Source organism: Scytonema sp. UIC 10036 (genome assembly GCF_009725235.1).
Map to the genome: position 1 here is coordinate 1 of NZ_WJFC01000047.1, position 57,671 is coordinate 57,671.

Genomic DNA, 57,671 nt, shown 5'->3' on the forward strand with positions numbered 1-57,671 from the left:
ACTACGAACAACTAACCACTAACAACTAACTACTAACAACTAACTACTAACAACTAACAACCAACAACTAACAACTAACAACCAACAACTAACAACCAACAACTAACAACCAACAACTAACCAATTTTCTCTTTTGGAATTCCTACGAGGGACAATCCAGCGATGACGCGTAAATTTTGGCTGCGGATTAATTCAGTAAAGTCTAGCCCAGTACGTCCTTCAATCTTGGCTACAGCCTCAATTGCGGATAACAAATGCTCGGCGGCTTCGGCTTCTGAGTAACCCCGGCGCTCTGCTATGCGAATAGCGGCTTCATCAGCATTAATCTCTGATTCTTGAGAACGATTCATTCGCCATATGCGAAGCAGTGCTAACCCGGTTAATCCACAAGCGACAACTATACCGACTGCATCTGCTTGGGCTGATTCTACAAATCCTCCTAAAAGACCTGCTACGGCTATACCTTGATAAATATCGGGCTTAAACCATTTGACTCCTATTAACCAACTCACAGTTCGTAAGAGCAACAGGTCACGTTGTGGTTTTGTCAAGCGACGCCATAAATCGAAGTTAATGTATATTGGTCTGTCTTGATTCCAAGGCAGTGGTAAGGAAGCGTCTATCACCTTTTGCTGTTCTGGCTTACTAACAATTTTTGTTAGCATGCGCCCAGAAGCAGGCATGATATCTATCAAACGGCGTATTTCAACATTTGGTTCCATCTTCAGCCAATTGTCATTTGTCATTTGTCATTTGTCATTAGTCCTTTATCACGGTTTTAACGTGTTGACAAATCTTTACAGAGTTTGGTTTTTCTCACTGACCGACTTAAGTAAAGCTTTTGATATACAGTAAGATTACCTTATTTATCTACATAATAGAAAAGTACAAGCCAAAACATTGTAAATAGTTATTTTTACTTAAACAAGTATTTATTGATTAATACAAATAATTATGGACGCTTTTACTCCTATTCCCCCTAATTGGACAACTCAAGCAACTCATGCTTATGAATTTTGCTGTCCTAAATGTCGCTCAAGTAGTTTAGAAGCCGTACAAGTCTGGATAAACCGTCGATCGCCTGTCTTAACCGAACAAAATCGGCGTAAATGGCAGGAGTTTTACGAGTGTCATTGTGGTTGTGCTTGGTGGGCTTGGAGTAGCGATCGCCCTCCAACTGATTTGTCTTCCTCACAGGATAATCCAATTTAGAAACATCAAAAAAGCCTGCCAAAGCAAGCTTTTTTTATCGGGACACAAGGTAGTGTTTCAAACACTACCTTGTGTCCTCCTATTGAGGAAGGGCTGCTAGAAGACAATCTTAGAAGGTGAAGGTAGTACGCAATGTACCTACGTATTCGGTATCGTTTCTATCATTATGTTCTGGGTTAAAGATAACTATAACACCAGGAGTAATAGAAATATTGTTGCTAAGTTGTAGTCTGTAAATACCTTCTAAATGATAAGAGGTGTCAGTATCTCTTAGAGCTCTGGTTCCACCACCTAAAGCATCCACTCTAGCTTCATTGCTTGTTACTTTAGGTGGTTGACCAAAGATAATACCTAGCAAGCTACCTTCTCTTCCAAAATCTCTGATACCCAAGCTAGCACCCCAGTACCATGCCTCTGCATCATCAGAAAAACCGACTCTTGTGGTGACGCCACCAGCAGTGGTGACACCAGAACTTTCAGCTATCGCTTGGGTGTAACCTCCCCAAGCAGAAACAGTTAGCCTGTTGGTGGGTCTGAAGGTAGCTTCTATACCGTAGTGGTTGCCTGTAGTAGGAACGTTGCCAAATGGTTGAGATGCTATATTGCTGCCGGTAGATTCAAACAGGTTTACACCAGCACCACTGGTGACACCACCAACAGTCCGTGCGGGATTTTGATAGCTGTGAGCATAAGTAAAACCAAGATTGAAGGCTTTGCTAGGCTGGAAACCTATTTGAGCTATAGCTGCATAGTTACCATCAAATAGACCGTCTCTATCTAATGGACTATTAGCTCTGTTACTATTCCCTCCTGCTAGGTAACCCAGCGAGACATTGAGAGCACCTTGAGGATTGATGGTGACCGTTGCACCCGCACCGCCTTGACCTTGACGGTAGATAGGGCTAAAACGACCGTAGCGGGAGATAGAACCCCGACCGGAACTTGCCAGGTCTGGGTGGAAAGTATTGATATTTTCGTAAAATTCACCACCAGTAGCGTCAATCTTAACGCGTATGGCTTCACCTAAGTTGAAGGAATAGTTGAGTTTATCAAGAACAACGTCGTTTTCGTCATTCCCATCGTAACCCAGACGGGTCATGTTGGTACCACTGACAGTATTATTTCCAACAATGTTTCTAGCTTGCAAACGAGTTTGCAATAGGTCTGAGCCAAAGAAACTGGAGTTCAAGCTGAGACGAACCCGGTCAGAGAAAGTAATGTTGCTATCCAAGTCTGACTGTGCTGCATTTGGGTCACGTCTCAATGCACGAGCGCCGATAGCAGCGTTGTCTCCAAAAACGTCTGACAAGCTGAAAATAGCTTCCCCAACTAGTTTGGTGGTGGTAGAGAATTGATTGGCTTCTAGTTCAGCAGTGCGAGCTTCTAGAGCATCCACACGACCGCGCAAAGTAGCCAATTCCGCTGAAAATTCTTCTTGCAAGCGCTGTAAGGTAGCCAGGTCTTCTTTCCGAACCAAGTCAGCAGTAGCTGTTGCAATCAGTTCGTTAACTCTGTCCAAACAAGCATTCAAACCTGCTGCAAACTCATAACGGGTCATAGCACGGTTACCGCGATAAGTTCCATTGGGGTAACCTGCTATACAACCGTAGCGTTCAACCAAGGATTGCAATGCTTGGAATGCCCAGTCAGTGGGTTGTACGTCAGAAAATTGAGAAACCGATGTAACCTGACCAAGACTTTCGTTTTGTTGTTCTAATTGAGCGACGGAAGTCACGTTTTCAGTGACTTCTCCGGCTAAAGCACTATTAGCTGTGAAGAATGTTGCAGCCAGAACAACCGGGCTTAACTTCAGCAATTTCCAAGGTAGTTTCGTCATATTTTTCGTCTCACTCACACCTACTAACTCAACCGTGATATAATCCCCAAAAATAAAAAAATTGGGAATTTACTACCGATCTTTAGTGAGAATTGTACCAGATGTTCGTAGTGATTAAAAGTTGCTAGAACCTCACTTCTCTATATTTATTTCTTATCTTGAAAACACAAAATCACGCGGCGCTTGTGGCGTAATAGAGTTCCTTCTTCTTCAAACTGCTGAAGAAGCCGCGTGACTGTTACTCTTGTTGTATTTAAGACTTCTGCCATTTCTTGATGGGTTACGTTTAGCTCTATTAACTTACCTTGTTCTACGTCACGACCAAACTTTTCACTTAACCAAACAAGAAACTGCCATAAGCGTAAAGAAATGGGTTTGCGATGTACTATACTTAGAAGCTCTTCTGCTTGTTGAATGTGAGACAGCAAGGCGTTAATATCTTGATTCCATAAATGAGGTGGAACAATGCTTGCTTCTACGCTAGTTAAACACTCTATCTGATATGGCTTAACTCTAGATAAGGGATGACCAACAAGCTCCCCGCTTCCCCAATAGCCTAAAGTAATAAATGTGCCATCTTCACTCCAGGTTAATGTCCGAACTGCTCCTCGCTCAATTCTCCACAGAACATCATTACGTGCTGGAATAATTTCACGCCGCGTGAACAAGCGTTGCGGCAGTTGACTGTTAGAAGTGGGACTAAGTGACTGAGACGTGTTTGGCGTGTGACTTGTGGAATATATCATGGTCGTGGGGTGTTTAGTAGAGTGGGATAGTTTAACTGAGCCAAGAGCCACAGGACATACCCTAAAATTTGCAAGGAGATGCTAACTCGCAGGTATTTGAAATCAAGCGTCTGATACCAGGAATTTTCTTTTGCCTTAACTTCAGTCAAAAGGTGGATTTCGGCACATAATAAATTTTGATACCGTGGAATCATCTTGCTTCTAGTCGTTGGTTCTGTAGTATATTTTTATTTGAAAAATATTTATTAAGAAAAGAGTTCAGCGGTAGCAAGTTGTGTATGAAATAATTTTTCTTACTTGAAGAAAAATTAGATTGGCAGTAGATAAAAATAGTCTACTGCCGATCGCACAATTAAACAACTCGCGATCTTGAGATAGCCACTACCGCCGGTTTAGGAGGAGCGTCAGGAGTTTTACTAGGCCAATTTGACCCAATAGGAACCTGGCGAGATTGTATAAATTCTTCACCTGTTGTTGTAGTTACAAGAAATTTTCTCGTCTCTGATTGTTGGTTTTTCCGAATTCCATTAGCCTCCCCTGGATGCTGTATTGCAAGAAACATTGTTTTCCTGTCTTCGGTAAAACAAGGTCCTGTTGTTTCACATTCCATCGGTCCGATGGCAAATAAGAAAGCCCTACCTGCATTTTCGCCACTTGTAGGAATATGCCACAGAGCATTATTTCCAAACAAACCAGAAATGCTAGCTGGTTTTCCATCTTTAATACGGGATTCTACTGAGTTATTCATCTTGCTAGTAGACATATCTGTTACCATCCAAACACTCCCATCGTTATCTAGTAACAAATTGTCTGGATTGGCGAAACCCATACCGCCTGCGGATGGTTCACCACCTGTGGCTAGCATTATCCAACGGAAATTCATGGCTGCAGGATCGCGCCCCTCTTCTTGCAATCGCATAACCCAGCCGTACTCATAAGGAGTTTCACCTTTGGGACCTTTGAAAACACCAGTATCAGGACCGCCCTCATCATCAGGCGATCCAGAAGTGAAACTAATGTAAAGGTCGCCGTTGGGGGCTATTTCCGTATCTTCAGGACGCGCCGTACAAGTTGCACCTGCTGCATTAGCTGCATAATGAGCATCAATTAAGATCGCTCCTTGTTTTTCCTCTGGAGTTCCTACGTATAGGTCTCCCAGTCGTTTGAACCGCTTTTTGTATTGAGCAATTTGCTCGTCTTGATTTGCTTCAAAATCACCGCCTTCAACACGGGGCGGAAGTTTCCGCAAGCTTCCCACGGCTTCTGCTTTTTGTACCGGACCTTTTGGTAAGCGAATGAGGTTTCCTGCAATCGTACTGGGAAGATCGGGATCGATAGGTGTATCCTCTTTGAGAGGAATCCAGCGACCTGTACCATCAGGATTAAATTTGGCTGCGTAAAGCATTCCTTGTGCAAGCAATCGGGAATTAGCTCGATCTTTGGGATCGCTGACTTTGTCGCGGCTGACAAATTTGTAGATATGTCCTCCCCTGCGATCGCAACCGGAGTAAAACGCGAGTGGTTTTCCTGCTTCTACCCGTACACCCACAGCTTCATGGTGATAGCGTCCCAACCACGTGTGTTTTGTGCCATAGTCATTGGGGTTAGCTGGATCGACTTCCACAATCCAACCATATTTATTTCCAGATAAACCGAAAACATTTCCCTGTCCGAAAAGTTCCTCATCACCCAGCGCAAAAGGTCGCTTTTCTGGCTCAAAGGATGTACCATCAGCATAGACTGGTTCTGGAACTTGAGCTTGGAAATTTTCCTCAGCACTGAGGACTGTACCCCAAGGTGTTGTTCCACCAGCACAGTTGGCGAAAGAACCGATAATGCGATCGCCCAACTTATCTACATATCCCAGTCCTTGTTTTTTGACAAATACTGCTACTGCGGGTCCGGTTGCTTTTAAATACCGCCCATCTTCTAACCCAGATACACCACTGATTCGTCTATCTGCCCCGGAGTTAGTGCGTTCCCACTTACCATCTGCTGTTTTGCGAATTGAGATAATACCCAATCCTTGATCCAAAAGGGCTTCCTTACTGATTTCTCTTATTTGAGCTTTGATTGCATCGTTTTCTGGTAATCCAAAGGCGTTCACCTCGTTTTTCCCAGATTTACTCGCTTTCAGTGCTGCTTTTACCTCATCAAACGGCAAAGATTTTCCAATCACCTGCTGATATGTTTGCATCCAAGGTATAGCGCTAATATACTCAAAATTAATTGATAGATATCCCTCGTTTTCCCCAGTTTGCACAAACGATAAGTAATCGTTATTGTAACCAAAACGAGAATCTCCTACCTTATCACCCCATGCAGCGATGACTTGGTACTCATATCCTTTTGGCAATATCAAATCATCTTTTACTTCATAGGTACTATACCACTGCTTTTGTTCTTCTGGTCGGAAACCAGCTGTTTCTAGGGGAATCGGACCTTTTATTGGGTTAAATGTGAATGTTACTTCTGTACTTTGCGTGGTAGGCTGCACTGCAACTTTTGTGTCGCATCCTCCCAGGGAACTCAGTGCAACTGTACCTGCACTTCCTCCCAACAACAGCAAGAAATCCCGACGTGTGATACTCATCTGCTTAATCAATTACACCATTGCCATCTGTAAGATAGCAAACAACTTTTATGCTGTTTCTGCCTAATGTAAAGGTGTAAGTTTAAGAACAGGTAAGCTTTTGATAAAATGTGTACTATTTAACAAATATTTAATTCTATTATTTTCTGTCTTTTCGATAAATATTTTTTATCAGTTGTCATCCTGTTTGAATTTTGAACTAAGTGTGGGGTTGACGATATCCATCACTCGTAGGGTGGGCTATGCCGGACAAAATCTTAATAGATTGTACAATACCTATCCCACACTACTTAAAATCTCTACGATCGTCAATATGTACTCTTTACCCAAATCAGACAGACCTATCAACCGGCAGAACTTTGATATAAAAATTTATACCAAAAGGAAGATACAACAGGCAGATCCAATCAAAACAATGCATTGCGAGCGGAAAAATTTTTCCTCCCTAAGCCCTACCCCCTACCCCCTATATTTCAATGTCGCTGACCCGTAACAATGTAAGCTACGCGTTGACCAATGTTAGTTGCATGGTCTGCCATTCGTTCCAAACAGCGAATTGCCAGGACAAGCAGTAAGATTGGCTCTATCACGCCGGGAACGTCTTTCTGATGTGCCAGGGTTTGATAGAGACGCTCATAAGCATTATCCACAGCATCATCCAGTCTCTTTATATACCGTCCACCCACATCATCCAAATCAGCCAATGCCACCAAACTCGTTGCCAACATAGCTTGAGCGTGATGAGACATAACAGCAATTTCTGGTAAAGAAGGATGAGATGGGTAAGGAAAAATTTTAATTGCAATTTCAGTCAAATCTTTGGCGTAATCTCCTATGCGCTCTAGATCGCGCACAAGCTGCATAAAAGCACTTAAACAACGCAAATCCCGAGAAGTAGGCGATAATTGGGTCATTATTGCCGCACAATCCGATTCAATTTGCCGATAAAAAGAATCAATTTGTTCATCTAATGTCGGAAGTTCCTCAGCTACAGTTAGGTTACGAGTAAATAGCGCTTGGTGACTCAGGCGAAATGATTGTTCCACCAGAGCACCCATACGCAATACATCTCGCTCCAATCGCCGAATCTCACGGCTCAGCTCAGGTCTTTCAGGGTTGGGACTGTGGAGGGGGACTTTCACACTTGTAGTCTCAATCATGAATATTTTATTAACTATAGTCTTGACTTTGAGAATTTGCCACAACGTTAGGCAGTTGAACCTGTAGCCATGCACCCCCTGTTTTAGGATGGTTCATAGCTTTTATAGAACCTCCATGAGCAAGAACTATCTGTCGAACGATTGCCAAACCTAAGCCACTACCAATAATTACCGATGACGAGAGATTATCTTTTATTGTGACACGAGAACGGGAGCGATCGCCCCTATAGAATCGTTCAAAAACGTGCGGTAGATCTGCTTCAGAAAACCCCGTTCCCGAATCAATAATATTAATCTCTAATACTGGCTCGTTTAGATTCTCATTCCCAGGGACTATTATAGCCTCTACTTCAATAGTTGTGCTAGGGGGGCTGTACTTAATACTGTTATCCAGCAAATTCAAAAACACCTGATAAAGTCGGGACTCATCAGCGTTAATCCAAAAGTTTTCCACACCTGAGTATGCTATCTGAATTTGCTGGCGCTGAGCCAAAGGTTCTAGGGTTTCCCAAGCAGAAGCAATGAGCGATCGCACTTCTACTAAGTTCCAATTAAGTTGGATAGTTGGGTTAGCTTCTAACTGGGTAAGTTCTAACCAACATTGCACCAAATTGATTAATCTGTCAACCTCTTGTAAAAGCCGACCAACCCATCGGTCTAGAGGTGATTTTACACGCTCTTGTAAAGTTTCGACAATCAAACGAATTGAAGTTAGAGGTGTTCTCAATTCGTGAGCGAGGTCAGAAAGAGCTAGTTCCCGTGCTTTAGTGAGATCCAGCAAAGGTTGTTGATTTTCTATAAATACACCCACTTGTCCTTTAGGTAAAGGCAAGCTCGTTCCTCGCAACATCAAAGACTTGACTTCTGAAATTGCGGCTGCATCCTCACAAGAAGGATGAAACTCCCACTGTTTCGCTTGCGGCTGTTGACAATTCCGTGTTTGCTCAATTAACTGATCCAGTTCGTAAGACCTGACTAACTCTAGCAGCAAGCGCACTTGACCTGGTTGCCATCTTTGCAGGTATAGCATTTTCTGTGCTTGGTCGTTACACCAAAGCAGCTGATTTTCCTCATCTACCTGCAAATAACCCAGTGGTGCAAACTCAAGCAAATCTTTTTGGGTTTGCAGCACCTGATGTAATTGTTGCCTTTGTTGCTTAACCAGTTTAATTTTGTGCCGCAAGTTAGGAATAAGTAGCACCACCCTACATGAGGGTACGGTTAGGGGTTGTAATATTTGAGCCAAGTAATTGTTCAGTTGAAACTGTTGCCACAACCAAAACCCAATACCAACCGCCAAACCCAATAAAAATCCCAATATAAGCATTGCTGGCTGCTAGCTGCTAGTTGTCTTATGTTCACTAACACACTAACGCTTCTATCAGCCAGAAACTAGTCATATTGTCAATTTTATTTACAGAAATTGTAAATATCCAACTTCTTAGAGAAGTCGGAGATCTAGCTGGATCTTGCAGCCCATCAAATTAACCAAACCTATATCCAAAACCTCTAACCGTCACAATATATTCCGGACGGCTGGGGTCAATCTCTAACTTTTCGCGCAACCAACGAATGTGAACATCTACAGTTTTACTATCCCCCACAAAATCAGGTCCCCAAACTTGATCCAGTAGCTGTTCCCTCGACCAGACACGGCGAGCATAGCTCATAAACAGTTCTAACAAGCGGAACTCTTTGGGAGATAAATTAACTTCGTGACCGCGTACAAGCACGCGACATTCTTGAGGATACAATGTCACATCCTTGTACTGTAAGACAGGCAGTTGAGGCAAAGTACTCAAACGCTGACGACGTAACAACGCTCGACATCGAGCAACTAACTCCCGCATACTAAAAGGCTTGGTGAGGTAATCGTCTGCACCTACTTCCAGCCCAAGAACGCGGTCTGTTTCGCTACCTTTTGCGCTTAACATCAAAATAGGTACTGGATTTCCCTGATAACGAAGTAAGCGACAAATATCCAATCCGTTGATTTGAGGTAACATCAAATCTAAAATAACCAGATCGAAGGGTGACTCGCCCGAGTTTGGCTCGAAATTTTTCAAGTATTCTACGGCCAAGCGCCCATCAGAGGCAGTCAGCACCCCATAACCTTCTTCTTCCAACGCAAGAACAAGCATTTCCCGGATGAGTTCCTCATCTTCCACTACTAAAATCCGGCTTCTTTGTCCGATTTCTGCTGTATGTGGATACTTAGTCGATTCGCTAGTAAACATTGATATCACAGAGTTGAGTGGTTACGCCTGTATCAAACAAATTATGCAGTTTCAGTGAAATTACGCTCTAAATACTCGCGTTTTGTTTTGCAAAATGTAATATATGTAACTTCTTCCAATTATAAACCAACGTAACGCCAGCGCCAAAATTGTTTTTGACTTTTTTGCTTTTATTTAGAAAGTAAAAGAGCAGCAAGTAACCTTATTTCAGCACATTGCTTATTGAAAAAACTTGCTGAACTTCACAATTGCTCAAGACCGTTAATAAATTGATATATTCTGAAAACTTTATCTATTTAATTGTAACAGGCAGAACATCATTGATTAATCTCTCAAGTAGAAAACAACCTTCATATAAACCAATCGCTGGTCACTGGTCACTGGTCACTGGTCACTGTCAAAAGCTTGACAGCCATAAATCACTTTGAGTATATTTATTTAGTACAATAGTACTAAAAACAGCTGAGCATTTCTCATCTCAGACTGTGTTTTCTCATTTCAGTATTTTTACTGCACTTACAAAGCATACTCCAAGGCTACCCTGAACTTAATACTGGGTAAGTTTTGGTATGACTTGCTACTTAGATAACCAATGTAGATTCAGGAGATGAAATATGACAGTAGCTGCATCAAAAGAAAGCAAACAACAACTTATGCAAACATTTCAGCAAATTCTTGCAGACAGGAAAAAGTTAGAGTTAAAAATAGCTACCAAGCAAGAAGAAGCCGAAAAAGTAAAAAATACACAAATTTTGGAAGCTGTTTCTACATATACAGTTGACAATATTGTTAAAGGGCTAGCAGATTTACAATTAGAGTTTGGTAGCATTGTCAATTCCTTATCTGAAAAATTAGCAAAAGAGACTTCTAAACTAGATGAATTAAATCAGGCAATAGAGATTGAAACCAAAAACTTGCAAGAACTTCAAAAGATTAGAGTCGTAGCAGATACTCTCGATATTCTTACCAAAGAGCATCAAGAAAAATTAAAAATTCTAGAACAAGACATTGCCAGTAAAAGAGAATTATTAGAAAAAGAAGTAGCCAATGGACGTAAAGATTGGCAAAAAGAACAAGCAGAGTATGAAGAAGCTATCAAAGCTTATAATGATTTACTAACGAAGGAAAGAACCTTAGAAGAAGAGGAATATCAGTATAAATTAGAAAACTCTCGAAAAATTAATGCCAATTCCTATGAAGCTAAAAAACGGACTTTAGAAAGAGAAATACAAGAAACAACACAAGAAAAAGATAAAAATTGGGCAGAGCGAGAAAAAATAATTACTAAAAATAAACCTTTGTTTGACGAGTATCAAAAGAAAATTGCTACTTTTCCAAATGAATTAGAAGAAGCTATTAAAAAAGCAAGAGAAGAAGCTATTAAAGAAACCAGCCAGAAAACCAAAATTGAAGCCGACCTGTTGGAAAAAGAATGGGAATCTACCAAACAAAGTTATGAATTAAAAATTCAATCATTGGAAGAGACTATTAAGAAGCAATTAGAGCAAATAGAAACTATTTCTACTCAACTACAAACAGCGTTGAAACAAGCTCAAGACTTAGCAATGCGGGCTTTTGGAAATAGTTAATGGCTAATGGCTAATGGTTAATGGCTAATGGAAAAAAATTAGCAATTAGCAATTAGCAATTAGCAATCAGCAATTAGCAATTAGCAATTAGCAAAGGAGATATATTGTGCCAGCAAAAAAACCAAACGATAAAAATACAAAGGCTGAGATTCTTCAAGCTTATGAAGAATTAGCTAAAGAAAAAGTAGAACTGAAATCTCAACTTGACCGATTACATAAATCAGCAAATTCTGTTAATAGTTCAGTTACTAAAGACGAGACAAAAATAGAAACAAAACCAACAATTATGAATCAAGCCTCTAATGTTCAGCAAAAAATGAATTCCACAATTGAAAGCTTAGTAAAAATCCAGTTGGGTTTTGGTAGTGCGGCAAGCGAATTGTCAGAACAACTGACGACAAGAGCATCTAAGCTAGAAGAAATCGGTAAATCCTTGGAAACTGAAAGTCAAGAGTTAAAACAATTACACGCTTTAGAAGTATCAGAAGACACTTTGGATAACCTCATCGCCACCTACGAAGAGAATTATAAAGCCTATCAAGAAGAGTACAATCAGCAATACGAAACATTATCACAAGCAATTCAAGAGCAAAGAAAAGCTTGGGAAAAAGAACAAGAAGAACACAAACGCTCGATAAAAGAAAGAAATGAAAATCTTAATAAAAATCGTCAAAGAGATGCATCGGAATACAAGTACGATCTAGAGCTTCGGCGTAAATTAGAAACCGAAGAATACGAACAACAGCAAAAAGCACTATATAAAGAATTGGATGAATCCAGACAAGAAGTCGAAAAACAATGGGCTGAGAGAGAAAAGATTATCTCAGAGCAAGAAAAACAGTTTGAAGAATCTAAAGCAAAAGTAGAAGCTTTTCCTAAAGAAAAAGAAGCAGCGATTAAAAAAGCTACAGAAGAAGGCAAAGGTATTGCCCATTATCAAGCTAAGATAAAATCAGATATGTTTGCCAAAGAAGTGGAAGGTCAAAAGCGCTTTTACGAACAGAGATTACAATCTTTGGAACAAACTATCGGCAATCAGGAATCTCGCATTCAGAACCTTTCCAAACAACTTGAATCTGCTTTGAAACAAGTTCAGGATTTGGCTGTTAAAGCTATTGAGGGAACTGCAAATGTCAATTCTTATCAAGCTATGAAAGAAATTGCTTTAGAACAAGCTAAAAGTCAAGTGAAGAATAAATAACTGGGATAGTGGTTAGTTGTTAGTGGATAGTGGATAGTAGATAGTGGTTAGAACTATCAACAACTAACCACTAACAACCAACAAATTCTTTACTTACTAGCACCAGACTCTGTTTTCTTCGGTTTTGTTGGTTTTGGAGCTTTTTTAATTTGCTTAGATTGCGAACCCTGTTTTGGTGTAGTCATATTTTTAACTGTTGAAGTACTGATATATCTATCTACATTTTGCTGACAATTGATTCCGGATTGGACTGAAAGTTTTATTTAGGCAATTAGATATCGCGAACTGCAAACAAATCCCTATGATGAGATAATCATTATGATAAGAGCGCTATAACTCCATCAGGGGAATCTTTATGAGTAACGCACAACCAGTAGAATTACCTCTCTGGGTACGAGATCGAGAAGAAGTAATTGCGATGGATGCTTCGGTTGAATGGCGAGAGGGAAGACCAGATTATTCCCATACTAATCAATTCCGCGAACAAGAGCGCCAGTGCAACCATGCCGAAGGTTCTCTGAATGCGATCGCTCACAATCTTGTAAGAACTTTTGAGATGGAAGCCACCCACAAAATCAATCCACAACAATGGCTTTCTGTTGTTACTGAGAAGTTTCGCATGAGTACCAATGGAGGCAAACAATACACAGCGCAAGATGTAATAGATGTCGGGACTTACAACCTCTTTTTAGGGGACACAGAACATTATCGTTCAACCGAGGAAACCTTTGATTCCTCCTATAACCTCTTTCATACAGCTTTTCCGGAAGGATTTCATTGGGAATTAATCGCAGTGTTATCCCCACCGCCCAATGTTGTCTTTAAGTGGAGACATTGGGGGCAATTTAAGGGGAAGTTTAAAGACTTTGCTCCTACAGGTGAAACGGTAGAAATAGTTGGATTAAGTGTTGCTAGTGTTACCGAAGAACTGAAAATCGAATCAGTAGAACACTTCTTTGATAACAGTGCTTTTCTCAACAAATTAACCACTTCTAAATGCCCCTTTCACTCTTGAGGAAGTGGATGAAGTGTAGCCTTAAAAAGGGGGAAATCCTTAAAGTCCCCTTTTTTAGAGACGCTACTGCATTCGGGAGCTAGTTCTGCCTCAGGGTTAGCCCGACAAGGGTGAACTGGCATTCGGGTTAGCGACTTGTAGCAAGTGGCGCAATACTACAAGGGCTGAGACATAAATTCCAAAACAAGTAGGTTGGGTTGAGGAACGAAACCCAACATCTAGAAGCATTTGTTGGGTTTCGCTGTCGCTCAACCCAACAAAGCTAAAATTCTCAGCCCTTGTAGTATTGGCAAGTGGCGTAAATTTACTCCCTTCCCGCTTTAAAATTTCAATCATCTTGTAGGTCATCTTCTGGCGGGGAGGGAGTAGGAGGCTCTCAAAAATAAAGTTCAGTAAAAAAGAAAAATAGAGACGCTTTCTTCGCACGTCTCTATTGGAGAGGAAACCCATTAAGTGAAAATTTAAAATTTTAAATAAAAATTTTTATATAATTGTAAAACTATTTAGAATTTTTCAAACGCAATTTACTTAATAATTTTTTGATGCTCTTTAGCAATTTTTGGATATTGAAGCTTTCAAAACTGAATACACTAGATTCAGTTCTCAGTGGTCTGCCATTATTGGGAATTTTTCGACGTTTCATAGTGGGTTATTGATTTTTTCTTACATACTGAGATACACGATCGCCAATTCACATTCCGGAAAATTAAAAAATAACCGGCTGCAAGCCGGTCGAAAAACGTGAAAACACCTTCGACCTTTACTGGGTTACGCAAAGGTAGAAAAATCTATATTTGGTGGAATATCTTGAATACGTCCTTGTCCTACTGCACGCAATGCTTCTCTTAAAGAAATATCACCAGTGTACAAAGCACGCCCAACAATAACGCCTGTGACGCCTTGAGGTTCTAAAGCTAACAGACTTAACAAGTCTGTTACAGAACTTACGCCACCAGAAGCAATGATAGGTATGGTAACAGTAGCTGCGATCGCACGCAATGCTTCTAGATTGGGTCCGGAAAGAGTCCCATCCCGATGAATATCGGTGTAAATAATAGCGGCGGCTCCCAATTCTTGCATCTGTACAGCCAATTGTGAAGCAGAAACTTCTGAAGTTTCCAGCCAACCACGAGTTGCAACTAGCCCGTTACGAGCATCTATACCAACAACAATTTGTCCGGGAAACTCTTGGCAAAGTTGTTGTACAAGTTGGGGCTGTTCTACAGCTACGGTTCCTAAGATGACTCGCTGCACCCCCAGATTGAGTAACTGTTTTGCTGTAGAGTGTTCCCGAATTCCTCCACCAACTTGAATTGGTACGGAACAAGCGGATGAGATCGCCTCAATCGCTGCTAAGTTAATTGGCTGACCTGTTTTTGCGCCGTCAAGATCGACGACGTGCAATCTGGTAGCACCTTGCTCAACCCACTGTTTGGCAACTTCAACGGGGTTCTCGTTGAACACTTGGGATCGCTCGTAGTCACCTTGGTATAGCCGTACACAGCGACCTTCTAATAAATCTATTGCTGGGATAATTTCCATAAGGGTTAGGGGTTAGTTGTTAGTGGTTAGTTGTTGGTTGTTAGTGGTCACTGGTCACTGGTCACTGTTTCCCTTCATCACAGCCTCACGAAAACCGAGCACAATTAGGATGTTAGAAAGCGTCAAAAAAAGTTCTGCACCGCCATGCAGCCAATCAACGTTTGCCAGAGTATTACCATAGTGTACTTGAGCATAAATCCCCGCCGGGATGGTAACGGCAACAAAAACGAGAGTGCCATAAAATCCATACAGTGCCAAACGAGGCGTTGGCTGAATACGGCTGAGATACCACAAGAAACCCAAGTATGGAAATAGGGAAAGGGCAAAAAGGGTTTCTTTTGAAATCATTGCTTTTCTGGAGAGTAAGGATTGGGGAGTGGGGAGTAGGGAGTTGTTTTGGTACGATAGGAACGCCAAATCCAAAAAGCGGCTGCCCAAAGCGTAAAATTACCTATTAAGGTCATGGTAGCTTGTAGAGTGACCAGCCATTCTAGAGATTTTGCGTTGTCAAAATAATGCCAGGTACAGGCACACATAGCGCTGACGAGGGCGGGTAACATCGCAAAGGATAACGCCCCCCAAGTACGGTTTCCTGTTACTTGCCCGTACTTCCAGATTAACCAAATAGCGGCAATCCACTCAATAACGCTAGATATATGAATAATCCAAGTTGGAATCGAAAGAGCATGCATAGGAGTCAATAGTCAATAGTCATTGGTCTTTTTAAGAAAAAATTGATAATCTAAAATCCAAAATCTAAAATCCAAAATAAAACAATGCGGGTTCTGTTATCTGGGTATTACGGTCAAGGTAACGGTGGGGACGAAGCCTTATTAGCAACACTTCTACAAATGCTACCACCATCAGTCACACCTGTGGTTCTCTCTGGTAATCCCAAAGAAACAAGCGATCGTTATCATGTGGAAGCACGGGAGCGCATGAAAATTTCCCCTGTTATACAAGCTTTGCGCTCTTGCGACGCTTTTATCTGGGGTGGTGGCAGTTTAATTCAAGATACCACTAGCCTTATCAGCCCTTTTTATTATGCGGGAATTATGGCGGTAGCTCAAAGAATGGGTTTAAAAACAGTTGCTTGGGGACAGGGGATCGGTCCGTTGAAGCGTCCTATCACTCGTTGGTTAGCACGGCAAACTTTTAGTGGTTGTACAAAAGTAAGTGTCCGCGATCGCACTTCTGCTGCTATGCTTACTGATTGGCATGTTCCTTGTATTTTGGCTCCCGATCCGGTGTGGGCTTTGGAAAGTAAACCAGTTCCTAAACTCTGGGATTTGCCTGCTCCTAGAGTTGCAGTGACACTAAGAAGGCACCCCGATTTAACAGAAACACGTCTTGCCAACTTAACTCGCGCCTTGGTTGATTTTCAAAAAGCAACACAAACTTTTATATTGTTGCTACCGTTTCAGCAAAGTGAAGATTTAGAAATAGCTCAAGCCATACAACCAAAACTTGAAGGTGTCAGCCAAATAATGTCCTTAAAAGAACCAGAACTTTTAAAAGGAGTTTTTCGCGGTGTAGAAATGGCAATTGGGATGCGCTTGCACAGCTTAATTATGGCTGCATCAGAAGGGTGTCGCTGCTTTGCTCTCAGTTACGATCCCAAAGTCAATCGGTTGATGGAAGATTTAGAGATGCCGGGATGGAATTTAGCAACTTTGCCTGATGACCCTAATGTGATTAGTAAAACATGGATCGAGCATTATGCCAATGGTGACCCATTATCTACAGATAAAATACAGTCGTTAGTAGATAGAGCGCTTATGCACCGCGAGGTTTTGAAAGAAGTTTTAGAATAATAACAGCCAACTCACTTTTTCTCCCATGACTACTGTTACCCCTAAACGCTTCACTTTAGATGAGTATCATCGTCTCATGGAATTGGGATTTCTGACAGAGGATGACAGAGTGGAGTTGATTAGGGGAGAATTAATACAAATGGCAGCAAAAGGTACGCGACACTCTGTTTCTAACACAAAGTTATCCAGAGAATTAGAGAGATTGCTAGGGGATAGAGTTGTTATCCGCGTACAAGAGCCTGTGGTACTACTCCCAAATAACGAACCCGAACTCGATGTTGCGATCGTGCGGGGACAAGCTGACGATTATTTACTGAACCATCCTCAACCTGAAGATATTTTCCTAGTTATTGAAGTAGCTGATTCTTCTCTTGACTGTGACCAGAATACAAAACAGGAACTATATGCTGAAAATAAAATTCAAGATTATTGGATTGTTAATTTAGTAGCTAATCAATTAGAGCGTTACAGTCAGCCTTATCTTGATGAGTAAGGAAAGTATGGCGATCGCTTAAAGCAGATTGCTTTGCGAAATGAATCGGTCACAATTCCATGTTTTTCCGATCTATCTTTGGATTTGGATAAAGTTTTTCCTGGCTTGGGGAAACAGAGGTAAAATCCTCCGAAGGGAGTTTGCTGCCTATAAAAAAGATTCGATATTGGATAAATTATCTGCCTCCTAGCTCTTGTTGTTACTTCATCAGGGTTTTTATGCTATGAAGGCTAATAAAAATGATATGAGACTCAGTGTAGCGTATAATCCGAAATGGCGCAACCTCAGTTTGAATTTTAATATGTTCCTGCGAATTTGGATACACTCTTTATAGGAGAATTGCAGTCAATGGAGCCAGAAGTATTTTTGGAACAGAGCAATGTAATACCCTTAACCAAGGCACTGATAAAAGTGCTAAACGATAAGCCTAATGCTAGCGATCGCCTAACTCTTCTAAACAATGCTGGAATTAACTCAGCTTGGATAGGTAATTTAAGGCTTGAGTCACAACCTAACACATTGGCTCCTTCACTAGTAGCAGCATTCAAAGCCTACCGTATTTCCCGTGGGCAGCCAGACTATCACCCAATGGTTAAACTCCTAGAACATCTTAGTGAGTTCATTGAAAGTTATGGACTTTCTGACGAAGAGGTAGATCTATTTAGTCGGCTCATTGACCAGGGTCAGGAGAACTTCAAGGCTTTAAAGGTTCGCAGTGCCGTTGGCAGAATCGAGTCGCCTAAAGGAAATGGCATTGGGACAGGAGTACTATTAGAAAAAAATCTTTTGCTAACCTGCAATCACATTTTTAGCAAAACTCAAGTGCAGCAAGCTTGGGTACGCTTGGGTTACAAAACAGGAAGTTATGGACTTGAAGATATCTTTGAACTTGACATGAAATTTGTCTGTTTCCACAACCGCCTCGACTATGCCTTGGTTCGTATTAAAGGAGAACCGCCTCAACAATCAATTGTCGTTCGTAACTATACTTTCTTGAATGATGGTCAAGATATACGCCTCATACATCACCCGTTGGGAAAACCAGTAGTGATTTCCGATATAGGAAAGATCGTGCAGGTAGGAGAAGATTATATCGACCATAACATTAGCGCCGATGAAGGTTCTTCCGGAGCGCCAATTTTTAACACCCAGTGGGAATTGGTAGCGATTCATCGGGGTCATTCCGGTATTGGTCGTTCTGTGCTACAAGGAATATTAGCAGGCATTCCTATGTATTCTATCAAGAATCATATGCCATTAAATTTAGTTTAATTCGACAGAAACAAAATTTTATGAATAAGATTTTTCAGAGTTTATCTGAAAGTTTCAGCCGTGAGGCTAGGAAGTATAAAGCTCTTTTCCTACCAAAACATCGCGTTGACATAGAATACGATGATACACCCATTAATGCAGGGGAAGCCTATTGCCGTATTTGGCTAGAGGATATGAACATAGCTAAAGATGTGGACTGGTTCAAACATCGTTATCCAGTGGTTCATGCTGCTGTTCGTTTCAATCATGGCGGAGAGTTAGTGACCATTCCTTATCTAGCAGCCCCAGGACAATTGAATGACTTAGGAAGCAACGATTTGCATAAAGTTATTCAGGATCGATATGCTCTCACTCCCCTGTTTCCATTTAATCAAGGTTTGGTAGAGTTGCAAGCTGGATTGTTCAGCATGGCTGCTACTGACTCTATTGGCAAGTTTATCGAGACGATGGGAAGATTTGCCAAATTGTTACCTGTACCTGAACTATCAAGTGTTCTGAATTTTGCAGAACCTGTGTATCGGGGAATTGAAGATTTATTTAATATTGGAGAGCGGCGGTTAGAGCTAGGCTATCAACAAACTTTCTCTGATGCTGACGGAGGTAGTAGCAATTATTTGAGAGAAGGTTATTTTGCTGTCATTTTAGCGGAGGAACATGAAATTAATAGTGATACTCTTTGCGTGGTGAATGATAACCTGCGAGTTGGCTCTCCCGGAACTACTAAAGTGTTTATCCGTGATAGTAAACCTTTCAAAGGTTATAGCTATATGCTGTTTCGTATAGAAAAGCGCAAGCAGCAAGATTGGGAGTCGTTGCTAAGCATAAAAGAACTAGTTGAGCAAGCCCAAGATGGTGTTTTGTTAGGGGAATATGAGAAAGTAAAGAAATTTCTTTTGCCTGCCATAAAAACTGCAATTTATCGCAGTCCTGATTTGACCAAAGCTGACCGCAAGCAGATGGTGTTGAAAATTGAAGATTTCATGCAGGAGTTGGGGTTACAAGCAAGAAGCGTACATCAGCCCTCGCTTTTCGCCATCATGCAGCGTCCCTTACCTCCCATTGATGCAGAGACAGAGGCTGAGCTAGATGCTCTTGAAAAGCTGCTAGAAAGTTAGACTTAGTTCTATGTAAGATACCAGAATCATAAATTAAACATAATATGACTAAATAGATGGAATTTCTCACGTATGTGGAGCGCAGTCAGCTTCAGCAAATTTTGATTAATAATAATTACCTTCAGGCAACTGATGCCACTTCTCGTCGTGACTTTTTAGAGAATTGTGGTTTGTATCAGCACTGTAACTCAGTTGAATTGGATAAAAAGTTGCGCTTTTATATTCCTAATTTATGCAACCTATTATCCAAAGTATATATTGAAGTAAATGGTGATAATAAATTAGGTTTAATTGTATTTTTGGATAATATTATTTTGTTCAACTTTCTTTTTCAATTAATAGAAGAGGAGAAAGTATTTATTCAAGACGTCATTAAAAAATATGAAGATTGGAAAGATAATTATCATAATAATTATCACAACCAAAAACGGAATATAATCACTGACAAATTAGCTCAAGCTCGTCAGAACACTTCTCCTGCCATAGGCATTCAACCCTCTGCTAAGATTGACCGTAATATTATTATTAACTTTGATTTAAAAGAACTCATATTAAAATTCAGTAAGCAAATTAAATATGAGGGAGCATTTGCTTTCTCGGTAGGAGGTGATGTATTACTTTTAGAGCAATACATTATTGAGCGGATTCGACGCGAATTGAATCAAACCACACAGCGTCATACTGAGAGGTTTGACGTACAACTTTATCGAAGCACTATTATTAACCATCAAGATATAGAACGCGATTTTCTTAATAAATACGAGTATGATTGCCTTACCAATGTGTTTGGATATCAGGTAAATACTGACATAATGCTGATTGTTTGGAATTTTGATATTCCCCAAAAGAACATGAAATTGTTAGCTAAATCATTTTGGACAGAATTGAGCGAACGTGTCATACCATTTTTAGCAAATCAAAGTCGTTGTTTTGTTTTAGTTTGGGCGAACGTAGGTAAAAAGCCTCTAGAAGGATTTACAGTTTTACCAACTCCAGATAAATTTGAATTTACGGAGTTAGAAGCTTGGTTTCGTAGCCAACTTAGAAACGAAGGAGTTCCAAAAGAGCGTATTGACTATTATCTCAATAGACTAAAAAAACAATGTGGAAATTTAGTAGGTACCTATCGGGAAATGAACCACATTATCCAAAATTTATAAGGAGGTTACGGACTCTATGGATAATTTGGCAAGGTTTTTTATCGGTAAAGGAGAGGTTCACGATAAACCCTTTTCTGATGCATGGAAAGAGAAAGAACCTTACATTGCCTCTAAATCGCTAACCGACGCAGTCAACACTGCTCTTTACCTCAGTCGTCCTTTGTTGTTGGAAGGCGATCCAGGCTGCGGTAAAACTCGATTGGCATATGCCGTTGCTTATGAACTCGGTTATCCCCTCTATACTTGTTATCTGCGCTCCACAAGTCGAGCTCAGGATTTACTCTATGACTATGACGCTTTGGGTCGGTTGTATGACATTCAAGAGGGAAAAACAGCACGCGAGCTGATTCAAGCTTTAGAACGTCCGACAAGTAAGGCTATAGAGCGTCCGACTAAAGCAGCTTTATCACGACAAAAGTATGTCACTTTAGGAGAGCTAGGAGAGGCAATTAAGCAATCCCAAAACGATATTCCCTCGGTAGTACTAATTGATGAAATTGATAAAGCGGATATCGACTTTCCCAATGACTTGCTGCTGGAACTAGATCGGCTGCAATTCCAAGTTAAAGAAGTGCCGGAGATGAAGTTTGATGCCTTGAAGGGCAAAACCCGGAAGGAACGGAGAGACTTTTTGCCGCTTATTATTATCACTAGTAATCGAGAGAAGGAATTGCCCAAACCTTTCTTACGGCGTTGTTTATATTACTATATTGAATTTCCAGATCGGAATATCCTAAGGGAAATCCTCAGGAGCCATTTTCAACCCAAGCTCACTACCTTGTTTGAAGTTGCCGTCAAACAATTTTGGGAATTGCGGGGAGTATTAAAGAGTTGGGATAAAATACCGGGAACTAGCGAATTTTTGGATTGGGTAAGGATGTTGGAACGAGATGAGCAGATTAACAAAGTTACAGCAAAGGAATTAGAAAATACGCGTCCGGTGAACTTACCTCATTTAGAAACTCTGGTTAAAACGCTGAGAGATCGCGATGCCCTCAAGAATTTGAGAATCAAGAATGGCTAAGCTAAATTCTTTACTGTTACAAGTCTTTGAGAAGTTGCGCGGACAAGGCGTGCCACTAGGGGTATCAGACTATTTAGTGGCAATTGAGACAATTCAAGCAGGGGTAGGATTGGAAGATGCTGCTAGTTTCAAAGGATTGTTTCGCTTGCTTTGGGCAAAATCACATGAAGACCAAGAGCTATTCGATTTGGCTTTTGCACAATTAGTAGAACCCCAACTGCAAACCATCTCTGTACCTGAACCTACTACTCCCACCAGTCTCACTCCTTCATCTACCGTTCCTGAGTTAGCCCCGGATTTACCTGAGTTAGAACCTAGTCAGCCTGAACCAAACCTACAACAAGAGCTAAAGCCAAAACAAGAACCCCAAAGGTCAGGGGTCACCTTGGCTTCTAGGTTTGAGAATCAATCATTTGTGTGGAACACTGAGCTAATCGAGGAACCACATTATTATCAGTTAATGCCTCGTTTGCCTATTAGTAAGCGCGATATGGCAAAGGTATGGCGGCAACTGCGCCTTCCTCAACGAGTAGGTATCCCAGAAGAATTGGATGTGGAAGGTACGATTAACAGTATCTGTCGCACCAGCTTCTTACTGAGTCCGGTGTTGCAGCCCCGCCTTTCTAACCAAGCACGACTGGTGGTATTAGTAGATCAGCAGGGTTCTATGGCTCCCTTTGCACCCCTAATTGAGGCAGTAATTGAGAGTATTTTACGGGGAGGATTACTGGGGAAGCTCAGCCTCTACTATTTTCACGATTGCCCCGAAGGATTCCTTTATCAACGCTCTAGCCTAACCAATGCCCTGCCTCTGGAAGCCGTTTTAGATGAGCAAGCCAAGGGCAATAGAGTACTAATTGTTAGCGATGCGGGGGCAGCCCGAGGTTATTACGATAGAGGGCGAGTAGTGACTACTAAAACCTTTCTCAAAACCCTAAGTGCCTACACTTACCGCTACGCTTGGCTCAATCCCATGCCTCAAAATCGATGGATTACAACAACGGCAGAAGATATCTCCTGCATGGTGCCAATGTTTTCTTTAGATCAACAGGGGTTGAATGATGCAGTAAATATTTTGCGGGGTCATCCTTTTCCTACAGGAGTTGGTCTTGATGAGTAACACCCTTGAAGCAATTATTAATGCTCCGAGTGTGGTAAGGGAACAATGGCTGTCTCTTGAATTGGCAGTGCAGGAAGTATTGTCATTTGAACAACGCTTTGGTGCTAAACATTTGATACTTGCTTGCCATGCTGCTTTGCCGCTAATTTTAACACCAGAACTCCTCAATTTAATTCACATCAATTTTTTAGAAGAGGAACAAATTCCTTGGGTTGCTGAAGTGGATTTTCTCCTCTCACCTTTGTGTCGTTCTATTGATGATGGTTTATATGAAGTAGAGCCATCAATACGAGAAGTATTGCTAGTGGAGCTAGAAAATCGGTTTGGTTTAGAATGCCCCTTTGGGTTAGCCAATTTTTTACAGTTCTACTTAGCTCATAAATCTGGCTTGAAACAACGTTCAGAAGTCACTCGCATTCAAAAGTGGATTGCTCAAGCTTATATCTCTCCCGATAAGGTTGTTGAAGAACTGACTAATTTGCTGGAATCAAGCTTATCTGAAGAAAATCATCTGCTCAGCCTACAAGAACAAATCCAATTTACTACGACAGTAGAACTACTTGGTGAGCCACTTGAGAAATCTAAGTGTCAACAAAAGTATAAATATTTGGTCAATAATTCACGAGTTTTGGCTGAAATTATTTATGGAGATGAGCAAAGATTACAGGAAATAATTCAGAACAATGAAGTAGAGCAACAGATACGAGAGGGAGCAGCTATAGAGCTTTCACCGCTCCTTCTCAGGCAGTTATGTATTACAGATACAACCTCACAAATATCAAATGCCTCAACAACAAACATTTCTCCAATCAATGATATCTCTCCACCAATCGATATCCCCCAAATTGATGTTACTATACCTGAATGGCTGGAGAAATACCTTACAGAGGCGTCTTCAACGACTAATGAGCCAGTAGATGATAACACAGCCTTAATCGCAAGAGCATTTATTTTTGCATATCAGTTGTATCAAGGTCAGTATCGACGCTCAGGAGAACCTTACATTGGTCATCCTGTCGCTGTCGCGGGTATACTACGGGATCTCGGTGGTAGTCCTGCTATGATAGCAGCTGGCCTACTACATGATGTAGTGGAAGATACAAATGTCACGATTGAAGAAATCGAGCAGCGCTTCGGTATTGAAGTTCGGCAATTGGTGGAAGGTGTAACAAAGCTTTCTAAAATTAACTTTAAAAGCAAGACTGAAAGCCAAGCAGAAAATATTCGTCGAATGTTCTTGTCAATGGCGCAAGACATTAGAATAATTGTAGTGAAGTTGGCAGACCGCCTGCACAATATGCGGACTCTAGAACATCTTCCCGAAGATAAGCGCAAAATCATTGCTTTAGAAACACGAGAAATTTTTGCGCCTCTAGCGAATCGGTTGGGGATCTGGCAGATTAAATGGGAATTAGAGGATTGTTCCTTTAAGTACTTAGAACCCGAATCTTATCGAGAAATCCAAGAGTACGTAGCCGAAAAACGAGGAGCGAGAGAAAAGAGATTAGCAAGTGTCGCTGAGACTTTGCGGAATCGTTTGGTAGAAGCGGGAATTAAATGCCTTGATATCATCGGGCATCCAAAACACCTCTACAGTATCTTTCAAAAGATGCAGCGCCAAAATAAAGAATTTCACGAAATATACGATTTGGACACGTTGCGAATTATTGTAAATACTAATGAAGAATGTTACCGTGCTGTAGCAATAGTACATGATGCTTTCCGCCCGATTCCTGGGAGATTTAAGGATTACATTGGACTGCCCAAGCCAAATCGTTACCAGTCATTGCATACAGGCGTAATTAGTCCGTGGGCGCGTCCTCTAGAAGTGCAAATCCGGACGTTAGAAATGCATCGGATTGCTGAGTATGAAAATGCAGCCGAATGGGAGTATTTGGAAACTGGCAGTTTAAGCAGTTTAAGTAAGACCATGCCAACAGCAATATATGAAAAGTTTACTTGGTTGCGGCAGTTACTAGAATGGCGGAATTACCTCAACGATGCTCAAGAATATTTTATCCCAGTTAGTTGGAACCTTGGAAACGAACGTTATCTTCGTCCTCAGACTTACTTAGTGAATATTCAGATTGAAGCTCTTGACCGCGTAGGAGTGCTCAAAGATATTCTTTCACGGTTGGGTGAGCAAGGTATTGTAGCCCGCCATGCTCAGGTGAAAACGACTAACGCTCAACTAGCATTGATTGACTTGGGGATCGAGATACCCGACACATCACAACTAGAAGAAATATTCACCCAAATCAAAAAATTGAGCGATTTTTTGATTGTACGCCGCCTCGGTTTAGAAAATTATAATGATATTGTAGGCTAAAACTATAACAAGACTTTCACTACGTAGTGCCATGTTGTAACCTCTGATTTTCCAGTTACCGCACTTCATCTCGTCTAAACTGAACTTCACCCAAGTAAAAAGAGCTAACTGTTGTCCAGAAAGGCTTTTAACGTTTGTTTGATTCGCTCTTAGAGGATACGAAATTGTCACAGGAGCTTGCAGAGCGATTTTGAGGTATTGCTTTCACATTTTTTAGCCTACCACAGATGTGCCAATCGTTTCATACATACCTCACATGGGTACACTTATATTTGCGATCTTTTGCCAAATTCATTGTTGAGTAAGGGTTTTAAAGTTTTTTGATACATTTATACCAAAAAAGTCAGTCTAAAGCTCGGTTGGATGTGACGCACAAGAAAACATTGCCAGCGTTGTTACTGAGATTTATCAATCTTTTTGATTGGTGTGAAGATACAAGTGTAAGTTAATTGTTCGAGCTTGCTTTAACCATCACTCTTGGCATCATTATTGTTTTTTTGTTCCATAAGATAATCACAAATACGGTGAATTTGTTGGCTATTCTCAGCAACAAGCTGCATGGCTTGAGTGGTAACTGTCATTAATTCAGTTAAGCGATCGATACGTTGCTCTAACTTACCAAGAATTGCAACGTTTTCTAAAGTTTGTCTTTCTATACGTATAAGCATATCATCATGCTTGGCAACCGTTTCAACGGTGCTCGTAGCTATTTGTGCAACCTGTGTCATAAGTGGAGCTAACTGATTTAGCATTTCAGCATGGGTTGCTAGCATTTGTTCTAAACGCTCTAGTCTGTTTTGCGATCCGTTCTGTGTCATACTGCTTCCCCTATCTTTTGCTCTTCCTTTTCAGAAAGTGGTTTAAATGCATCAAAATATCCCTCTTTCCACAATTGCTCAATCGCCTTTTCCGCCAAGCCCATCCTTAGACCTTTACCGTTTCTCCAGCAACGCTTATGGTAATTAACCCGGTACGATAAAAGCTGGTAAATAATTATACCACAAACTACTATTTCGTATATTTCGCTTTTTTCGGATATTGCGATTTTGTCTTGTCGAATTAGAATATCACTAGCAAACACAATAACAGGATTTTCCAATTCCTGTCTTTATCACAGGAACAAGTAATCTGACACCTTGCCCCTTCTAAATAAGAATAGGGCGTACAGTGCCTATCTTCTTATAAAATAACAAAGTTCTGAAGCTGTGCTTTTGTAATTAAGACGCTGGGACAAGAGACAAATAATTTGATCGAGGTATAGAACTATGGCTAAGAACTTGCTTGTAACTATTGACACTCCCAAAAAAATATGTGGTAATGCCAGAAAACAGTTTGAGCAATATTACCAAAAAGATACGCCTAAATTAGTTAACGCAAATGGTGAAGAAATACCTATTTCCGATAATGTTTTTAAAGTTTTACAAGAAATTTTGCCAGCACTTGAGCAGGGTAAAACAATAGTAACAATCTCCCCAGCAAATAGTGAGGTGACAACTCAAGAAGCTGCAGATATCCTGAATGTTTCCCGTCCTTATCTCATCAAACTTTTAAACAATAATGAAATTCCTCATGTAAAAACGGGTAGTCATCGTCGGATTAAATTAAAAGACGTAATGGACTATAAAGAAAAGAGAGAAGCCCAAACTGCTCAATCATTCAACCAACTTACGGAAATCATGCAAGACAACGGTTTATTTGACTAAGATAATAAGTAACATTTATTGCTTTAGACTGTGAGAAACTTTTCTGCGCTTCTCGACGCTTGTGTTCTTTTCCCTACCTCTTTATCTGATACATTATTAACTACGGCATATAAAGGATTATATCGAGTTCATTTCTCTATTCAAATTGTAGATGAAGCGGTTCGAAACCGAGTCAAGAGGGGGAAAATGAGTCAAGCGTCTGCAGATAAATTTAAAGTAGCCTTGTTTGATGCTTTTCCTCAATCACTAGTAGAAGCGCCCAAAAATTTGGAAAACAAGGTTGAAAATCACCCAAAAGATCGTCATGTGCTAGTATCCGCTGTTCATGTAAAAGTTGACATAATCGTTACATCAAATTTGAAGCATTTTCCTGAGTCATCTCTCTTACCTTGGGATATAGAAGCCATGCATCCAGATGATTTCTTAATTTATCTATGCGCTCGACATGGAGATGACGTTTTGTATGATGTACTTACCAAACAAATTAGTAAGTACAAAAAACCTCCTTATACTTATATAGAATTTTTGTCACAATTTCAGAAACAATTTTCTAGCCGAATGTTGAATTATACTCTGAACTCTTGATAATTTTGCGATCAAAAAATTGTTGACAAGAGTTTAGAAACCTTTGTGGAATTTCTAAATTATCTCCCCAATGCAAGTGAATATAAGAAGCGTGTAAGGAAGACGGTAAACTCCATCCTTCATCGCCTGTAAATTCTTGAGAATCATAGCGGTAAGTTTGAAAGAGCGATCGCTCTGGAGTTAATGTTAAACGGGAACGATGAAACTCATGCCCGCAAACAGTGTTACCTGCACGGACTAACAAGCTATCGTGTTGGGCAATTGCTCGACGATACCCTAATGTCAGACGCTTATCCATAACAGCTGTTGTTGGCAAAACTCCTACCATTGACCAAGATTTCCCTTCAAAATTAATAATTTCCTTGCACAAGTACATTAAGCCCCCACACTCGGCTATTGTCGGCATTCCAGCAACAATAGCTGAGTAAACTGCTGTCAGAACGTTGCTATTTTCTGCTAATTGCCGTGCGAAAACTTCTGGAAAACCTCCTCCAAAATACATTCCTTGAACGTTTTTTGGCAGTTCGGTATCTTCTAAGGGACTCCAAAAAACGAGTTCTGCACCTAGCTCTTGCAGTAGATCGAGATTGTCTTGGTAGTAAAAATTGAAAGCGCGATCGCGTGCAATTGCTATTTTAATAGGGAGTGGGGAGTAGGGAGTGGGGAATGGGGGGAATTGTGTTTCCTTGTCTCTGTGTTTTGTTGTCTTTAATAGTGGTAGCAAGCGTTCCCAATCAAAGCAAGAATCTCCTAAATCGGCGAGTCGGTTAATCAAAGCATCCATTTGAGGGAGCTCTGCTGTGGGGACTAAACCCAAATGGCGATCCGGAATTGTAATGTTGTCTTCGCGTCGTAAAACTCCCAGTATTGGTAACTGTAAGGGTTCGAGAGCATTTTTGAGAAGATCGAGGTGGCGATCGCTTCCCACGCGATTTAAGATGACACCAACAATCTTCACTGCGGGATCGTAAGAACGATAACCGTGAGCTATTGCTGCTACAGAACCAGATAATCGACTGCTATCGATCACCAGGACTACAGGTAAATCTAACAGCTTTGCGATATGGGCAGTACTGGCGATTGGGGATTGGCGATTGGGGATTGGCGATTGATATTTTTTCTCCATTTCTTGTTCCCAATCCCCAGTACCCAGTCTCCAATCCCTAATTCCTACTCCATCAAACAATCCCATCACGCCTTCGACTATAGCATATTCACTGCTTTGAGCGTGATTTATAAAACAATTTTGTACGTAAATTTCCGAAGTTAACACTGGGTCTAAATTACGACAAGCACGACCAGTGACATACTGGTGAAACATGGGATCGATATAATCCGGTCCAACTTTAAAAGACTGTACTTGAAGACCGCGACGACACAAAGACGCTAAAAAGGTGAGCGTGACTGTCGTCTTGCCCACCCCACTTCGTTCTCCAGCGATAATTAAAGGCATTGCTAATGGCTAATTGCTAATAGTTAATTGCTAATTGCTTTTTATACCATTAGCCATTAGCCATTAGCCATTAGCCATTAGCCATTAGCCATTAGCCATTAGCCATTAGCCATTAGCCATTAGCCAACTTAAGTGCCTGAGATGTAACTGCAAGACTTTCTTCCAAAAGTGCTTCGCGACCCCAACGTTGAACTTGTTGACTTAATAAAACTTCTGCTTTTTGCTCGGAAAGGGAAGTTACGTGTTCAAACAAACCTTGTGCTTGAGCACCACCTTGTGTTTCCAACCGCATACAACCACCTGTCTCAGAACAAATGAGGGTTCCGCAGTTGGCTTGGGGATTGGTGGAACTAAGACGCAAAGCAATTAAGTCACCGGGAATATCGCCTACATCAGCAACTGGTACGCCTGCTAACTCTGCTTCTACTTGTCTTTGTTCTGGTGTCAGGAAGCTAACTCGCGTGATATCGTAATCTCCACTTTCTTTTTGATAAGAAACGGGACGCCATTGCAATCTGCTTGCCAACCACCCCAAATATAAGAGTGCTTGTACGGAACTGCCTTTTTCGTAATCGATATTAACTCTATCAATTTCTGATAAAGCAGCACGACGTTGTGGTGGATCGTAAGCTTCAGCTGTTAACTCTTGCCATCCTGAAAGACGACGCCAGTTAAGATCGGCTATAGGCACACCATTGTCTACTAACTCCTGCAAGTTAAGTAGATCGTTTTCTGGCTCGTTAAAGTAACAGGAATCAACGATGACGTTGTTACAAACGCCTGACAGTCTCTTAAATAATGGGTTGTTTATATCTGGTGTTCCCTTCCACCAAAGGAACTTGGGCAACCCACCAATCAATAACGCTTGAAGCATCCCGCCTATTCTTTCCAAAGCGGCTGCGGTTCCTGTAAGAGTAATATACTCACAGCAGACGAGAGTATTTGAAGACTGTTTTTGGATGGGGCAGTAGGCAGAAACTTGAGCCTTGACACCAGTGTCTTCACCTGCTATTGGAGACAGGTTAATAATTCGGCATGGGTTGCGGATGGCTATTTCATCTGCAATGGTGGGGCTTGCAGCACTTGAGCCATAGGAAACTGTACCATTGCCATCAACAGTCGCACCATTGGTATGGCGTTTGGCAAATTCTTCCCGCAGTAGGGCAATGGTTTCTTCTGTTGCTGTTCCAGTCTCAGCTAATCCGTGCTTTTTTTGTAACTCCTTCAATGCTGCTTGCATCTGAGGTCCGAAAATACCATCAATGGGACCATGGTAATATCCCAATGTTGCTAACAGAAGCTGAGTTTCTTCTGGTTCGTATACCACTAAAGTAAATGTGGTTGCCCTTGTAGCAGCAGGAAGCGTACCATCCTCGCCAGCAATGCCATAACTTTGCCAAATTTGACTGAGTTCCGCATCAATTTCTGTGAGCGAAACATCTTTGGGTGCTTGAAGTGAAAAAATTGTAGGAGCTTGGGAAGTCATAGTAATAATTGCTAATTGTTAATTGCTAATGGCTAATTGCTAATGGCTAATAGTTAATTGCTTGTTCTAACAATTAGCTATTAGCTATTAGCTATTAGCACTACAGTCTCCGCCAACGGCGACTATCTTGGTTAATCAAGAGTTCTGCTTCAGCTGGTTCCCAAGTACCGGCTTCATATTTGGGAACTGTTGCCGGATCTGCAGGTGCATCCCACACTGAAAGCACTGGTGTGACTACCTGCCAAGCCGCTTCCACTTCATCTGCTCTTGTAAATAATGATTGGTCGCCCATCATACAATCTAGCAGCAAGCGATCGTATGCATCGGAGGTTGCTGCAATTCCGAAGGAACCGTATGTAAAGTCCATGTCAACGGAACGAGTCCGGAATTCTGCCCCAGGCATTTTCACCTCGAAACGTAAAGAAATTCCTTCGTTTGGTTGAATCCGCATTGCTAAAATGTTACTACCCATCTGTTGGGCAGCTGACGGAAACATCCGAGAGGGAACTTCACGGAAGTGGATAGAAATCTCACTAACTTTTTTTGGCATCCGCTTACCAGTCCGCAGGTAGAACGGTACTCCTTGCCAGCGCCAGTTATCAACCAAGAACTTCACTGCTACATAGGTAGGTGTTGTCGATCCAGGATTAACCCCTGGTTCTTCATGATACCCAGGCACGGGTTTCCCTTTCATCCAGCCCGCACTGTACTGACCCCGTACTGCTGAACGTTGTAAATTTTGAATATCAGCTAAACGAGTTGCTTGCAGAACTTTTACTTTCTCTGTCCGCAGACTGTCGGCATCTAAAGCATTTGGTGGTTCGATCGCTGTTAAGCAGAAAAGTTGCATGAGGTGGTTTTGCAACATATCCCGCAATGCACCAGAACTTTCATAATACCCTGCGCGGTCTTCCACGCCTACTGTTTCAGCTACAGTAATCTGAACGTGGTCAACAAAGCGACGGTTCCATAGTGGTTCAAAAATGGCGTTGGCAAAGCGGAATACCAACAGGTTTTGAACTGTTTCTTTACCTAAGTAGTGGTCAATCCGGTAAACTTGGCTTTCGTGGCAATATTTCTGTACCACTCTGTTCAAGCTTTGAGCAGAGGCTAAATCCCGACCAAAGGGTTTTTCAATCACCAAACGATGCTTGTACGGGTCTTCTAACATACCCGCATTTCCAAGTTGCTTAATACCCTCAGCAAAGAATTTTGGCGCAACGGAAAGATAGAAAATTCTATTTCCTCTTGTACCGCGTTTTTCGTCTAATTCAGTTAATAAATTATTCAGCTTTTGGTAGCTTTCTGGGTTGTCCATATCCCCAGAACAATAATACAAACCTTGGGAGAAATCTTGCCACAGCCCTTCTGGACCTAGCCCATCAGAAAACTCCTCAATACCCTGGCGCATTTGTTCGCGGAAGTAATCGTGAGTCCAGTCTCTCCGCGCTACGCCAACTATAGTGGTTTCGGGGGGAATACGCCGTTCTTTGCGTAATTTGTAAAGCGCCGGCACGAGTTTGCGCTGAGTTAAATCACCGGAAGCACCATAGATAACTATAATCTGAGGTTCGGGCATCCGTTGCTGTTGCAAACCAACCCGCAACGGGTTTTCTAGGAATGTGACCATAACAAGTTTGGTTGTGAGTTTTGTGATAACGGGGATTGCTAATTGCTAATTGCTAATTGCTAATTGTTCGTTGCCTTAGCGATTAGCCATTAGCCATTAGCCATTAACTAAACAGGTGACAACTGTCTTACCTTAGTTTCTAAGGATTTCATCAACGATTCAAAGGGCTTGACAAACTTATCAATACCTTCAGTGAGAAGTTCATCCATGACAGCATTGAGATCGATGTTGATGTCTGGATCTTTGAGGCTTTCGATGAGTTGATACACTTCTTCTACTCCTGTTTCCACACGATTGGCTACATTGCAGTGGTCGGCACAAGCGTCTATGGTTACAGGTGGTAGGGTGTTTACGGTGTCGGGACCGATTAACTCATCAACATACATCACGTCGCTGTAATTGGGGTCTTTGGTGCTAGTGCTTGCCCATAACAAGCGTTGCGCTTGAGCACCTTTGGCTGCCAATGCTTTCCAACGTTCGTCGTTGATAATCTTTTTGTACTCTTGATAAGCAATTTTGGCGTTAGCGATCGCGACTTTTCCTTTCACTGCTTTTAGCTTAGCTTCTACAGTGATATCGTCAACGCCTTTTTGCAATTTAGCATCTATCTTACCATCAATGTTGGTATCTATCCGACTGAGGAAGAAACTGGCAACAGAGGCAATTTTACTAATATCTTTACCTTCTGCAACTCGTCTTTCCAAGCCCCGAATGTAAGCCCAAGCAGTATTGATATAGCTTTGAACGGAGAACAGCAAGGTTACGTTGACGCTGATGCCTTCGTAAATTGCTTGCTCAACAGCTGGCAAACCCGCTTCTGTACCGGGAATTTTAATCATGAGATTTTCCCGTGCAATTTCTTTGTAGTAGCGGCGTGCTTCTTTAGTTGTTGACTCAGTATCATGAGCAATGGTTGGCGGTACTTCTATACTGACATAACCATCCAATCCCTTAGTTGCATCATAAACACGACGTAAAATATCACACGCATTGCGGATATCTGCAAAAGCTAGGGACTCGTAAATTTTGTATGTTGGAAATCCAGCACGGATTCCTGATTCAATATCAGCATCATAAATAGCATTCCCAGCGATCGCTTTTTCAAAAATAGCTGGGTTAGAAGTAATCCCACAGATTCCTTTGTTTTCAACCAAGTCCTTGAGTTCACCCGATTGAACAATGTCACGGCTCAAATTATCCATCCAGATACTTTGACCGAGTTCTTTAATCTCTAGTAATTGATTAGTCGTCATAATTGTACCTGTTTTATGTTCATTGCTAACTGCTAACTGCTAATAGCTAATTGCTGATTGCTAATTGCACTATTAACCATTAGCCATTAGCCATTAGCCATTAGCCATTAGCCATTAGCCATTAGCCGTTAATGCCCATTCTGAATAAAAGACTCTACCTTTGCTACATCCTTTGGACTACCAATAATCAAAGGAGTGCGTTGATGCAGTTTCTTTGGCACCACATCTAAAATCGACTTATGTCCTGTAGTTGCGCGACCACCTGCTTGCTCGATCACAAACGCTAAAGGAGCAGATTCATATAGTAAACGCAATTTCCCTTCTGGTTTTGGTAGCGTTCCTGGGTAAAGAAATACACCACCTTGCAACAATATTCTGTGGATATCGCTTACCATCGCTCCACTATAGCGAGCTGTGTAACCCTCAGTTCTATGAACGTAGCGGATGTACTCTCTAATTGGTTCATCCCATTGCCAAAAGTTACCCTCATTAACGCTGTATACGGAACCATGGTCGGGAATGCGAATGTTCTCCTCAGTCAGGATAAACTCTCCTAAACTGGGGTCAAGGGTAAATGAGTGAACGCCCTTACCTATAGTATAGATCAGCATTGTGCTGGGACCGTAGAGTATGTATCCTGCAGCAATTTGGTTGCGTCCTGGAGCCAGTAAATCTCGTGCTTCTCCGTCAAGATCTGTTCCTTCTTGTTGCCGAATCGAGAAGATAGAACCCAAACTGAGATTTGTATCAGTATTCGATGAGCCATCAATAGGATCGTATAGCAGAGTGTAGCGACCGATGGGACAGTTTTCAGGAATGTAATAAGGTTTTTCCATTTCCTCAGAAGCCAAGCGACATACTAAACCGCTTTGCTTGAACACTGAGATAAAAACATCATTGGCATAGACATCCATTTTTTTAACGGATTCTCCCTGTACGTTCACTTCCCCGGTAAATCCAAGAACCCCTTCCATTAAGCCTGCACGGCTGAGACGACGTGCAACTAGCTTACCAGCCAGAGCAATTCGATTCATCAACGTACTCAAATCCTGTGCTTCTGGCGAAAAGCTCTGAAGTTGCTGTAGGACATGACGGGATAATGTAGTACAATCACGGTCTAACGCCCGGTCTGCGGCTTCATTATTGAGCGGCTCCAAAGATTCTGGCGCTTTAGTCATTCATATGTCCTCCCGTTCATAGTGGGTATTTACTGAGTTCATCCCGTGCGTCACAACTGTTGGTTGCTGCCTCTATCTTAGAAAGGTAAACTGACCACTGAAATGGGTTTTTAGATAAACTAAAGAATCAATTCCAAATTACAGCTATACCAAGCCGAAATCCTAATTTGGAATGGTATACACAGTAAATATACTTATTAATTCCGGGTGTCGAGCGCTGTTGCCTTTCATCCTGTAGGTAGAGAGGTCAGCTTGATAGCTCGCTACAATTGCTAGTGAATCACAAAGCATATTAATCCTACTGTTATTCAAGCACCCACTCGCTGGGAAAGTTGTCTCTTAGTTGGTTTATCTGTGCCAAACCTACTCTAGCAAAGCACAATGTGGCAAGTTGTGACCTGTCTCACTTTGTCACAACTTGCGGTTAGCACTCCTAATTTAAGTGCAAAGAACAACTGTTTCTAGAAAACTTAGCAGTTTATGGCTTGCGTAACTAGAAGACAATTTGCTATCATCGTATTCTGCTTTTAATAAGACTCTTGTTTTTTCGCCCAACTACCTCGTCGGTTGCCATTGCCATTATTTTCTTCTCGTGGCTTGGCTTTATTGACTCTGAGTTGACGACCCATCCATTCTGCGCCATCTAATTCTGATATGGCAGCATCCTCTTGGGTGTCTTCATTCATGTCAACGAAAGCAAAACCTCGGAGACGTCCTGTTTCGCGATCGGTAGGTAAAACAACTCTTTTGACCTCGCCGTATTCTGCAAATACAACTTTTAAGTCTTCTTCAGTGGCGCGGTAGGAAAGATTTCCAACGTAAATAGTCATGTGAATCACGTAAGTCGCAACGAAGAACGAAAAACTCAGCATAAAGGTACAGGTAAAACCAACAGCAAATACTGCTTTAGGATCATCTGACTTGCAGGTAGAAAAGTGTGTAATGAAGGTGTAACTTAGGGCAGTTACGTCATTACAAAGTTCCCATCTGTTAAGCTAAGTTTTCGCATACGCTCATATCATAACCGATCGCGTTGTTTTTCAAAGTATGAGATTTTACAAACATATATAAGATATAATCAGACTCGCTTATATACCATGGTTTTTCTATGGTTAATAGAAATTTATTGAGATTTTTCTAAGCTTTAGGACAAAAATCTACCTATTTCTATAGATGCGAAATTTACTTTTTAGTAATTATTTAACCTAAGTTAAGGGTAAGGCAAGTTCATCGCCAAACCCTTACCCAACTTACGGCCTTCAAATGTTAGTCAATAGAGATTGTTTGTGGACCATTTGCTTTGCCATTCTGTGCCTGAGTGGTTGCAGCAGTGTAAGTATTTGCACCTAATTGTTGGGAAAGCCAACTTTTAACGGGGTCATCTGCAAGGTTTAGTTTTAACACCCCAGAGACAAATCCACCCATAAAGGAAATTGGGTGTTGGGTAAGTTCTTTAAATATTGGTGTTAATTCTTGAAGGAACATAATGAGTCTCCCAGTACTGTAGTTAAAAATTAGGGGGTAGGGAGTAGGGGGTAGGGAAGAAGGAAATCCCCGCACCCTCGTATCCTGGGGAAGAAGGAGACCCCCTCATCGCCGTACCCTCGTTCCCAGGCTCAGCCTGGGAATGCCTTAGTAGGAGGCTCCGCCTCCCGTGTTTAATGAAGTTGTAAAGCAGGGTGGGTCATGCCCACAAATATCATACTACGCGTAATCTCGCCAGAAGGTTGAGGCAGAGCCTCGTCAGCTGCATTCCCAGCCTGAGGCTGGGAACGAGAATGGGCTGGGAACGAGAATGGGCTAACAACGAGAGATGGGCTAACATTCCCAGGCGGAGGCTGGGAACGAGAGAACCCTAACCCCTCTCATTATTTTGTTCGGGCATCATGCACTTGTCTGAGTCACAACCCGCAGGTCCGGCTTCCATTAACTCACCAAAATCATAGTTACTCAAAACCCCATGAAAATCATCTGTTTTACGGCGCATTTCTACTTCCTTCATAAACTGTTCGTATTGCTCTTTTGAAATTGGCTCGAAAGGCAATCGGGGGAAAGTTTGGAGGTCATCAAATCTGGCAAGCAATGCAGCACTCATGTAACCTTCATCATCTCTGATGGCTTCATATATCCGAGTTCCCAAAGCTTCCACTTCATTTTCTCGGAGTTCAATGGTTGCTGAAGTGTTGTGTGTCACGTAAAACTTTTGGACTTGCATATAAAAATCCATTTGGGCGAGGGCGCTAAATTGACTGATGTCGATTTCATCAGCACCCGGTAGATCTGCCCAAAGTACAGAGACTGGGATCTCCACAAGCCATTCGCTGACTCGCGGATCGAAGGGATCGTGCAATAAATTACCCTGTTCGTCTTTATCGGATTGGGAGGGGATGACATTATAGCCGTAGTCAATACACGCTAAGGCAACAGGGTCATTTTTACGGAAGGTGATCCGCCGCAAAAATCTTTGTGCTTTAGGAGGATGCCATCCTGGACTAGCACCTGTTAAGAGGGATTTCGTACCGCTAGGCTGAACAGTGGTGCAACGGTTAGGACGTTTGAGATTGTGGCGATCGCAATAATCCCAAACAACACGATGCACAGTATCTTTCCAGAAACTTAGGTATTCCTGTTCTCGACGTTTAAATGCCAGTCCTTGAGTTGTTTCCTGTCTACCTTCTGCCCACCAACGCAACCAATCAACGCCAAAAGCACGGACGAAGAAATCAAATAACCCCGTGAAAGAAACACCCACAATTGGATCTAATTCACGGCTGTACTGATAGCGAGGTTCCAGAAACTTGTGGTGCAAAAGTGATGCTACAGAAAGCGCTCCTGCTGTGAAAGCTTCTTCTTGTTCCTTGTAGTTCAGTGGGTCAATTTGATTGAGGTGAACCTCAGCCAAATTACAGTGGAAGTTACTACCTATAATTTCCAATTTTGTTATCCTAGAGGCTTTTTATCCCCTAGTTCTGGAGGTTTTCCTCATACCCATAACAGGGATACAACTGGTCAATTCCAATTCAGTTCAGCATATCTTTTCTACTACAAAGTAGCCGGAGACTCGTGAGGGCATTATATTCTTGTCAGTTCCCAATGATGAATTTTCATTATTTTCTGAAAAGTTTCAACCCTTATGCGTTGCACTGCCAAAAGACTTTTAAATCTTAAGATTAGCTCAGGATTAGCATGCGGGAGAATTTAATTTTCTAACCGTTTAGCTTTCCCTGAATTTCCCCGGTTTTTTACGTGAGGCAAAATTATCTACCACACGGATTTAAACCAAATCGAGCTAAACGATGCTTTAGCTCACTTTTAGAAATTTGAGGATATTTTTCCTGCAACCAAGCTTCTGCTTTTCCTTGTGCATAAGCCTTGAGAAAATCGACTTTTTGGTCTTGACTAACAAGTAGATCGCAGTTAGCTCTAGCTACAGCTTCACCAGCCCATTGAATTGCACCTTCACCACTGTAATATTGTTTGCGGACGGCATCAATACATTCTTCCAGAGTTGGTTTATGATGAAACACTCTACTGTGATTCGCCATCCTAAGAGCATCCCGCTCTGGATCGATGCGCCAGTTACCCTGAGTATCCTGTTGCCATAAGTTATCTTTGGCAGTACTTCCTAATTCATCCTTTCCATTGAACTGGCGCATTCCAGCTGAGTTATGAACTAGCAAGCCATCAGCAATAAATTCACCATCGCTCTCAACTTCTATGTCAAAAGTTTCAGCTTGACCAGCGGGAGCAACAAATTGAACTTCTATTGGTAACCAATGAGGATTTACCAAATCTTCTGCTATTAACGTGTCAAAATTGGCATCTCTGAAAAGTCCAGGTCTGCCTTTTGGATCGACCCAAATGACATCAGCACGACACAGAGTTTCTGGTTTCCATCCTGTGGCGGCTAATTCACGAACAAATTGATAGGGTAAGGTCAAGCCATTTTTCTTTGCTACCTTAATAGTATAGCCATCACGAACAGCAAATTGATTAATCAAAGCGACAGCAACAGCTTGAGATTGTAAACCTTGAATATGAATGCAATGACATCCTTCATAAACTTTTTCTCTACCTTTGAGAGTTTTTGGTTGACGTTCATATAAGGTTGTAGCAATACCAAGAGAAAGAGCCAGCTTTTGAATCTCCCGTAAAAATTCCAATTTGCTAGAGTTAACCAGTACGTTTCGGGAGGGAGTTCCATCTGCGTCACTTAAGCCAGCTAAGAAAGCAGCACGAATTTCCCGATTTCCTTTCCAAACAAATTCTGGAATAACAGGACATTGCCAGGGCTGTTTATACTGTCCTAGTTCCTCAGCGAGTTCCTTGCGATAAACGTTGATATTAGCATGACTACCTTGAATCTGTACAGCAGGGTTGTGACCTATACTGCTAAGAATTCGGAGAATTTTTTGCCCCAAAACACCCTGTAAGCGTTGAGTAGATAAGGCAAAGCTAACAACTCCACCCCCACCATTACGCCTTTTGGTTGATTGCAAATCGGCATGACCATCACCAATGAAAAAACCTACTAACCATGCCCAATCGGTTGTAGAACATAACTGTCCCCTCAGATGAGGAACAGAGATCAGGCGATCGCCTGGTTGTAACTCACCAGCATACTTCCACTTATAGGAGCGCAATCCGTCGTATACAGCAACGCGATGGTTAGCAGTACAACGAATTGAGGTAACAGGGGTGCGTATTTCTACAATATCCTGTATACCTTGGATAAATTTATTTACCACTGGGCGGTACTCACCAGAGGAGGTTAAAACTAAATCCCCTAGCTGAATATCTTGGATGGGTTTCATGCCATCATTTGCAGAAACCCTTGTGCCGTAGGCGATACATCGGCGAATGTTACCGGCCACGATCGTGACAGCAGCTTCATCAATCAACAAACAGCACTCAACTGAATTTAACTGTCTTCCTACTGCTTTATTTAAAATTGATGCACAACGCTGGTAAAGCCCTGGTAATTTGACAGGATTGGCAACTCCCCCAAAGCCGTTAAGTGGCTCTCCTGCTTTACGGACATCACTAATATCGACAATGACTTGAACTTCCCGTGTAAATTGTTCATCGGTTGAGAGTTCCAACAATCTTTGATAAGACTGTACCCAACCCTGGCGGCTATCTCCAACATAAATTGTTACGAGATTGTCTTCTATGTTAACTTCTGTCTCCTCACGACGATGTTCGGGAAGAGTACTGCCAATTTCTCCTTGGACTTTGATAGATAGGCGATTGCGGATAGGCGGCAGTTGGTTGATATATTTGGGTTCTAGAACTGCTCCTGTTCCGCAACCCATCATCGCTAAGTCCATCATTAAACCAAAAGCACTCCAATCTACAGTGTTAGTAGATGTGCAATTGTAGGCTCCAGAAAAATTTTTTTGCTGCAATAACCAGGTTGTACCTCCAACCCACAACCATCTTCCACTGGGTAATGCTTTTAAATTTCGCTGCATCCGCTCCAGGATCTCAGCCTCTTCTGGCAGAAGCTTACCCAATTCGATTAAACCCGATAAAGTGCGATCGCACACTTGCTCCCAAGTTTCTCTGACTCCACCCTCTTTGCGGCGGCTGTAAGTTCTAAAAAACACAGGATTGGCTGCAGGGGCGGTTTCCGGAAATTGGGCATTCTTTAGGCGTTCTCTTTCTAGCTCGCGAACCATAATTAATGAAGTCTTGTTGCTTTCTGACACAGATTACGACTATACGCTAACTGAATGAGAGGGTAAAGATTGCAAAATTTGGAAATTTACGCTAAGTCTAAGGATATACTTTATGCTGTTAGTTACTGGTCACTGGTCACTGGTCACTGTTGTTGGAGGATAGTTGGAAAATCTTGCGCCCTGGCGATCGCCCCTTGCTCGTGCTCTTCATCGCAATCGTAGCGAGCCACATTCGCGATATTTTCAACTAGCAACCGTTCAAGCTGATGGGCGTCCTGCCAACCGTACTGTTGTGTTTCGCGGCTTTCTTGACGACACCAACCAGCTGAAAATTATTACTGATTCTCGAAGTCAAAAATTTAACCAAGTAAAGGAGCGAGCTTGGGGAGAAGCTTGCTGGTATTTTACGAACACCCGCGAGCAATTTCGTCTTGCAGGAGAATTGGTACTTGTAGATGCCAATCATCCCGAGCCAAAAATGCAGAAAGCCCGTCAGATTGCGTGGCAAGAGATTTCAGACAACGCCCGCTTGCAATTCGCTTGGCCCGCTCCCGGTGAACCCAGAAGCTTGCAAGAGGCTTTCTCTCCATCACCGCCCGATTCAACTTTGCCTCTCACAAATTTTTGTTTGTTGTTGCTCGACCCCGTTAAAGTGGATCGTCTTGAATTACGAGGCGATCCCCAAAATCGATGGTGTTATTTGCAGGATGAATCGCAGACTTGGTCTGTAGTAGCGGTTAATCCTTAGGTTTTAAAGATTATCAGATATTCTCGTTCCCAGGAGAAACCTAGAAATTTCTCCAGAGATACGACAGACTCGAAGAGCTTAAATTTGTATGAATGTAGCTTTATTCTTAAAGATAACTAGTGAGCTTGAGTTATATTTTGCTTTGCATGGTTATTTTTTCAAGCAGTGCAAAGCAATTACTGAAGAAAAGTATAAACACTCTAACTCATTATTTTGTATTTATACTTTTCCAAAAATTAAAGAAAAGATAACGTTATTGAATCTATTGCAGCAAGTCAAGTATCATGAAACACAACTTGAGTACAGGAACAACCCAATCTGCGGCTTCTGGATTAACAGAACCAGCAAAAGCAATAACAGCAAATTCAATAATTTTACTTAGCTCTCTATTTATCTGATATTTAGCTGATTTTGACTGCATCCAAGCTAAACCATAAACTTCTGGATGTCGAATGGCAAGTTCCAGCATCAGTTGGTAACTCATAAGTCACTCCTTAATTTAATGTTTTTCGTGACTTTGAATTTACGAGTTGCCAAATAGAGAAAAAATTGCTCAAAAATAGAGATAAATAGAAATAAATCAGTAACAGCTTATTCCAGTGAATTCTCCAGCCAGTACACTTGAAGACAAATACCAGTTTTTAGAATCAACAGCAACACAGTACGGTTTCATAGGCGATACTCGGGCTGTTTTCCTACAGCGCTTTAATGAGACAAACCTCACCAAAGACAATACTGTTCTGGCTAGATTCATTGAATGGAGCAGAAAACCAGAAGATGAAGCGCAAAAACTGCAAGACGAGTTGAAAAAAATTTGTCAGATATTGGAACAGGATAACTGTCCAATTAATAAACCAAAGCGAGGGCGATTGCCTAAAGGTAAAAGTCCATGGCAACAAGCTTTTAAATGGTTGTGGGAAACCAAGTTCCAAGAATGGCAGCAAAAGCAAGATCTTGACGTTCCCAATCCACAAGCTCAGAAAGAAGCAGTTTGTCGCTTTCTGCAAGATATCGAAGACAAATTCAAGTACGTTTATCCTCTCCACCGCCGCGAGCAACCGATTATCCTGAAAGACCAATATATAACTATTCAGGTGACGATGGAAAGAAAATATAGGCACGATGTTGAAACCATTTGGAGTTATGCCGAGTCGGAAGCTGAATTGAAGCGTGCTTATGCCCTTAAGGGAATAGACGATTCCCAACCAACCCAGGTAGACTGGAAAGAGGCAAAAAAATTGCTTCCAAAAAAGTCAATTATGGTGCTGGCAGACCCAGGAATGGGAAAATCTACATTGTTGAGAATGGAAGCTGGTTTAACTGCCAAAGAAGAACGGGAGAGTTTGGAAAATAACCTAAAAAACATCGAAGACGTGACTTTCCCGCTATTTCTTAAGCTTTCGGAATTAGCAGAACTTACCAAAGAAGTCACAGCAACTGTCATTGAAGCTATCTTGAAATTGATAGAGGGTAAGTGTGGAAAAACCTTAGCAACATTTAAGTCTCTTTTAGAGGATAAATTACAAACAGGTAAATGTCTGTTGCTATTGGATGCATTAGACGAAGTAACCAACGAGTATCGAAATCAATTATCTGAGAAACTAAATGATTTTCTCCGCAATTATCCCTGCCAAATAATTTGCACTTCTCGTATAGTTGGCTATGTTGGTTTTGTAAATAAAGCGCAAGAGATAGAAATTGTCCCATTCAGTCAAAAAAAGATAGATGAATACATAGAAACTTGGTTTAAAAATGCAGCAGTATATTTAAATAATGATTCCGTTTCTGCCTCAGAACTAATTCGAGAATTACGAAATAAACCCCAAGTTCGCGGATTAGCGCAAAATCCTTTACTATTGTCATTGATTTGTTGCCTGTATCAAGAAAAAGGGTTGACACTACCAGTACAGCGCTGGAAAGTGTATGAACAAGCGGTGCGATATATGGTAGGTAAATGGAGTAAAAATCGCAATCCAGAACTGGATGAGGCGTGGGTAGATGCCAAAACAGAATTACTTGAGGAAATTGCCTATCAATTAAGTATTAATAATCAAAATAAGTTCACCGTGCGCCAACTCCGCAAAATTATTGATAAATACTTACAAAGAGAGAATACATCAACCGATTTTGAAGGTAAAAATGCCTCTTATCTAGTTACGGAACTATCTGAACAAGATGGCATTTTGCAAAAGTTCCATGAGGATAGTAACGAATATATATTTTTGCACCGGACTTTTCAAGAGTATTTAACAGCTTCTTATTTGAATCAATGTAGGGATGGAATCGCATTAACCAAGGCGCATTTTTGGAATTATGAATGGCATGAAACCATAAGCTTGGTAGCGGGATTAATGAGAAACCCTGTACCTTTGCTTGAGACGATTACGAGGGAAAAAGATGATATCTTCGGAACGTTAATGTTATTAGCGGGGCGATGTATTGCTGCTAGTGAGGAGATTTATCACCCAATAATTACAGAGATAATAAACAAAATATATGAGTTTTGGTGTCGCTACCCAAATGCGGGGTTTATTCAATCGGTTGTAGTAGCGTTGGGTCAAAATCATTCGCAAATGTTTGAGAAGTTACAAACAATATTGGAGAATGAAAAATTTAGAGTGTATGCAATAGAAACTTTAAGTAAGATTGGCAGTTTCCAAGCATTGAAAACCTTAATCACGGTTCTTAATCATAAGGATGAGCGGGTTAGAAGCAGTGTTGTGGATGCTTTAGGTGAGATTCATATTTCTCAGGCAGTGGAGCCCTTGGTCACTGCTCTCAATGACCAAGAAGCATTCGTGAGATGGCGTGCGATAGAGGCTTTGGGTAAAATTGGCAGTCCCCAAGCAGTGAAAGCTTTAATCGCATCTCTCAATGACCAGGAAGGATACGTTAGAATGAATGTGCCATTTGCTCTAGGTAAGATTGACAGTCCCCAAGCAGTGGAAGCCTTAATCACTGCTCTTAGCCATGAGGATGGATCGGTTAGATGGTATGCAGAATCAACTTTAGGTAGGATTGGCAGCCCTCAAGCAGTAAAAGCCTTAATCACTGCTCTCAGCTGTAGGGATAAAAGAGTGAGATGGTATGCAGTCAAAGCTTTAAGTAAAATCGGTACTTCCCAAGCAGTGAAAGCCCTAACCACAACAGCCCTTAGTGATGAGGAAGGGGTGATTAGGATGAATACAGTAGAGGCTTTAGGTAAAATCGGTACTCGCCAAGCATTAGCTAGCTTAATTTCTGTTCTCAAAGACGAGGATTTGGATGTTAGAGTGAGTGCAGCAGAAGCTTTAGCCAAGATTGGTACTTCAGAAGCAATTGCTAGCTTAATCACAGCCCTTAGCCATGAAGACAGGCGCATTAGAGTGAGAGCAGCATTAGCTTTAGCTCAGATTGGCAGTTACGAAGCAGTTACTACCTTAATTGCAACTCTCAGCCACGAGGACTGGTGCTTTCGTTCATATGCGGTAGAAGCTTTAGATAAGATTGGCACTCCTGAAGTAGTTCAAGCCTTAATTACAGCACTCCGTGACGAGGAATCGCGCGTTAGATGGCGTGCAGCGGAGGCTTTAGGTAAGATTGGCACTCCTGAAGTAGTTCAAGCGTTAATTATAGCACTCCGTGACAAAGAAGGGTTCGTTAGATGGTATGCAGCAGAGGCTTTAGCTAAGATTAATAGTCCTGAAGTATTTACTGCCTTAACTACAGCCCTTAGGGACGAAGACTGGCGTGTTAGAGAGGGTACGGCAATGGCTTTAGGTCAGATTGGCAGTCCTGAAGCCGTCCAAGGCTTAATCAAAGTTCTCTGTGACGAAAAAGCAGAAGTTAGATTAAATACAGTATTAGCTTTAGCTAAGATTAGCAGCCCCAACACAGTTTCAGCTTTAATAAAAATTCTTGGTGACGAGGATCATCGTGTCAGAAGCAATGCTATAGAAGCTTTAGCTAAAATTGACACTTCAGAAACTTTGGCAAAGCTAATACAACAACCCGAAATCGACATCTACTGCCCTGATATATTTCTCTTAGCAAGGAAGCTAGCAGTTCGATACACCAAGCAACTACCCCGCCGCGAGCAAGGAGAATCTTTAATTCCCTTATACCCTGAATTACTCAAGCACAAGAAAATAGAAATACTTTAGATTCTACTTGCGTCTAAAAATTATTGGTAATATTAATGAGCTGTTGGGGAGAACAATGTTTTTGCCTCGAACTCTGGCTTCATTTTGGATATAAAAACTAAGTATCTGGTTCAACAGCAGGAGTTAAATCTTCTCGATCGAGAGTCAAAGCACCGAGTTTCATCACCTCGATTTCTAGTTCATCTGCTATTGCTTCAACAAAACTCTCTATCAGTCCTTTAGGAACTTCATGTTCTTGTAGTGGCATTCTCAGTTCTAAGACTCCGTCGTCATAAGCAATTCTGCAAGCGCGATCGTCTCCAACTTCTGCCATTAATGCCTTAAATGTTTTTTAAAAGTTTAATTGTTCGCGTTGAAATATCTAGATTCACGCATTGTACAAACTCACCATCATATAAGTTAACGGATAATAGTCATTTCAAACCTGTAAGGGCGCAATGCCTTGCGCCCCTACAGTAGATGATGGTTTTCATTTGTTAAAATGACTCTTTTCCAATCCCCAGCCCCCAGTCCCTAGTCCTCAAATTAAATCCCTGCACCATCCAAAAACTCTTCTATGATCTTATTGTCAATTCGACAGCGAGTACGAGTTTCTGTAAAAACTGGCTCCTCAGTTAGGACGTGGGTATGAGAAGAGTAATGTTCTTGCAAAGCAGCAGCTACGTTAGAAACTGACAAGCTTTGCTGCACGTCTTGCAATTGTTGAATTTGCTGTTCGAGTTGTTCGATTCTGTCTACCAAAGCACGTATTACTTGCGCTTCAGCATCTGGTAAACTTCCATGCTCTAGCGGATTGACGCGAACTCCAGCACGATAAATAATCCGACCGGGTACGCCAACTACGGTACAGTCAGATGGAACATCGCGCAAAACAACCGATCCTGCACCAATACGGACATTGTTGCCAATCTGGATATTGCCGAGCACTTTTGCACCCGCTCCAACAACAACATTTTCACCTACAGTAGGATGGCGCTTACCACACTCTTTTCCCGTACCACCAAGGGTAACGCCTTGGTAGATCAGGGTATAGTCTCCAATAATTGCGGTTTCTCCAATAACTACGCCCATGCCATGGTCGATAAAAACTCCTTGTCCGATTGTGGCACCAGGGTGAATTTCTATTCCAGTTAAAAACCGCGCTAGATGGGAAATGAGACGGGGAATAAAAGGAATACCAATGCTATACAACCAATGAGCAAGCCGATGAAATAACAGAGCTTGCAATCCGGGGTAGCAAAACAATACTTCCAACCAGTTGCGGGCTGCTGGATCTCGGTCAAATATAATGCGGAAGTCAGTCAAAAGAGTAGATAACACGCTTATAAAACTCTCGTTTTGCCAAACAAGTTACACTCTATCTTAACGTTAATTGCTAATTGCTAATTGCTAATTGCTAATTGTTAGTTGCTGTTTTCCATTAGCCATTAGCCATTAGCCATTAGCTCTGCTCCTCTATGGTGAGTCTATAGTTCCGCCTTTCTCCCGGTTTGAATGTGCCTACCCACAGACGATATGTACCTGCTTTCCAAGTGTTATCTGTGATGCTAGCGTCTTTATTTCTACCACTATCATCGCCACACCGAACTATACTGTTATCTGGTCCTTGAATGACTAAAGTTGTATCTCCGCCACCTGTGTCAACTTGTATCTTGAGGCGAGAAAAGTCTTTTTCCAAAATTAAGATATGATCTGGCTTGGGATCGCCATAGCCAATACAGACATTTCTGTTGCGATCGCGATTGCTTATGGCTGACAGGGAGTACGATCCACCTGTATAACCTGTTATTGTTCCTTTCGTTGATTCAAACCCAGGTGACAGAGCTAGCTTACCAAAGTTTGCTGTATCTGCTAACACGGGGTTTGAAGCAAGAGCGACGAGTGTAGCTAGGAACCAAGCGCTTTTTATTCTAGATAGGGGGCAACTACGTTTCATGATACCCCTCCCTTGAGTCGAGTAGAGTTGTTTTCTATACTCAGAATATCAGGAAAAACATTGAAGCTTACCGTTTCTTGTGGCACCTTTCATTGTGGCACAGGAAACAATGGGGCATGGGGACTGGGGAATAGGTAAGAAATAATGCCCGATGCCCAATCCCCAATGCCCACTAACAACTAACGACTAACAACTAACAACCAACCACTAACCATTAAATTGAAAAAACACACCACCTTTCAGCAAGTCTGTATCGCTACCGTAACTGCTCACTGTTAGCGAGCGCAAATTTTGAAAAAATGATTTGCCAACGACTTCCACAAGCTTAAGAAAGGGGAGTTGACGTTCAATTATTGGCTGACTCTTTGTCCAATCGAGGTAGACATAACCTTGGTTGGGTTGGGGTAGAGCCGCAATACTATTTTGGAAATCACTCTTGTTAACTAGAGAATTTTCTTTGGCTGTAAGAGCTGCATCCATTGCCTCAATTGAAGAACTGATAATCTCGTAATTACCAACATCTGCATATGCTCCTAACACCTTTGCTTGAATTGTATAAACCTGTCGATCTTTTGCAAGTGCAGATTGACTGGGAGTTGCGGCTAACTCAGTCCAAGCAAATATTTTTTGTTCGCCGATCTTCAGGGAATTCAATGAAAGCCCGCCGGATGTGGCAAGTTCATTTAAATGGGAAATGGCTACAGGTGTCGCCTCCGATTTTTCTGCTACAAAAATCCAGTCGGGATTGATTTTGTCTTCACGGGGTAACAGCCCTATGGCATACTCTCCCTGTACCCAGCTAAAAATATCGTCTTTCCAGTTGATGTTCCAGCGCTTTTGAACTTCAGCTAGGGGTTGCAGCAATCCAGAGAACACATCTTCCTTAGCACCAGATATAAGTGCGATCGCTTGTTGCCAAAGTAGGGCTAAATTGCTGCGCTCCAAATTGCTTAAATTTGAAGAACCAACTGACAAGCCTGCTGAGGCTGGAATATACTGCAATGCACCAACTGGTTTAGCAGTTTCTGTAGGTGAAAGCAAATTTTTTTCTTTTGCCAGTAAAGCAGTTTCAGCTATCAATCCTTTGGGATTTGGGACTAAGGAAACAATTTGGCTGTTGTAAGTTGTGGTTTCACTTTCCAAGCCTTGCCATTTTGCCACATTGGGGAGATTCAGGAAAGCAACTGCGAGTGCATTCTTGGGGGAAGCTTTTATCGCTTGCTGATATTTGCTAGAACTAATCAAATTCAAGTCTGGGGCTTGAACGTTATTAATTGCATCGCGCAAAACTTTTGGCTCGTTAGCAAATAACACAAAGTTCTTACCTACCACTGCACCAGCAAGAGCGGTTTGAATTTGAGATTTTGGATTTTGGGTTTTGGATTGGCGATTTGGAACTGAAAAATATCCGCCTGGTTTTTCTTCTGCGGGTGTTTCCTGTGGAATCTCATAAATCAACTTGACACCCTTATACTGTTCAACAGTTAAGTTTGCTCCAGCAAGCGATCGCTTGGAAAACAATAACTCCAAAAATTCACGACTTTTTTCTGGTTCTTTAGTGGCTAGTGCCATAAGATACCCAGGTTTCCTGCCATTTTCTGGTTCGCGATCCAAGTCTAAGGCGGTTACAGCCAATGTGATTTCATTGCCCAACCACGGCTGAATATCTTTTTGGTAATCAATATCAGTATTTGCCAATAAACTCGTTTTTAACTTAGAGAGTTCTCCATCTCGTTCCGAACTTGGCAATTTTTCCGGATTTGTCAGCAGCGACACCATCACTGGCGCTTGCTGGGAAACAAAGATAGCAGCATCTGGCTGTCCGGAAGGGGTAACGAGGTTTGGCGGAGCTTTGGCACTGTTACAACTAGTGATGCCAATGAGAAGCAACATGAGGAGACAAGCAGTTATGGCTTTGAAAAATAAGCGTTGTGTCATATTTGTTACATAGACTGTTGGAGGCGCACAAACAAATATATAGCTGCTGGATGATAGGCAGCGTCACTACTAAGATTTAGTGTAAGTCGTTAGCGCTCATTGCCCATGCTCTCTAGGCATAAGTACTACCTTTTGGTTTATGCCAAATTGGAGTTTTTAAATGTGTGCCATTGTATCTTCTAGGTTTCTGATGTAGTTTTTTCGTTACTGCACCTTGGAAATTGAATAGTTCGATAATTTACTTGACATAAACTTTTTTAACTTTTTGTCCACCTTTTTTGAAGAGTCTTATCTTCCTCCCATATAAGTGTCGAAAGCTATGAAAACTCACGTTCAAAACCAAAAGTCTCAATAAAATAGCACACATCCTCAAAACTCAATTTTGGTAGTTGCTTGAAAAATTACTCTATTAATTTTTCTGGCTTACCTATGCATAAATACTATCATAGATAGTATCATTTTTGGAGAGAAGTCGGGCAGTCAATAGTTTATGTTACAGGTAAAAATTATTCGGGCAGCCTTCCGTGAAATACAGAAACTGCCACTGCCCGATCTGAATAAAGTTTATGAAATTTTACGTTGTTTAAGCCAGGAAGAACAAACAGACACTAAATTTCTCAGTGGATACGACAACCTAAAGCGAACTAGAGCAGGTAATTTGCGCGTTATTTGGCAACGAGAGCCAAGCAGTGATATTGTAGTCATCAAAGCGGGTTTACGTGGTGATGTTTATGACGATGCATTTGACAGTCGCGATCGCGATTGTCCTATAATAATCACAGAACTTCTCAAGCCTCAAGGAACCGAACTGGCTGAACATCCAACTTACAAGTGGAATCAGCAACAAGATTCTGATTGGTACAAATTCGTTTATAGTACGTATCGCTACTCGCCTATACTGACACAGTACCAAAGAAAAGTACTTGAAGAACCATTAAGAACTTTGTTTGCTTATAACCAATGGTTGACTGCTGATACGTTTAGAAACAGGGTTTGTATAGTCCAAAGTGCTCCGGGAACTGGTAAAACAGTATGTGCAACTCTATTTGCCTGTGAAATTCACAAACAACATGAGTGTAATACGATGCTGATTTTACCAGAAGCGTTGCGTGGAGACATAGCTGAATATTCAGAAGTTAAGCAAGCAAGCACACAAGAAAACTTCTGGTTAGTTACGTTTCGAGAGTGGATGGGCAGAATTAAGCCCGAATTGCAAAATAACCTTGCGTCGTCTGACGAAGAATTATACGCATTGCGGGAGGCTACTAAATTTGCTTCTCAACCAAGGCGTCTCAATTTCAAGAAAATTACTTATAGAGATGTTTTACTTTATCAATCCTTCGTACTAGATACAGCAGTTGATAACCAAACCAGAAATGCAATTTATCAAGTGAATCGAGAGCAAATTGAAAAATTAAATCAAATTAATCAACAACGTTGGTTCAGTGCATTATCTGGTAGAAAATGTCGTGCAAACGCTGCTGAGGAATTAGCAAAAAATCCCCCATTGCCACCTTTCAATAATGGCTGGACGCTGCTTGTTATTGATGAAGCCCAAGATTTTATGCTATGTGAACTTCAAGCTCTAATTGCAGTATGTCAAGCATGGTTAGAACAAGGACATTCAACATATTTATTATTATTGGGAGACTTAAATCAGCGAATTCAACCAACAGATTTTGACTGGGGACAATTACGCCTGAAAGAGCCAATCAAATTAGAAAAAAATTATAGAAATTCGCGTCATATCTTAGAATTTGCCAACCAATTTTGGAATATAGCACAACACATAAGTAAAAATTTTCACGGGAAACACTTACCACTACCTGCATCTTTAGAAGATGCGTTTGAGGTTGGAGAACCAGTGCATTTGCTAGAATGCTCCTCCCATGAGGAAGCTCTCAAATTTTTGCAGCAACTTGCTCAAGAATCGGAACGCGAAGAAGATGGACGTTATTTACTTCGCTACTTGACTAATGCTGTTAAGGTTGTTTCTCCTAAATTAGATATATCTTACAATAACTTAGTAATTTTAAATGCAGAACAGGCAAAAGGACGAGAATTTGAAGCCTGTGTGGCGTTTCATTTATTTGATGGAACTGGTGAACCATCATTAGAAGAGTGTTTTCAGTGGTATACATTATTGACTCGCGCTCGTTCTCGGCTGCTAGTAGTCGTCACTTCAGAAGAATTAAATCGTCTCAAGTGTCACGAGCGGAATTTTTTTGAAAAGTGCGCTCGCATTGATTGCCAGACAGCTATAAATTGGATTACTGAATTTGCTTGTGATGTCGATCTCACTCAAATGACTGCTGATATTCAACAGCGTTTGTGGAGCCGCTGTGAAAGTGGAAATTTGTACTGGGATACTTATTTAGTTTTGGAATTGGCAGCAGTTAGGGAAGAAAATCTTTACAAGTGGGAACAAGAAGCGATCGCTTCTCTAAGTAAACATTCTCAACAACATCTACAGGATGAATTAAACAAGACTCACAGTATTTCTCTACGCTGTTTGCTATTAAGAGCAATGCAGCGTTCTTGGCAAGCAGTTACAGAAGCTTATCAGTTAAAAAACAGTGATTTTCCAGAATATCAACGGTTGCTCAACAGTATCGCCCAAGATTTGGAAGCCAAAGGTTTGCCTTATGAAGCAGCAAGAGTGAAAGCACGACTCAGCGATCGCAACCAACATCAAAATCTTCCTTTTTGGGAAGAAATTGGGCATCCTTCCAATCAATTTAAACCTTTAGTCACATTACTGTGTGAAGCTTTTATATCTCGAATTAGTCATCTTAATGAAAACAGGTAGATAAGTCAATGACACAATATACAGATAAACAAATAGCAGAGCAACTCGAACAACTTGCTATCGTAATTCTATCAGCAAAAGAGTCAGCTAACACAGTTTTACAGCAAGTTCAAGCAATTCAAGATGAAATTTCACAATTTGTTGAAATGACAAAAGCTGAAATTCTTAATTCACAGAATCAAATAGTTGAACAAGTCTTGATGCGAGTGCAATTGCAGGAGGAAGAAATTTTGAACCAATTTCGCACTCTGGTAGCAAACACTTTGACAGATTTGGGAGGACAAGCGGGTTTAGAAAAGCTACGACAAGAACTTCAAGAAGGACATCAGGTATTAAGTGAGATCCAAAGCCTTAATCATCAGTTGCAGTCAAGTATTGGAGCATCACTGAGTAAACTGCAAGGTATGTTGCAAATACATTCAGCAGTACAGGAAACAGTATCCGGGCTAGAGACAATGCGTTCGGAAATTTCTGATTTAGCCCTACAAGTTCAATCAGATAGGAAATCTATTCAAACAATGAGAGTAGAAGTTGAAGATTTTAGCAATGCTATTGAAAATAATAATAATACATTAGTAATGGAATTACGTGGAGAAATCAAGCAACTACAAAGAGAGATACAAAAACAACAAACTCAAGAAAAAAAACAGCAGTACCTGCGTAATTGGTTATTTGTAATTGCATTTAGCACTGCTTTGATAGCTCTTGTTTTGGCTCTATAGGAATCCTAGATAACTCATAAGTAATTTTACGTGGGTCGCATTGCCCACTGAAAGCGTGATGTGGCAAGCTGTCTTCCCTACCTACTTGTAGTTCAAAAATAAAATAGGATTACTATACCTTCTGTATGTAAGCTTTACAGCTAAAATGAAGACAAGATAGTACACTCAAGGCATATAAACCTAAAAGCAAACCTTGTATTTTCTCTATTGATAATGAATACTGTTGAAAGTCAGCAACAAATTATACAACTATTACGACGTTTATCGCCCGAAAATTTAGCCTTTGTTACTGAAATGGTAAATTTCTTGATATACAAACAAAATCAGGAAATGAAAAGCGTTCAAGCTAATTCCTCGGACACACCTCTAACTGAAACTCAAAATGGTACTGACGTTTCTCATACTAAGTTAGGTAGCTCTACTCTTGGCGATCTCTTGGAATTGGCTGGTACTTGGGAAGGTGATGATATTCAAGAATGCCTGCAACTAGTTCATGAAAGCCGTGCTTCACTGGAGTTTTAAGGCTCGATAACAAAAAAACAGACGGTTTTCTGTCACCATAAAGATACAAGCAATTATCGTAATAAGCAGACATGAGCGAGCAATCTTTCACCCAAGTCAGCGTCGAGGAACTGGGACAACGTTTATCTTCACAAGAGCCAAACCTTCAGCTTGTGGATGTACGCGAACCACAAGAAGTAGCGATCGCTAGCATAGATGGCTTTGTCAATCTACCTTTGAGTGAATTTGCTCATTGGGGGGAGCAAATTCACTCTCTCCTCAATCCCCACGCGGAAACTCTGGTACTCTGTCACCACGGTGTCCGTTCCGCTCAGATGTGTCAGTGGTTAATAACTCAAGGGTTTACAAATGTTAAGAACATTGTAGGTGGGATTGATGCTTACTCTCATCTAGTCGATCCTTCCATTCCTCAGTACTAATTTTGTTTGAAAAGTATATTTTTAAACTATTTTCCCTAGCAATACTAACTGGCTTTTGCTATCTTTAACTCAGTAGATTCAGATTATAAGCGTGATGGAGCAAGTTTCTCACTTGCTCAACTCCTATGAATTTATTTTGGGTTAGGTAAAAATTAGTAACTTGAAATACAGCGCCCTTTAGAAGGTTATGAAATCATGCATGGTATATGCAAGTTTTCTAAATCGAACGACCTGAGCTTTTGAATCCAACTCACTTTGTGTTAATGCACACTTTATTAGGGGCTATACTGGAATTCTACTCTACTTATTTCAAAATAAGTACATATTTTGATACCTTTATTTACCAAAATTAATTTTTTGGAGTTATATCCATTAACTTTTTCAAAGTTTACTTAAAATTCTGCTTCAGCAAACCATTCCCTTATGCAAGTTCAGTTAACCAATCGACAACAACACATACTTTGGGCAACCATACGTCATTACATTGCCACGGCGGAACCCGTCGGTTCCAAAGCTCTTGTTGAGGAATATAACCTTGGTGTGAGTTCGGCAACTATTCGTAATGTAATGGGCGCATTGGAAAAATCAGGGTTCTTATACCAACCCCATACCTCCGCCGGAAGAGTACCTTCCGACTCCGGCTATCGCGTTTATGTCGATCGCCTGATTACACCTTCTGAAACTTTAGGTAAGGAGGTAGAGGTGGTACTTCAACAAAACCTGAAGTGGGAAGAGTGGAGTTGGGAAGCGATTCTACAAGGGGCTGCACAAATCCTTGCCACCTTAAGTGGTTGTATCACTTTAATCACCATGCCACAAACTGGTGCTGCTGTTATCAGGCATCTACAACTGGTGCAAATTGAAGCCGGAAGAGTCATGCTGATTGTCGTCACAGATGGATATGAAACACATTCAGCAGTGTTGGACTTACCTCCCGAACAAGATAATGCACAACTTGACGCAGAAGCCATCGACCACAAGTTGCAAATAGTATCGAACTTTTTAAACAGCCATCTGCGGGGGCGCAGTTTGCTGGAACTTGTCAATCTCGATTGGAGCGAACTGGATCGAGAATTCCAAAGCTACAGCAACTTCTTAAAAAAATCATTAGCAGAATTAAGCCGTCGCACTCTTAAACCATCTACAACACAAATCATGGTTCGCGGTATCGCTGAGGTTTTACGTCAACCAGAATTCTCGGAATTACAACAAGTGCAAACGCTTATCCATCTGCTGGAAGAAGAACAAGACCAACTTTGGCAGTTAATATTTGAACAACCAGAAACTGAGGAAGTGGGTAAGCCACGAGTTACTGTTCGTATTGGTTCTGAGAATCCTTTGGAACCCATTCGTACTTGTTCGTTGATATCCTCCACATATCGTCGAGGCTTAGTACCCGTGGGCAGTGTAGGTGTATTGGGACCAACGCGCTTGGATTATGAAAGTGCGATCGCAGTTGTGTCAGCAGCATCTGATTACCTGTCAGAGGCTTTCAGTTTCTTGAATTCTTAAAAGGGTTAGTGGTTAGTGGTTAGTGGCTAGTGGTTAGTGGTTCTTCCATTAACAACTAACAACTAACAACTAACAACTAACGAATAACCATTAACCACTAACCACTAACTAGTTATATGCTAAGAAAAATTGCCTTTGGGGTTTTGTGGTTGAGCGTTATTATCTACGCTTCCTTCTTCGCCCCAGAAATTCAACCCGATACATTTGAGTTGATTAAAAATCTTTGTATTGGTGAATGGCAAGGAATTAATCCCCTGGTGATATTGCTTTTTTACATCATGGGTGTCTGGCCTTTGATTTACAGCGCAGTCATCTTTGCGGATGGTAGAGGGCAGAGGCTTCCTGCTTGGCTGTTTGCCACAGGTTCTTTTGCCGTTGGAGCTTTTGCTCTGTTGCCTTACTTATCGCTTCGTGAACCAAATCCAAAATTTCCTGGTAAAAAAAATTTGTTTTTGACAATACTGGATTCTCGCTTGACTGGTATTGCCCTAACTGTTGGCGCTGTTGTACTCGTTGCTGGCGGTATTGGGGCTGGTGACTGGGGAGATTTTGCACGTCAGTGGCAAACCAGTCGCTTTATCCATGTCATGAGCCTTGATTTTTGTCTGCTGTGTTTGCTGTTTCCAGCATTACTTCAAGATGATATGTCTCGTCGGGGGCTGGATAATCCTCAGATCTTCTGGTTAGTTACGTTAATACCTCTGTTTGGACCTTTGATTTACTTATGTATACGTCCGCCTTTACCAAAATTGGATACAGAGTTTAGAGGTCAGGAGTTAGGGATTGGGAATTAGGGAGAAGCATGAATAGAAAAATAGCTCTTTGGTCATTATGGGCTGGATTTATTGCCTACGTTTTATTTTTGGCACCTCCCCTACATTTAGAGGAAACACTCACTCTTTTGAAAAACATATTTACCCTGAATTGGTCAGCAATTAATCCAGTTGTACTCTCAATCTTTGCTCTGGTGGGTATTTTGCTACTCATTTATAGTGGCGTTTTGTTCTTTGATGGTAGAATGCAATGGATTCCTTTCTGGCCTTTTGCTTTGGCTGGTGTTGGTGCGGGTATTCTTGGTATTTTGCCTTATTTAGCTTTTCGGGAACCCAATCAAGAATTCGCTGGACAAAAAGACTCTTTTTTGAATTTTTTGGATTCTCGCTTGTTCGGTATTGTTCTCACTTTAAGCACTCTGCCCATACTAGGTTATGCTTTTGTTTTGGGTGATTGGACAGATTTTTGGCAGCAGTTTCGCAGCGATCGCTTTATTAATGGTATGAGTTTGGCAGTGTGCCTGTTTTGTCTGTTATTTCCCACCGTACTTGGTGATGAGATGGCAAGAAGAAGATTAGATAACCCTCCATTGTTTTGGACTGTAGCATTTGTTCCCCTAATCGGTTCACTTGCCTATCTTTGCCTGCGCCCCCCAATACTGGAAAATAATATTGCTCGGCACAGGCAAACCACATTAGTTCGGAATTCGTGATTTTTCAAAGAAGAATTGCGGAATTACGACTCAATCTTCAATTTATAAACTTTTGGTAATTGCCACCAGGCTGCATTAGGGTATTCATGGTGTTCGTGATGATAGCCAAAATGATAGCAAGTGAGAAATGACAACCAAACTGGAAGTGAAATCGTCTGAGCGCGGTGTGGTTCCGAATAACCTTCTTCTGGTTCTTGATGAGGTAAGAAAGTCCCAAAATAAAATAATTGCAAGGAACTTAAGACGGCAGGTATTGCCCAAAAGTAAGTCAAATTACCTTTGGGTATATGGAGTAAGTAATGAGATAGGTTATAGATACTGGTTAAGACAATAATTTGCTGCCAACTCCAGTAATTTTTCATGAAATATAAATACCAGGCAAAAAAGTTTTTCTGTTTACCGTTGTGGAAATCTGGATCTGATTCAGTTGCCGGGTGGTGGTGGTGTATCCAATGCTTTTTGATTAATTTATTATAGGATAACCAACCGTAAAGTGACAAGGATAACGAACCAACAAAGTGATTGATTTTGCTATTTTTAGGAAATACCACTCCGTGCATAGCATCGTGAGCAGTAATAAATAATCCCGTATAGAGAAATGTTTGCCAAATTACGCCTAGTAATAAAGTTAAAAAAGTCGATTTGGAAAGATCTACTGAAAGTAAATAAGTTAAGCTGGCTGCCCATATACCTATTATGGTAATAGCAATAAAAAGCCCAGTAGTAGATTCACCATTTAATTTGATTTGAAGTTGAGGACTGGGTGGTTTTTCTAATTCTTGGATCACGCTATTGACTCCGTATTTGGTGAAAATTCAAAAAATCATTGCAGGGCAAACCTATCGTTCATCAGATAACCTCTGAATCGCGATCGACGCTGTGCTTCAAGCAACACCAACACTTCTATTGTAGAGAAATATTAAGATACTTTAATAATTACATACCCGACAACGATCTTAATTCCGTTTACCACCTCGTTCCCAGGTTCTACCTGGGAATGCCTTATGAG

At 41.3% G+C, this 57,671-nt stretch carries 49 protein-coding genes and 2 pseudogenes; 23 read left to right on the forward strand and 28 right to left on the reverse strand.

Features of this window, described 5'->3' with window-relative positions:
- Positions 1–116: 116 nt before the first annotated feature.
- The gene (locus tag F7734_RS22160; RefSeq protein ID WP_155746743.1) at positions 117–722 is read right to left on the reverse strand and encodes a DUF3318 domain-containing protein; all 606 of its coding nucleotides are present in this window, start codon (positions 720–722) and stop codon (positions 117–119) included.
- A gap of 232 nt (positions 723–954) precedes the next feature.
- Here F7734_RS22160 and F7734_RS22165 point away from each other — a divergent pair, with 232 nt between their 5' ends.
- Positions 955–1,212, forward strand: coding sequence for a hypothetical protein (locus F7734_RS22165; RefSeq protein ID WP_155746692.1), 258 nt, complete (start codon positions 955–957; stop codon positions 1,210–1,212).
- A 109-nt stretch (positions 1,213–1,321) separates the two neighbouring features.
- On the opposite strand, the gene F7734_RS22170 is transcribed toward F7734_RS22165, so the two are convergent.
- From F7734_RS22170 to F7734_RS22195, 6 genes are all read right to left on the reverse strand, one after another.
- A complete protein-coding gene (locus F7734_RS22170) occupies positions 1,322–3,049 on the reverse strand; it encodes an iron uptake porin (RefSeq protein ID WP_155746693.1) in 1,728 nt (575 codons plus the stop codon).
- 146 nt (positions 3,050–3,195) lie between these two features.
- The gene (locus tag F7734_RS22175) at positions 3,196–3,795 is read right to left on the reverse strand and encodes a Crp/Fnr family transcriptional regulator (RefSeq protein WP_155746694.1); all 600 of its coding nucleotides are present in this window, start codon (positions 3,793–3,795) and stop codon (positions 3,196–3,198) included.
- Positions 3,796–4,147: 352 nt separating this feature from the next.
- On the reverse strand, positions 4,148–6,388 hold the full coding sequence (locus F7734_RS22180) for an alkaline phosphatase PhoX (protein WP_155746695.1): 2,241 nt from the start codon (positions 6,386–6,388) through the stop codon (positions 4,148–4,150).
- A 473-nt stretch (positions 6,389–6,861) separates the two neighbouring features.
- Entirely contained in the window at positions 6,862–7,548 is a 687-nt protein-coding gene (gene phoU, locus F7734_RS22185; RefSeq protein ID WP_155746696.1) for a phosphate signaling complex protein PhoU, read from the reverse strand.
- Positions 7,549–7,558: 10 nt separating this feature from the next.
- The gene (locus F7734_RS22190; RefSeq protein WP_155746697.1) at positions 7,559–8,875 is read right to left on the reverse strand and encodes an ATP-binding protein; all 1,317 of its coding nucleotides are present in this window, start codon (positions 8,873–8,875) and stop codon (positions 7,559–7,561) included.
- A gap of 157 nt (positions 8,876–9,032) precedes the next feature.
- Positions 9,033–9,785 carry a response regulator transcription factor gene (locus tag F7734_RS22195; protein ID WP_155746698.1) on the reverse strand — a complete coding sequence of 251 codons (753 nt, stop codon included), beginning with the start codon at positions 9,783–9,785 and terminating at the stop codon, positions 9,033–9,035.
- A 614-nt stretch (positions 9,786–10,399) separates the two neighbouring features.
- Between F7734_RS22195 and F7734_RS22200 the strand changes: the two genes are divergently transcribed.
- From F7734_RS22200 to F7734_RS22210, 3 genes are all read left to right on the forward strand, one after another.
- Positions 10,400–11,374, forward strand: coding sequence for a hypothetical protein (locus F7734_RS22200; RefSeq protein ID WP_155746699.1), 975 nt, complete (start codon positions 10,400–10,402; stop codon positions 11,372–11,374).
- Between the two features lie 106 nt (positions 11,375–11,480).
- Positions 11,481–12,575, forward strand: coding sequence for a hypothetical protein (locus F7734_RS22205; RefSeq protein WP_166482066.1), 1,095 nt, complete (start codon positions 11,481–11,483; stop codon positions 12,573–12,575).
- Between the two features lie 355 nt (positions 12,576–12,930).
- On the forward strand, positions 12,931–13,590 hold the full coding sequence (locus F7734_RS22210; RefSeq protein ID WP_155746700.1) for an ester cyclase: 660 nt from the start codon (positions 12,931–12,933) through the stop codon (positions 13,588–13,590).
- Between the two features lie 96 nt (positions 13,591–13,686).
- On the opposite strand, the gene F7734_RS22215 is transcribed toward F7734_RS22210, so the two are convergent.
- The 4 genes from F7734_RS22215 to F7734_RS22230 all read right to left on the reverse strand — a co-directional run bounded on the left by F7734_RS22215 (position 13,687) and on the right by F7734_RS22230 (position 15,824).
- A complete protein-coding gene (locus F7734_RS22215) occupies positions 13,687–13,926 on the reverse strand; it encodes a hypothetical protein (protein ID WP_155746701.1) in 240 nt (79 codons plus the stop codon).
- Between the two features lie 432 nt (positions 13,927–14,358).
- Positions 14,359–15,132: a 1-(5-phosphoribosyl)-5-[(5-phosphoribosylamino)methylideneamino]imidazole-4-carboxamide isomerase gene (hisA, locus tag F7734_RS22220; protein WP_155746702.1), complete on the reverse strand. Its 774-nt coding sequence runs from the start codon at positions 15,130–15,132 to the stop codon at positions 14,359–14,361.
- Between the two features lie 54 nt (positions 15,133–15,186).
- A complete protein-coding gene (locus tag F7734_RS22225) occupies positions 15,187–15,480 on the reverse strand; it encodes a DUF3593 domain-containing protein (protein ID WP_155746703.1) in 294 nt (97 codons plus the stop codon).
- Positions 15,477–15,824 carry a DUF2499 domain-containing protein gene (locus tag F7734_RS22230; protein ID WP_155746744.1) on the reverse strand — a complete coding sequence of 116 codons (348 nt, stop codon included), beginning with the start codon at positions 15,822–15,824 and terminating at the stop codon, positions 15,477–15,479. Before F7734_RS22230 ends, F7734_RS22225 begins: the two co-directional genes overlap by 4 nt.
- A gap of 84 nt (positions 15,825–15,908) precedes the next feature.
- On the opposite strand from F7734_RS22230, the gene csaB reads away from it, so the two are divergent.
- From csaB to F7734_RS22270, 8 genes and pseudogenes are all read left to right on the forward strand, one after another.
- Entirely contained in the window at positions 15,909–16,946 is a 1,038-nt protein-coding gene (gene csaB / locus F7734_RS22235) for a polysaccharide pyruvyl transferase CsaB (RefSeq protein ID WP_155746704.1), read from the forward strand.
- A gap of 25 nt (positions 16,947–16,971) precedes the next feature.
- Positions 16,972–17,562 (forward strand): annotated as a pseudogene (locus tag F7734_RS22240) (Uma2 family endonuclease).
- A 225-nt stretch (positions 17,563–17,787) separates the two neighbouring features.
- Complete coding sequence (locus F7734_RS22245) at positions 17,788–18,711, forward strand: trypsin-like peptidase domain-containing protein (RefSeq protein WP_155746705.1); 924 nt, start codon at positions 17,788–17,790, stop codon at positions 18,709–18,711.
- Positions 18,712–18,731: 20 nt separating this feature from the next.
- The gene (locus tag F7734_RS22250) at positions 18,732–19,826 is read left to right on the forward strand and encodes a hypothetical protein (RefSeq protein ID WP_155746706.1); all 1,095 of its coding nucleotides are present in this window, start codon (positions 18,732–18,734) and stop codon (positions 19,824–19,826) included.
- Positions 19,827–19,900: 74 nt separating this feature from the next.
- Positions 19,901–20,986, forward strand: coding sequence for a hypothetical protein (locus F7734_RS22255; RefSeq protein WP_207714174.1), 1,086 nt, complete (start codon positions 19,901–19,903; stop codon positions 20,984–20,986).
- A 16-nt stretch (positions 20,987–21,002) separates the two neighbouring features.
- Positions 21,003–22,010 carry a MoxR family ATPase gene (locus F7734_RS22260; RefSeq protein WP_155746708.1) on the forward strand — a complete coding sequence of 336 codons (1,008 nt, stop codon included), beginning with the start codon at positions 21,003–21,005 and terminating at the stop codon, positions 22,008–22,010.
- Complete coding sequence (locus F7734_RS22265; protein WP_155746709.1) at positions 22,003–23,130, forward strand: hypothetical protein; 1,128 nt, start codon at positions 22,003–22,005, stop codon at positions 23,128–23,130. Before F7734_RS22260 ends, F7734_RS22265 begins: the two co-directional genes overlap by 8 nt.
- 817 nt (positions 23,131–23,947) lie before the next feature.
- Positions 23,948–25,459 carry a RelA/SpoT family protein gene (locus F7734_RS22270; RefSeq protein ID WP_347566260.1) on the forward strand — a complete coding sequence of 504 codons (1,512 nt, stop codon included), beginning with the start codon at positions 23,948–23,950 and terminating at the stop codon, positions 25,457–25,459.
- 464 nt (positions 25,460–25,923) lie between these two features.
- Here F7734_RS22270 and F7734_RS22275 read toward each other — a convergent pair whose 3' ends face one another.
- Together F7734_RS22275 and F7734_RS22280 are read right to left on the reverse strand one after the other, a co-directional pair.
- On the reverse strand, positions 25,924–26,277 hold the full coding sequence (locus F7734_RS22275; RefSeq protein ID WP_155746710.1) for a hypothetical protein: 354 nt from the start codon (positions 26,275–26,277) through the stop codon (positions 25,924–25,926).
- On the reverse strand, positions 26,274–26,558 hold the full coding sequence (locus F7734_RS22280; RefSeq protein ID WP_155746711.1) for a hypothetical protein: 285 nt from the start codon (positions 26,556–26,558) through the stop codon (positions 26,274–26,276). The genes F7734_RS22275 and F7734_RS22280 overlap by 4 nt, the downstream gene beginning before the upstream one ends.
- A 166-nt stretch (positions 26,559–26,724) precedes the next feature.
- Between F7734_RS22280 and F7734_RS22285 the strand changes: the two genes are divergently transcribed.
- Positions 26,725–27,162: a helix-turn-helix domain-containing protein gene (locus F7734_RS22285; RefSeq protein WP_155746712.1), complete on the forward strand. Its 438-nt coding sequence runs from the start codon at positions 26,725–26,727 to the stop codon at positions 27,160–27,162.
- Positions 27,163–27,348: 186 nt separating this feature from the next.
- Positions 27,349–27,747: a hypothetical protein gene (locus F7734_RS22290; protein WP_347566259.1), complete on the forward strand. Its 399-nt coding sequence runs from the start codon at positions 27,349–27,351 to the stop codon at positions 27,745–27,747.
- On the opposite strand, the gene F7734_RS22295 is transcribed toward F7734_RS22290, so the two are convergent.
- From F7734_RS22295 to F7734_RS22335, 9 genes and pseudogenes are all read right to left on the reverse strand, one after another.
- Positions 27,713–29,200, reverse strand: a complete 1,488-nt coding sequence (locus tag F7734_RS22295) for a cobyrinate a,c-diamide synthase (RefSeq protein ID WP_155746714.1) — start codon at positions 29,198–29,200, stop codon at positions 27,713–27,715. The two genes, F7734_RS22290 and F7734_RS22295, sit on opposite strands and share 35 nt — an antisense overlap.
- A 112-nt stretch (positions 29,201–29,312) precedes the next feature.
- Positions 29,313–30,686 (reverse strand): glucose-6-phosphate dehydrogenase assembly protein OpcA, encoded by a 1,374-nt coding sequence (gene opcA, locus F7734_RS22300; protein WP_155746715.1) that lies wholly within the window; start codon positions 30,684–30,686, stop codon positions 29,313–29,315.
- A 100-nt stretch (positions 30,687–30,786) separates the two neighbouring features.
- Entirely contained in the window at positions 30,787–32,316 is a 1,530-nt protein-coding gene (gene zwf, locus F7734_RS22305; RefSeq protein ID WP_155746716.1) for a glucose-6-phosphate dehydrogenase, read from the reverse strand.
- 107 nt (positions 32,317–32,423) lie between these two features.
- On the reverse strand, positions 32,424–33,569 hold the full coding sequence (gene tal, locus F7734_RS22310; protein ID WP_155746717.1) for a transaldolase: 1,146 nt from the start codon (positions 33,567–33,569) through the stop codon (positions 32,424–32,426).
- Between the two features lie 128 nt (positions 33,570–33,697).
- Entirely contained in the window at positions 33,698–34,747 is a 1,050-nt protein-coding gene (fbp, locus tag F7734_RS22315) for a class 1 fructose-bisphosphatase (RefSeq protein ID WP_155746718.1), read from the reverse strand.
- 527 nt (positions 34,748–35,274) lie between these two features.
- Positions 35,275–35,577: an RNA-binding protein gene (locus F7734_RS22320; RefSeq protein ID WP_155746719.1), complete on the reverse strand. Its 303-nt coding sequence runs from the start codon at positions 35,575–35,577 to the stop codon at positions 35,275–35,277.
- Between the two features lie 436 nt (positions 35,578–36,013).
- A complete protein-coding gene (locus F7734_RS22325) occupies positions 36,014–36,232 on the reverse strand; it encodes a hypothetical protein (protein ID WP_155746720.1) in 219 nt (72 codons plus the stop codon).
- Positions 36,233–36,602: 370 nt separating this feature from the next.
- Positions 36,603–37,679 (reverse strand): annotated as a pseudogene (gene nrdJ, locus F7734_RS22330) (ribonucleoside-triphosphate reductase, adenosylcobalamin-dependent); the annotation flags it as partial.
- 325 nt (positions 37,680–38,004) lie between these two features.
- Positions 38,005–40,428 (reverse strand): LAGLIDADG family homing endonuclease, encoded by a 2,424-nt coding sequence (locus F7734_RS22335; protein WP_243147021.1) that lies wholly within the window; start codon positions 40,426–40,428, stop codon positions 38,005–38,007.
- A gap of 163 nt (positions 40,429–40,591) precedes the next feature.
- Between F7734_RS22335 and F7734_RS22340 the strand changes: the two genes are divergently transcribed.
- Positions 40,592–41,176 carry an Npun_F5749 family FMN-dependent PPOX-type flavoprotein gene (locus tag F7734_RS22340; RefSeq protein WP_155746721.1) on the forward strand — a complete coding sequence of 195 codons (585 nt, stop codon included), beginning with the start codon at positions 40,592–40,594 and terminating at the stop codon, positions 41,174–41,176.
- 262 nt (positions 41,177–41,438) lie between these two features.
- On the opposite strand, the gene F7734_RS22345 is transcribed toward F7734_RS22340, so the two are convergent.
- The gene (locus F7734_RS22345) at positions 41,439–41,660 is read right to left on the reverse strand and encodes a hypothetical protein (protein WP_155746722.1); all 222 of its coding nucleotides are present in this window, start codon (positions 41,658–41,660) and stop codon (positions 41,439–41,441) included.
- Between the two features lie 115 nt (positions 41,661–41,775).
- Here F7734_RS22345 and F7734_RS22350 point away from each other — a divergent pair, with 115 nt between their 5' ends.
- Positions 41,776–45,318: a HEAT repeat domain-containing protein gene (locus F7734_RS22350; RefSeq protein ID WP_155746723.1), complete on the forward strand. Its 3,543-nt coding sequence runs from the start codon at positions 41,776–41,778 to the stop codon at positions 45,316–45,318.
- Positions 45,319–45,415: 97 nt separating this feature from the next.
- Here F7734_RS22350 and F7734_RS22355 read toward each other — a convergent pair whose 3' ends face one another.
- From F7734_RS22355 to F7734_RS22370, 4 genes are all read right to left on the reverse strand, one after another.
- Complete coding sequence (locus F7734_RS22355; RefSeq protein ID WP_207714175.1) at positions 45,416–45,631, reverse strand: hypothetical protein; 216 nt, start codon at positions 45,629–45,631, stop codon at positions 45,416–45,418.
- Positions 45,632–45,843: 212 nt separating this feature from the next.
- Entirely contained in the window at positions 45,844–46,638 is a 795-nt protein-coding gene (gene cysE, locus F7734_RS22360) for a serine O-acetyltransferase (RefSeq protein WP_166482067.1), read from the reverse strand.
- 121 nt (positions 46,639–46,759) lie between these two features.
- On the reverse strand, positions 46,760–47,254 hold the full coding sequence (locus F7734_RS22365) for a hypothetical protein (protein WP_155746724.1): 495 nt from the start codon (positions 47,252–47,254) through the stop codon (positions 46,760–46,762).
- A 207-nt stretch (positions 47,255–47,461) separates the two neighbouring features.
- Positions 47,462–49,192, reverse strand: a complete 1,731-nt coding sequence (locus F7734_RS22370; protein WP_155746725.1) for a DUF3352 domain-containing protein — start codon at positions 49,190–49,192, stop codon at positions 47,462–47,464.
- Positions 49,193–49,682: 490 nt separating this feature from the next.
- On the opposite strand from F7734_RS22370, the gene F7734_RS22375 reads away from it, so the two are divergent.
- The 7 genes from F7734_RS22375 to F7734_RS22405 all read left to right on the forward strand — a co-directional run bounded on the left by F7734_RS22375 (position 49,683) and on the right by F7734_RS22405 (position 56,662).
- A complete protein-coding gene (locus F7734_RS22375) occupies positions 49,683–52,001 on the forward strand; it encodes a hypothetical protein (RefSeq protein ID WP_155746726.1) in 2,319 nt (772 codons plus the stop codon).
- 8 nt (positions 52,002–52,009) lie between these two features.
- The gene (locus F7734_RS22380; RefSeq protein WP_155746727.1) at positions 52,010–52,723 is read left to right on the forward strand and encodes a hypothetical protein; all 714 of its coding nucleotides are present in this window, start codon (positions 52,010–52,012) and stop codon (positions 52,721–52,723) included.
- 213 nt (positions 52,724–52,936) lie between these two features.
- A complete protein-coding gene (locus F7734_RS63730; protein WP_243147022.1) occupies positions 52,937–53,245 on the forward strand; it encodes a DUF2281 domain-containing protein in 309 nt (102 codons plus the stop codon).
- Positions 53,246–53,316: 71 nt separating this feature from the next.
- Positions 53,317–53,664, forward strand: coding sequence for a rhodanese-like domain-containing protein (locus F7734_RS22390; protein WP_155746728.1), 348 nt, complete (start codon positions 53,317–53,319; stop codon positions 53,662–53,664).
- 423 nt (positions 53,665–54,087) lie between these two features.
- Positions 54,088–55,176 carry a heat-inducible transcriptional repressor HrcA gene (gene hrcA / locus F7734_RS22395; protein WP_155746729.1) on the forward strand — a complete coding sequence of 363 codons (1,089 nt, stop codon included), beginning with the start codon at positions 54,088–54,090 and terminating at the stop codon, positions 55,174–55,176.
- Positions 55,177–55,292: 116 nt separating this feature from the next.
- Positions 55,293–55,970: a DUF2834 domain-containing protein gene (locus tag F7734_RS22400; RefSeq protein WP_155746730.1), complete on the forward strand. Its 678-nt coding sequence runs from the start codon at positions 55,293–55,295 to the stop codon at positions 55,968–55,970.
- Between the two features lie 8 nt (positions 55,971–55,978).
- Positions 55,979–56,662 (forward strand): hypothetical protein, encoded by a 684-nt coding sequence (locus F7734_RS22405; RefSeq protein WP_155746731.1) that lies wholly within the window; start codon positions 55,979–55,981, stop codon positions 56,660–56,662.
- A gap of 23 nt (positions 56,663–56,685) precedes the next feature.
- On the opposite strand, the gene crtW is transcribed toward F7734_RS22405, so the two are convergent.
- Positions 56,686–57,447, reverse strand: a complete 762-nt coding sequence (crtW, locus tag F7734_RS22410) for a beta-carotene ketolase CrtW (RefSeq protein WP_166482072.1) — start codon at positions 57,445–57,447, stop codon at positions 56,686–56,688.
- Positions 57,448–57,671 lie beyond the last annotated feature (224 nt).

Bases quoted from the DNA above. Each gene is read 5' to 3' on its own strand.
- F7734_RS22370 (WP_155746725.1), bottom strand. From the start codon at position 49,192: ATGACACAACGCTTATTTTTCAAAGCCATAACTGCTTGTCTCCTCATG.
- F7734_RS22215 (WP_155746701.1), bottom strand. From the start codon at position 13,926: ATGATTGAAATTTTAAAGCGGGAAGGGAGTAAATTTACGCCACTTGCC.
- F7734_RS22260 (WP_155746708.1), top strand. From the start codon at position 21,003: ATGGATAATTTGGCAAGGTTTTTTATCGGTAAAGGAGAGGTTCACGAT.
- F7734_RS22165 (WP_155746692.1), top strand. From the start codon at position 955: ATGGACGCTTTTACTCCTATTCCCCCTAATTGGACAACTCAAGCAACT.
- F7734_RS22275 (WP_155746710.1), bottom strand. From the start codon at position 26,277: ATGACACAGAACGGATCGCAAAACAGACTAGAGCGTTTAGAACAAATG.
- F7734_RS22265 (WP_155746709.1), top strand. From the start codon at position 22,003: ATGGCTAAGCTAAATTCTTTACTGTTACAAGTCTTTGAGAAGTTGCGC.
- F7734_RS22400 (WP_155746730.1), top strand. From the start codon at position 55,293: ATGCTAAGAAAAATTGCCTTTGGGGTTTTGTGGTTGAGCGTTATTATC.
- F7734_RS22405 (WP_155746731.1), top strand. From the start codon at position 55,979: ATGAATAGAAAAATAGCTCTTTGGTCATTATGGGCTGGATTTATTGCC.
- hrcA (WP_155746729.1), top strand. From the start codon at position 54,088: ATGCAAGTTCAGTTAACCAATCGACAACAACACATACTTTGGGCAACC.
- F7734_RS22200 (WP_155746699.1), top strand. From the start codon at position 10,400: ATGACAGTAGCTGCATCAAAAGAAAGCAAACAACAACTTATGCAAACA.
- F7734_RS22335 (WP_243147021.1), bottom strand. From the start codon at position 40,428: ATGGTTCGCGAGCTAGAAAGAGAACGCCTAAAGAATGCCCAATTTCCG.
- F7734_RS22225 (WP_155746703.1), bottom strand. From the start codon at position 15,480: ATGATTTCAAAAGAAACCCTTTTTGCCCTTTCCCTATTTCCATACTTG.
- F7734_RS22160 (WP_155746743.1), bottom strand. From the start codon at position 722: ATGGAACCAAATGTTGAAATACGCCGTTTGATAGATATCATGCCTGCT.
- F7734_RS22375 (WP_155746726.1), top strand. From the start codon at position 49,683: ATGTTACAGGTAAAAATTATTCGGGCAGCCTTCCGTGAAATACAGAAA.
- F7734_RS22195 (WP_155746698.1), bottom strand. From the start codon at position 9,785: ATGTTTACTAGCGAATCGACTAAGTATCCACATACAGCAGAAATCGGA.
- F7734_RS22170 (WP_155746693.1), bottom strand. From the start codon at position 3,049: ATGACGAAACTACCTTGGAAATTGCTGAAGTTAAGCCCGGTTGTTCTG.
- tal (WP_155746717.1), bottom strand. From the start codon at position 33,569: ATGACGACTAATCAATTACTAGAGATTAAAGAACTCGGTCAAAGTATC.
- F7734_RS22355 (WP_207714175.1), bottom strand. From the start codon at position 45,631: ATGGCAGAAGTTGGAGACGATCGCGCTTGCAGAATTGCTTATGACGAC.
- F7734_RS22180 (WP_155746695.1), bottom strand. From the start codon at position 6,388: ATGAGTATCACACGTCGGGATTTCTTGCTGTTGTTGGGAGGAAGTGCA.
- hisA (WP_155746702.1), bottom strand. From the start codon at position 15,132: ATGGAAATTATCCCAGCAATAGATTTATTAGAAGGTCGCTGTGTACGG.
- F7734_RS63730 (WP_243147022.1), top strand. From the start codon at position 52,937: ATGAATACTGTTGAAAGTCAGCAACAAATTATACAACTATTACGACGT.
- F7734_RS22380 (WP_155746727.1), top strand. From the start codon at position 52,010: ATGACACAATATACAGATAAACAAATAGCAGAGCAACTCGAACAACTT.
- F7734_RS22345 (WP_155746722.1), bottom strand. From the start codon at position 41,660: ATGAGTTACCAACTGATGCTGGAACTTGCCATTCGACATCCAGAAGTT.
- csaB (WP_155746704.1), top strand. From the start codon at position 15,909: ATGCGGGTTCTGTTATCTGGGTATTACGGTCAAGGTAACGGTGGGGAC.
- F7734_RS22245 (WP_155746705.1), top strand. From the start codon at position 17,788: ATGGAGCCAGAAGTATTTTTGGAACAGAGCAATGTAATACCCTTAACC.
- F7734_RS22175 (WP_155746694.1), bottom strand. From the start codon at position 3,795: ATGATATATTCCACAAGTCACACGCCAAACACGTCTCAGTCACTTAGT.
- fbp (WP_155746718.1), bottom strand. From the start codon at position 34,747: ATGACTAAAGCGCCAGAATCTTTGGAGCCGCTCAATAATGAAGCCGCA.
- opcA (WP_155746715.1), bottom strand. From the start codon at position 30,686: ATGACTTCCCAAGCTCCTACAATTTTTTCACTTCAAGCACCCAAAGAT.
- zwf (WP_155746716.1), bottom strand. From the start codon at position 32,316: ATGGTCACATTCCTAGAAAACCCGTTGCGGGTTGGTTTGCAACAGCAA.
- F7734_RS22230 (WP_155746744.1), bottom strand. From the start codon at position 15,824: ATGCATGCTCTTTCGATTCCAACTTGGATTATTCATATATCTAGCGTT.
- F7734_RS22210 (WP_155746700.1), top strand. From the start codon at position 12,931: ATGAGTAACGCACAACCAGTAGAATTACCTCTCTGGGTACGAGATCGA.
- F7734_RS22190 (WP_155746697.1), bottom strand. From the start codon at position 8,875: ATGCTTATATTGGGATTTTTATTGGGTTTGGCGGTTGGTATTGGGTTT.
- F7734_RS22250 (WP_155746706.1), top strand. From the start codon at position 18,732: ATGAATAAGATTTTTCAGAGTTTATCTGAAAGTTTCAGCCGTGAGGCT.
- phoU (WP_155746696.1), bottom strand. From the start codon at position 7,548: ATGATTGAGACTACAAGTGTGAAAGTCCCCCTCCACAGTCCCAACCCT.
- F7734_RS22295 (WP_155746714.1), bottom strand. From the start codon at position 29,200: ATGCCTTTAATTATCGCTGGAGAACGAAGTGGGGTGGGCAAGACGACA.
- F7734_RS22320 (WP_155746719.1), bottom strand. From the start codon at position 35,577: ATGACTATTTACGTTGGAAATCTTTCCTACCGCGCCACTGAAGAAGAC.
- F7734_RS22325 (WP_155746720.1), bottom strand. From the start codon at position 36,232: ATGTTCCTTCAAGAATTAACACCAATATTTAAAGAACTTACCCAACAC.
- F7734_RS22390 (WP_155746728.1), top strand. From the start codon at position 53,317: ATGAGCGAGCAATCTTTCACCCAAGTCAGCGTCGAGGAACTGGGACAA.
- F7734_RS22285 (WP_155746712.1), top strand. From the start codon at position 26,725: ATGGCTAAGAACTTGCTTGTAACTATTGACACTCCCAAAAAAATATGT.
- F7734_RS22290 (WP_347566259.1), top strand. From the start codon at position 27,349: ATGAGTCAAGCGTCTGCAGATAAATTTAAAGTAGCCTTGTTTGATGCT.
- F7734_RS22365 (WP_155746724.1), bottom strand. From the start codon at position 47,254: ATGAAACGTAGTTGCCCCCTATCTAGAATAAAAAGCGCTTGGTTCCTA.